The sequence below is a fragment of the Mycobacteroides sp. H003 genome (assembly GCF_001440135.1).
Taxonomy (GTDB): domain Bacteria; phylum Actinomycetota; class Actinomycetes; order Mycobacteriales; family Mycobacteriaceae; genus Mycobacterium; species Mycobacterium gwanakae.
The window spans coordinates 111,890-169,560 of sequence record NZ_LJYL01000020.1 but is presented as its reverse complement, the minus strand read 5'-3'; the positions used below and the strand labels follow the sequence as shown (position 1 = coordinate 169,560).

Sequence of the window (57,671 nt, the reverse complement as noted above, 5' to 3'; positions counted from 1 at the left end):
AACACCACGGGTGACCACCAGATAGTCGCGAAGTGCGATGCTGTGCCGCCCTTCCTCCGCCGTCCACTGGCCCACCCAGGTTCCCCATGCCCCGTCTCGCCCGAATCTCGTGGCGATCTCACGGTGATATGACGGCAGGTTGTCCTCGGTCAGCAGATTGACGATCAACGCCGCCTGGGCGATCGGGTCGAGCGGGCTGTCCTCCGGTTTCCAGTCCTCTCCGCCCAGAAATGCGAAGTCCCGGCCCCTGCTCCAGGGCACGTAATCATGTGGGGCCCATGGCCGCGCGGCGCTCAGGTGCCGCTCGAGATTCGCCTCGACAACGGGCTCCAGCTCGGCCAGTAATCGTGTTTGCAGTCCGGTCACCATCTCGTCCACCTCTCTGTTCGGCCTACCGCGATCTGTAACCTACGGTACCGTAAGTTACAGAAAAAGTAGCTGAGAAGTTGGTGAACTGGCGAGGACTAAGCGGCCCCGGCGCCGGTATCGAGAATCACGGGTGCCACCAGGTAACTCGGCTGGCCGGGATCCAGGACAAGGGCCTGGCCGTGACGGCTCGCCCACAGCTCCGGAATGGACGGGATGTACCTCGGCAGACTGGCCGCCGCGACGACCACCCGCAGCCGGTGCCCCGCCGCGATCACCGCATCTACCTCGGTGAGATCGATGTCGAGAGTTGTTGGCATGCCGGGTTTCACCGGAAGGGTCGCTCCCTTACCGGTGGGATGCCAGGGCGATAGGTAGTCTCCGTCCGCGGTACGCAGACTCTTGTCCTCATCCACCCCGCGGCGCGATGCCAGCAGCGCACCCTCGGCCAGCATCCGGGAGAAGCCGTCGGGCGCCACGTCCGTTACCGATACGACCCAGAACGCCTCCGTACCTATGGCTTTGGTGCGCAGATGAAGGTTCAACGCCCCGGAGATCACCCACGGCCGCACAGCGGGGCTGCTGGTGAAGGTAAGTGCCCCACGCTCGAAGTACCGAGAGTCCTTGAGCCCGGACGTACCCAGCACGGCGGTGATACCGGCCGTCAGCCGGGAGGTGGTGGGTGATTTCAGCAGTCCCATCCGTCGGCGAAGGAGGTGCTCGGTCTTGTTCAGCGGCACAGCACCCGTCAACGACCCGTCGAACGTCGAACCAGCCCCCACCCCTGAGGGTTCGGCATCCAGATAGAACCGTTGCGGCTCGGCTTCGGGCCGCGGATAGACGTCCAGGGTGTGCCAACCGCCATTTTGCTGTTGCAGGGTGAGCGGGCCGTAGCTCTCCACTCCGTTGTCAATACCCTTGAGCCACTTGTCAAACCACGCACGCTGCAAGACATCCAGCCGGGGAGGTCCGTCTTCGCGGCCAAGCTGTGAACCCGGGGACCCGTGGTATCCCTCGTTGATGACGACCTGAAACCTGCCACCCGCCGACGCGGCTCGGCGATGGATACGCAGGGCCGCTGGACCGAAGATGTCGTCCCACGCCCCATAGACAAACGTCGGGATCTCGATGTCTTCGAACCGGGGACTGATCTGCTGGAAGTACTCGTCGTTGTCGATCAGCGCACCCGCGCCACGCAAACCCTCGAAGATGTACCGCACCACACGGTTCAGTGGTGCGCGCAACCGCCCCGCGAGCCAGCCCAGGCCGACGCCGCCACGTATCACGTCCGATGGCGACGGCAACCACTTTCCCAGCGCAACGGCGAGCATCCAGATGGGAAGGAAGAATGTCTGCGCCCCACCGGTTTTCATGAGGTCACGGGAGATGTCGCTGACCGGCTCGACCGCGAATACCGCACCGAGACCCGGCACCCGGTTGCCGGCGGCCTGCAGCGCGTTGATCGAACAGTACGAGATGCCATACATGCCGACCGAACCATCGCACCACGGCTGCGCCTGCGCCCAGGCCACCACCTCGGCGGTGTCCCGCTGTTCGAGATCGTTGAGCATTCCCCAGTCACCCGAGGAGGCGCCGGTACCGCGAACATCGACAACCACTTGGGCGTACCCACTGCGGATCAGCGAGTCGTTCACTCCGAACGTCGTCAGGCCGCCACCGGGAATCGCCCGTGCCAGCTCGGCAAGCTCCAACAGACGCGGATTCCTGGGCGGCAGGGCCGGCACGGTAATGCCGAACCGGTGCAGGCCCCGCAGCAGCCATGCCGCCAGGTGAGTAACGGATTTGTTGTAGGGGGTGAGGTTGAAGAGCACCGGCACCGGGTCATTGACCGGGGTCCCGTCGGCATTGGCCGGCCGGAACACCTGGGCCTTGAGCACGGTCCCGTCGGACAGCGGTATCGAGACATTGGGAGTGAAGGACACCCGGGAGTACCGACTGGGCCCATCGGCCAGCGCGGTCCACCGCTCGGCGAGTTCAGAACCGGCGAACCCGGCGTCCTTCACCTGCGGACTGTCCAGCGGGCTTCGATGTTTTGCCGTCGTCACTGCGCATTCCTCTCGCGTGGAGCGTCGTCGCCCCATGGCCAATAAGAGGTTCACGTTACTTCGAGTACGGATACTTTGGGGACGACTTGTGACATGTGTTGAACGGAGCCCACCAGCTTTGTGCCCGGCGTGGCGTCAGCACCTGTCGGACACGATGCCTAGGCTGCCAACCATGAAGGAGACCACGCAGAACCGGCCCACGCGCCGGCCCGCGCTGTCCCCTTCCCGTGCCAGCGACTTCAAGCAATGCCCACTGCTGTACCGGTTCCGCGCGATCGACCGCCTCCCTGAGCCGCCCTCGACAGCGCAGGTGCGCGGCAGCCTCGTGCATGCCGCCCTGGAAGATCTTTACGCCCGGCCCGCGGCCGATCGCGAGTACGCCACCGCCGCGGGATTGGTGCAGCCCGCGTGGGAACGCCTCGTGGAATCGAACCCCGAACTCGCGGCGGTGGTCGAGACCGAGCGCCTTCCGGCGTTCCTCGACGAGGCGCGAGATCTGCTCTCGGGCTATTACCGGCTTGAAGATCCCACCCGATTCGATCCCGACAGTTGCGAGGAGCGCGTCGAGGTCGAGCTGTCCGACGGCACGATGCTGCGCGGATTCATCGATCGCATCGACGTCGCCCCCGGGGGCGCGATGCGTCTGGTCGACTACAAGACCGGACGCGCACCGCGCGCCTTGTTCGAAGCCAAGGCGTTGTTTCAGATGAAGTTCTATGCCGTCGCGCTGTATCGCACACGCGGGGTGGTGCCGCGACGGCTGCGGCTGCTGTATCTGTCCGATGGCGAGGTTCTCGACTACACACCGGATGAGGCAGAGCTACTCAAGTTCGAGAAGACGCTCATGGCGATCTGGCGAGCGATTCAGAACCTCGGCACCACCGGCGACTTCCGGCCCAATCCCTCCCGGTTGTGCGACTGGTGTGCCCATCAGTCGCTGTGTCCCGCGTTCGGCGGCACGCCGCCTCCCTACCCGGGCTGGCCTTCCGATTACGGTGTCTCCGATACTGATATCGAAGATGCCGAAGCCTCCGCGACCGCCATCCCGGGAGATGCCGCATGACGTTGGACCTGACGGGCTGTTACTACCGGCGATTGGACACCGACGGCGAGTTCCAGGTGTTCGAGTCCACCGAGCTGACCGCCAGCGGATGGGGGCCGAACCTGCAGCACGGCTCTCCCCCGATGGCATTGCTACTCAAGGCCATCGAGGAGCTGCCGGAGCCGCGCGAGAGCCTGCGGATCGGCCGGGTCGCGCTCGACATTCTCGGCCCGGTTCCGCTGGAGCCGGTGCGAGTACGGGCATGGATTGAACGGCCGGGTCGGCGCATCGTGCTTGCCGTGGCCGAGATGGAAGCGCGCGCCAATGGCGGTTACCGTGCGGTCGCGCGGGCCAGCGCGTGGCTGTTAGCGACCTCGGTGACCGCCGACAAAGCCAGTGACCGATACCCACCCTTACCCGAGTACCCGCCCGGCCCCACGCCGCCGGCTTTCGGCTTCGAGGGCTCTAACTACTCAAAATCGGTTGATTTTCAGTGGTTTTCGGTACCCGAGGGAGAACCGCAGGTTGCCTGGATGCGGCCACATGTGCACATCGTCGACACCGAGCCCACCACCGGATGGCAGCGGCTGGCGTCGGTCATCGACTCCGCGAACGGCATCGGCGCGGTGCTCAACCCCCTGCGGTTCGTCTACATGAACACCGATACCGTGATGCACGTCCACCGGATTCCCCAGGGCGACGAATTCGGCGTACGCGCCCGCATGTCGGTCGGACCCGACGGAGTCGGCGTGACCACGGCGGAGATATTCGACCGCCGCGGCTACATCGGCTCGAGCGCCCAGACAGTCCTGGTGCAGCGGCGGTAGGTTAGGCCGATCCGCTCCTGCGCCTGACCGTCTCCTTGACGTGCTCCGGCAACGCGGGGGCATCGAGAAGCCGCGGAAGCAACTCGGATTCGAGGGTGAGCGCCCGGAACGCAAGTCCCACGGTCACATCATGCTCCGGACGATTCTTGACGGCGATGCCGTCACCCTCTCGCACCACCCCGGGTGAGATCACCCGGAAGTATGCGCCGGGGATCGCTTGCGCCGTAAAGGTCTTGACCCACCCGCGCAGGTCAAGCCAGGCCGCAAAGGTCCGGCACGGTATGCGCGGCGCGGACACCTCCAGCACCAGCCCGCCGTCACCGATATGCCACTGCTCACCGATGAGCGCGCCGGTCACATCGATCTCGCGGGTGGTCAGATTCTCCCCGAACTGGCCGTTCGCCAGCTCTCGCCCGAGCGTGCCCTGCCACCAGTCCAGGTCCTCGCGGGCGTATGCATACACGGCTTGATCGTCGCCGCCGTGCACGCCCGTATCTCCGATCGCGTCACCTTCCAGGCCGCTGCCGGCACCCTCGGATGTACCACCCGGCGCGCGGACGGCTATGACCGAATCGGTGGGATGTTTGTCGATGCCGGTGCGCGTTGGTCCGCCTGCCGGATTCGACCGCAGCTGGCCCACGTTCACCGTCAAAACTGTAGCCACCACACCAGGATACGGAGCGCACCTAACGGGCGGCACGCATGAGGGGTAGCAGATATCGGCCCGCGAATTCGCGGGTGTTTTCGTCGGTGTCGGTCGGCACCAGCGCGGAAGGGTTCACCAGAAACGTCGACGTCAGCCGCAACGCCAGGTCGAGCGCGCGCTTCACCGCAGGAACGGGATAGTCCTCGTCGGCCAGTAGTTCCGCGATCACCGCAAGCAGGCCCTGATACCCGGACGCATTCACGTCAAAGACATTCCGTGAGAACGATTCCGCGTCGAATTCCTTGAGCGCCAGCACCAATGGATGATCACGCGCCTCACGCATGCCCATGACGAATGCCTCGACCATCCTGTCCTCGGCATTCGATAAGGGCGCGAGCACAGCCTGCGCCCTCATGAAGAATTCGGTTGTCTCCCGGACCAACACCGCGGCGACGATGTCTTCCTTGTCTCCGCATTTGCGGTACAAGGTCGGGCGGGACACACCGGCGCGGCGTGCGATATCCCCGACAGCGGTGCGAGCGATCCCGTGGGCAACGAATTCCTCGCGGGCGGCATCCAACAAATGAGCGGTCGCCACATTCGTGTCGGACAGTGTTCCGGTGACCAGCTGCCGCAGCAACGAGTCGATCTCTACCACGGACCCGATAGTAACGGCGGGGACCTGCGAAACCTCGCTGCGACTCACAGCCCCTCCGTTTGGCACATCTAGCTGGCATTTGAATCAATGAATTACTTTTGATTCAGTATTGCATAGCGGCTGGATCGGCCATACACTTCGCCACCAGAATCACCGTTCCGCACAGAAGAGGCAGCCATGCACGCCACCGGCACTAACTCCCCCGCGCAGGAAACATCGCAGACCCCAGGACCCCGACTTGCCCCGCGGCTGCCCGTGCATCGGGCCGCACTGCTGGGGCTGAGCTGCCTGGGTGACCCGTTTCGGCTGCCGTACCTGCTACTGCCCAAGATCGCGAATCGATACGGCGACATCGTCCGCCTCTTCACGGGCCCGAGCCCCGCGCTCACAGTCACCCTGATCAACCATCCCGAGTACGTCGACCATGTGTTCACCCGCCACCACGACCGATACGCCAAGCACGAGGCCACCATCGAATTGGTCTCCGGAGAACCGGCCGCCCTCCCCTTGCTCGAGGGCCAGGAGTGGAAACGAGTCCGCACCGCCTTCAATCCGTACTTCGGCGAACGCGCACTGGCGGCAGCGACCCCGCTCATGATGGAAGGGATCACCGATCGGGTCGATGCCTGGTCACGCCATGCGACCAGCGGGCAACCCGTGGATCTGGAACATGAACTCGGCGCGGTCGTGATGGACGGACTGATGCGCTCGATGTTCAACGTTCAGCTCGGCTCCGACGAGATTGATCATGCGGTCGACGGTGCGCGTCGGTACGGCCGCTACGTCATCAGCCGGGTCGCCATGCATTATCTGCCCGGCTGGATGCCAAATCCCCTGCGTCGCAGCGGCGAACAGTCCAAGGAGGAGCTATTCGGGATCCTTGACCGCTTCGTCGACGAACGGAAAGGGTGCCCGCTGCCCGACTCGCCCGATCTCGTGGACGCATTGATCGGGCTGGAATTCGAGGGCTGCCCGCAGACACAGCACCGCAGACGGCGCTCCGAAGCCGCCGGGTTGGTGTTCGCAGGATTCGAGACCACCGCCGCCGCGCTGGCCTGGACCATCGCGCTGCTGTGCCGCAACCCGATCGCTCTCGGTAGGGCGTATAGGGAGATTGACGCGCTAGGCGGAAAGACGTTGGAGTACGACGACCTGGAGAACTTGAAGTATCTGAGGGCATGTTTCGATGAGGCACAGCGTTTCCAGGCGGCACCCGCCAACATCCGAACGGCCGTCCAGGACGACGAGATCGGCGGCTATCTCATTCCCCAAGGTTCACACGTCGTGATCACGCAATACGCACTACAGCGCGATCCCCGGTTCTGGAAGGACCCGGAAACGTTCAACCCCGAACGATTCCTGACCGACAAGATCAATCGGAATGCGTTCCTGCCGTTCAGTATCGGACCACGCAAGTGCATGGGCACCAGGATGGCCTACATCGAGGGGACCCTAGTCCTCGGAACCATCTTGCAGCGCTATGCATTCCAGATCCGCGATGGCTGGACACCCCGACACCGAGTACGCGTCTCCACCGGCCTGGCTGGCGGCCTCCCGACGCGGCTCCTCACCCGCTGAGCCATCACACAGTTCCCACAACGAAAGGAAAAAGATGAGCAGATTGGAAAAGTTGGGCCCCTCACCGGAACACGCGCAGTATCAGGCACTCATGCCGGAGTTCTGGAAGAAGGTGCGGCAGCAAGAAAAGAACGACATCGAGCGCGGGCTTCCCGCCCAGGGCCGAACAGATTTCGCCTACACATGGTTTGATGCCTGGGCCGAGCAGGACATCAAGAAGATCGATTACTGCATCGCCGAGGAGTGCAGCTACATCGACAGCACGACGTTCCAGGAGAACAGGCTCGGACGTCAGTTCACGATCGACAACTGCCAGGCCGCCTTCGACGTCTTCCCCGACTTCGCGTTCTACCCACAGGACGGAACCAACCGGTCACTGCCCTACTGGGACTACTTCGACGATCAGTGGCGGGTGACCATTCCGTGGCGAGGTATCGGCCGCATGATCGGTGAGACCATCGAGCCCAACACGGGAGCCAAACTCAAGGGAACCGGCCGCTGCCTGAATTTCATTGGTATCGACCGCTATACACTGACTGAAGACTTCAAGATCACCCACATCGACACCGACTGGGACATGCTTTACGGTGCCGCACAGCTCGCCGGATTAGGCTCCCTCATGCACAGCCAGCGTCTTCAAGGGATCGGGCTGCGCGCCGCCAGCCTGGTCGCACCGGTGTTTCGCCTGGCGACCCTGCTCACCACAAGGTGACCGATCTCGCCAGCCGGTCAGGTCAGCGCGACGCGGAAACACCTTTGTAGCAAGCGATTAGGCCACCGATAAGCCCGAGAGCCACCGCTTCGATGGCCACAATCAACACATTGAAGGGACTCAACAACTGCGTCAAGTTCTCGATGAAAAGACTCAACGGAGTGTGCTTGCCGAATGCCGAGAAGAAATAGACACCGGCTGCGCCAACAGCTATGAAGGCCAACGGCACCGCGGCGACCGCGGTGGCGAGGACTCGAGGGACAACAAACCCGTGCGTGACGTCGACGCCCCGGCCCCGCATGACCTCAATCTCTTGTTGGATCCGGGCGGAATCGGCCTCGGCAAACACCACCGTCGCGCCGGTGGCCGCGGCCACCAAGACCGCGTGCGTCGGGAACCCCGTGGGGCCGAACACCAACGCCTCCAGCACGAGCACTATGAGCACCGCGAGCGGTATCGCCACCATGCACATCGGCAGAACCGACACTCTGGCGATCGACCACACCTGCCGGAAGAACTCGCCCACCGCCGGTGGACGACGCACCATGGCACCAAAGGTCTCCAGTGTCATGGCCAGGAAGCCGGACAGTGTGCGTGCCGGCTTCTCGGCAGAACCCGAGATCAGGGCATCCCCTCGGCCCGCTTGGGTTACCGCCGGGGCCTCTGCGTACGTAGTCACACATCACTGCATAGCGCGTTCCGCCCGCGTCCGCGGCGGAATCATCAAGATCATCAGAGCAGATCCACGCCCCCGGTGGGCGTGATCGGCCGCTCAGAAACTAGACGGACACCTTGGTGCGGCGGCGCTCACGGACCATCGCGATGGCAGTCTTGAGCCCGCGCCGCGGAACCGAATTCGGTTCGGCCACGGGTGGTTCTAGGACCACGAACATGCGCTCGCTACGAGTCTCCGGCGCATTGTCGGCCGTGGCATGCAGGAATCGATCCGGCAACGACAACTTGGCAATGGTGCGCCAGGTCTTCGCGTATTGGAACAGCATCGATCCGGTGGTGTACGGAAGGTCGTAGCGATCGCAGATCTCGCGTACCCGCAGCGAGATCTCGTGCAGCCGGTTGCTCGGCAAGTCCGGGTACAGGTGGTGCTCGATCTGATGACACAGGTTGCCACTCATCAGCCGCATCGTCGGCCCCGCATCGAAGTTCGCGCTGCCCAGCAGCTGACGCAAGTACCACTGGCCACGCGTCTCGTTCTCCATATCGGTCACGGAGAACTTCTCGGCGCCGTCCGGAAAATGCCCGCAGAAGATGACGGCGTTGGACCAGAAGTTGCGAATCAGGTTGGCCGTCGCCGTGGCGGTCAATGTGGATCGGTAGGTCGCCCCCGGCGACAGCGCGGTGATTGACGGGAATGCGACGTAATCCTTGAAGACCTGCGAACCCGCGGACGTGATCAGCTCACGCACCCGCTGCTTGGTCGCCTCGCGGGTTTCCTTTGTCCAGATCTTGCGGAACTCCAGGTGCTGCAGGGCAATTCCCCACTCGAATCCCGCCGCGAGGATGAAATTGAGCGGCAGGTTCAGGAGGTTGCGCACCTTCCACGGCTCGTCGCGCGTGACACGGAGGATCCCGTAGCCCACGTCGTCGTCCAGATCGAGGATGTTGGTGTACTTGTGATGCTCAACGTTGTGCGTGAAGCGCCAGTGCTTGGAGGCGCCGGCCATGTCCCACTCCCACGTCGAAGAGTGAATCTCGGGATCGTTCATCCAATCCCATTGACCGTGCATGACGTTGTGGCCGATCTCCATGTTCTCGATGATCTTGGCAACGGCCAGCGTCACGGTGCCGGCCCACCATGCGGAGCGCTTCTTGCTCGCCGCCAAAAGGGCGCGGCCAGTCAATTCGAACGCGCGTTGCGCGCCGATGGTACGCCGGATATAACGGGCGTCACGCGTACCGCGCGACTCCTCGATCTCACGCCGGAGCCCATCGAGCTCGACGGCCAGGTTCTCGACGTCCTCGCTGGTGAGATGCGCGAATGCCGAGATGTCCGTGATCGCCATTGGTGTCCTTCCGCAGCTGCGATACCGCCACCCTACGGTACCGTAGGTTACTCGCCGGTAAATGGACACGCCACAGGTGGTGACAACCAGGCCACGCTATGCCTCGACACGCCGCATTTTGCACGGATCAGAGGCGTGTCGGCACCGAAGACGGCGTGTCGAAACACCGGTGGCCCGTGATCGGACTCACGGAACGAAGTGAGCGAGATTCCCGACGAGATCAAGCAGTGGCTGCGGCACTATGCCGAGCAGAACCGTGACGAACGCACTCACCCCGATCGATATCGCCACCGCCGGACCGGGGATCCGAAGCACCCCGGAGTGCTCGACCGGATCGGCGAAGAACATCAGCACGATCACCCGCACGTAGAAGTAGGCGGCGATGGCGCTGCACACCACACCAACCACCACCAGCGGCACGGCACCGCCGGATGCGGCGGCCTCGAAGACCGCGAACTTGCTGACGAATCCACTGGTGAGCGGAATGCCCGCGAAAGCCAGCAAGAACAAGGCGAAGACGATGCCGAGCACGGGTGATCGGCGGCCGATTCCTGCCCACCGACTCAGATCGGTGATCTCTTCGTCCTCATCCGGTCCGCCGTCGCCATCACCGGAACGAACCAGCCCGGCAATGGCGAATGCCCCCACGGTGCTGAAACCGTATGCCGCCAAATAGAACAACGTCGACGACACACCACGTTCATTGGCGGCCGTGACCCCGGTCAGCAGAAACCCGGTATGCGCCACCGCGGAATAGGCCAACATGCGTTTCACATCGGTCTGCGTGACGGCACCGATCGATCCGATCAGCATGGTCGCGATCGCCACCGCCCACAGCACCGGACGCCAGTCGGCCGTGATTCCCGGCAGCGCGACATACAGAACCCGAAGCAGCGCACCGAAAGCCGCGATTTTGGTGGTGGCTGCCATGAATGCGGTAACCGGGGTCGGCGCCCCTTGGTAGACGTCGGGGACCCAGAAATGGAAGGGCACCGCCCCTACCTTGAACAACAGGCCCACCGACAGCATGGCCACACCGAGCAGCAGGAAGGACCGCTCGCCGGCATCGGCGCTGACGGCCCGCGCGACGGCGTCGAGTTCGACGGTGCCGGCGTATCCGTACACGAAGGCCGCCCCGAACAGAAAGAATGCCGAGGAGAACGCACCGAGCAGAAAATACTTGAGCGCCGATTCCTGGGACAGCAGCCGGCGTCGTCGGGCCAGTGCGCACATCACGTACAACGGGAGTGAAAACACCTCCAGGGCAACGAACATCGTCAACAGGTCGTTGCAGGCGGGGAACAGCATCATGCCCGCGATCGCGAACAGTGTCAGCGGGAAGATCTCCGTTTGCGTAATACCGGTCCGATTCAGTACCCCCTCCGGCTCGCTGCCCGGAACGCTCGACGCCTGCGCGGCGAAGGCGTCCAGCCCGCCGCCGACGGCAACCGTACTGGGAAGGGCCACGGCTGTTCTGCGCTGCGCCATCACCGTCAGAGCCAGGCCGGAGGCCACCAGGATGAGCCCCTGCAGATAGAGCGTGGGGCCGTCTATCGCCACGGCGCCGTTCATGACGACTTCACGCGTACCCCCCAGCGCCACCACGGCCGCAAAGGCGCCGAAGATCCCCCCGGTGGCCAGCGCCAGCTGGGTCGTGAGCCGGTACCGTCGCGGAACGAACGCCTCGACGAGCACCGATACCACCGCGACCCCGAACATGATCAGCATGGGAGACAGCGCGCCGTAGGCGATCGGCGGCGTGGGAAGAATCCCGATATCGGTCATCGTCGCTCACCTTCGCCGTGCCGCAGGGCAACATCGGCCACTGCCGGCGGCGGATCCTTCTCGTTGACGGTGCGTAGCGTCTGTTCCACCGCCGGATTCACGATGTCCAACAGTGGCTTGGGATAGATACCCAGCACCAGAAGCATGGCGATCAACGGCGCGACCACGGTGAGTTCACGGCGCTTCAGATCACCGATGCTCTCATTTCCCGGCGCCAACGGTCCCGTCATCATCCGCTGATACATCCACAACACGTAGATGGCGGCCAACACCAACGCGATGACCGCACACGCCGCGGCCGCCGGATATCGCGTGAATGTTCCGACCAGCACCAGAAACTCGCTGATGAACGGTGCCAGCCCGGGCAGCGACAGGGTGGCCAGACCGGCTACCAAGAAGGAGCCGGCAAGAACGGGTGCCACCTTCTGCACTCCCCCATAGGCCGCGATGAGTCGAGATCCTTTGCGAGACACCAGAAATCCTGCCACCAACATCAGTGCCGCGGTGGAGATGCCGTGGTTGACCATGTACAACGTCGAGCCCGATTGCCCCTGGCTGGTCATCGCGAAGATGCCCAGGATGATGAACCCGAAATGCGATATCGAGGTGTAGGCGATCAGTCGCATCACATCGGTCTGACCGATCGCCACGATGGCGCCGTACACGATGCCGATGACCGCCAGCGTGATGATCACCGGGGTGAAGTATCTGCTGGCCTCGGGGAACAGCTGAATGCAGTACCGCAGCATCGCGAAGGTCCCCACCTTGTCCACGATCGCCATCATGAGCACCGCACTGGCCGGGGTGGCGTGCACAGCCGCATCGGGCAGCCACGTGTGAAATGGCCAGAGCGGGGCCTTGACCGCAAACGCGAACATGAACCCGAGGAAGAGCGCCTTCGCGACACCCGGATCGATCCCGAGCGCGCCGGTGGCGACCATCTCGGTGATATCGCGCAGATCGAACGTGCCGGTCTGGCCTCTGGCGGTGACCACGTAGAGACCGATGACGGCCGCCAGCATGATCAGGCCGCCAAACAGGTTGTACATCAAGAACTTCACTGCCGCGCGCGAACGTTGCTTGGCATCTGAATGCGTGCTCCCGAATCCCCCGATCAGGAAGTACATGGGGATCAGCATGGCCTCGAAGAAGATGTAGAACAGCAGCACGTCCAGGGCGGAGAAGGACAGCAGCACCATCGATTCCACAATCAGGATCAAGGCGACATAGCGTTGTGCCAGAGGCCGATTTCCGTATCCGGGCGCCTCTGCCCCGTCATTCCATCCGGCCAGCAACAGCACGGGCAGGAGCCCCGCGGTCAGCAGGACCAGCGCGAGCGCGATCCCGTCGAGCCCCACCGCGTACTTCATCCCGAATGCGGGTATCCAGGACATCGATTCGACGAACTGATATTGGGGTCCCGCCGGGTCGAACGCAATGGCTAGCCCGATCGCGACGACCAGTACCAGCAACGAGGCACTCAACGCCACATACTTGGCCAGGGTCCGCCGGCGACCCGGCATGATCAGCACCGTGGCGGCGCCTATCAGGGGAATGAACCACAGAGCTGTCACGGCACCCACGGCGCTCACCACCTCACTGCCATCAACACGGCGACTACCAAAGCCGCTCCGGCACACATGGACAACGCATACGAGCGGACATGGCCGGTCTGTAGGCGACGCACCCAGTTCGACACCGCGCCCAAGGTTGAGGTGACCGCGTTGACAAGGCCATCGACCCACCGGTCGTCCGCGAGCACCAGCCCCCGGGCGAGACGCTGCCCGGGGCGCATGAACACCGCCTCGTTGACGGCGTCGCTATACAGGTCCCGGCGAGCGGCGGCGGTAAGCGCCGAACCCCGAGGAGCCGACTCGGGTACGTCGGCGCGGTACATCCGGTATGCCACACCAGCACCGCAGAGCACCACCGCGACGGTGACGACACTGATGACCCAGGCTGCAACGGGTAACTCGCCGTGGTGCGCACCCACGACCGGCTCTAACCAGTTCTGCAACGCTCCGCCGAAGCTGAGCAGGAATCCCGCACTCACCGAACCGATGGCGAGCACCATCATCGGCCACGTCATCACCGACGGTGATTCGTGTGGATGCGCGTCCGGTTTCCAGCGGCGGGTGCCGAAGAAGGTCAGCAGCATGACCCGAGTCATGTAGAACGCCGTAATCCCGGCGCCCAGTAGTGCCGCCGCCCCGAGAAGAAATCCCCCGGCGCCGCCGTGTCCGAAGGCGACCTCGATGATCTTGTCCTTCGAGTAGAACCCCGCAAACGGTGGAACTCCAATGATGGCAAGGTATCCCAGCCCGAAGGTAACAAAGGTGATCGGCATGACGGCGCGCAGCCCGCCGTAGCGGCGCATGTCGGTTTCCTCGTTCATACCGTGCATGACCGAGCCCGCACCGAGGAACAGCCCGGCCTTGAAGAACCCGTGTGTGAGCAGGTGCATGATCGCCACGGCATACCCGGCGGGGCCGAGTCCGGCCGCCAACACCATGTATCCGATCTGCGACATGGTGCTCGCGGCCAGGGCCTTCTTGATGTCGTCCTTGGCGCAGCCGATGATCGCTCCGAAGAGCACGGTAACGGCGCCCACGATCACCACCGCGACCTGTGCGTAAGGCGCGCGTTCGAAGATCGGCCCGGACCGGGTGATCAGGTAGACACCCGCGGTGACCATGGTGGCGGCGTGGATGAGCGCGGACACCGGGGTGGGGCCTTCCATCGCGTCGCCAAGCCAGGACTGCAGCGGCACCTGAGCCGACTTTCCACACGCCGCCAGCAGCAGCGCCAATCCAATTGCGGTGTTACGACTCTCACCCGCCGCACCGGCCGACCCGAGTACCTGCGCAAAGCCGACCGAGCCGAACGTCGCGAACATCAGCATCATGGCCAGGGCCAGCCCCATATCACCGACACGGTTGACGATGAAGGCCTTTTTGGCTGCGACGGCGGCCGACGGTTTCTGGTACCAGAAACCGATCAACAGGTAGGACGCCAGACCGACACCTTCCCACCCGACGTACAAACCCAGGAAGTTGTCGGCGAGCACCAGCAGCAGCATGGCCGCCAGGAAAAGATTCAGATAGCCGAAAAACCTTCGCCTCTCAGGATCATGCTCCATGTATCCGATCGAGTAGATATGGATGAGTGAACCCACTCCGGTGATCAGCAGGGCGAAACACACGGACAGCTGGTCCAGGGTCAGCCCGAAATCGATGTGCAGCGCCCCAACCGGAACCCAGGTGAAAAGAGTCTCGTGCACTGCGCGCTCGGTGCCCGTTCGGCCGAGCATGCCGACGAACGAAACGACCGCGACAAGAAACGATGCGAGTGCCGTCGCACAGCCCAGCAGATGCCCCCAGGAGTCACCCCGACGGCCGACGAGCAGGAGTACGGCCGCACCCGCCAGCGGCAGCGCCGGCATGAGCCATGTCACGGGGACTTCCCTCCTAGAGTTTCAACAAATCGGCGTCGTCGACCGAGGCCGACCTGCGAGTACGGAAGATGGTCATGATGATCCCCAGCCCCACAACCACTTCCGTGGCCGCGACCACCATGGTGAAGAACGCGATGACCTGACCGTCGAGGTTCCCGTGCATCCGGGCGAAGGTGACGAATGCCAGGTTGGCCGCGTTGAGCATCAGCTCGACGCTCATGAAGACCACGATCGCGTTGCGGCGCAACATCACGCCGGCAGCCCCGATGGTGAAGATGAGTGCGGCCAGGTAGAGGTAGTTGGCGGGATTCACCTGGCCTCCATGTCCCGCGGGGTAAGCACGCCGCTGACCGACAACTCCGAGAAGGATCCGTCGGGAAGCAGCGCAGGTACGTCCACGGCGTTATGCCGGGCGTAGACACCCGGGTTGGGCAACGGGGTGGCCCGGTCTCCATGCTGAAAGCGCCGAATTGCCAACTCCCGCTGGCCGCCGGTCTGCCCCAGCTTTTCGCGATGCGCCAGCACCATCGCGCCAATCGTCGCGGTGATCAGCAGAGCTCCGGTGAGTTCGAAGGCCCAGAGGTAGTCGATGAAGATGCGCTCGGCCAAACCCTCCACGTTGCCGCGGCTGTTGGCCTGATCGAGCCCGACGAACACTGTCGTGGAAGCGTTTCCGATACCGGCGATAGCCAGGATCCCGAATCCCAACCCGGCGGCGATCGCACCCACCCGCTGCCCCGGCAGGGTCTCCACCAGAGAATCCGAGGAATCCACGCCCACGAACATGAGCACGAAGAGGAACAACATCATGACCGCCCCGGTGTACACCACCACCTGGGCGACGCCCAGAAACAACGCTCCCTGGGCTACGAAGAAGACCGCGAGAATGACCATCGTCATGGCGAGGAAGATCGCCGAGTACACCGCCTTGGGGGCCGCGATCACACCGAGTGCGCCCAGAACCGCGATGGCACCAAGTACCCAGAACGTCACCGCCTCCCACGTCGGTGTGCGGGATAACCCCTCGGCGGCAAGCACTGCCACCTGGCCGGCCATGAAGTCCGGGCTCACCTGACCTCCTTCCCGGCCTGCGGCAGATTGCCGAGGTAGTAGTCCGTGTCGGTGGTTCCCGGGTACATCGCGTGTGGGGGTGGCGCCATGCCAGGCTGCAGCGGTGCCAGCAGCTTGTCCTTGCCGTAGATGAGGTCGGCGCGGTTGTCGTCGGCCATCTCATAATCGTTGGTCATGGTCAGCGCGCGGGTCGGGCACGCCTCGATACATAGCCCGCACCCGATGCACCGCAGATAGTTGATCTGGTACACCCGGCCATACCGCTCCCCCGGCGAGAAGCGTTCCTGCTCGGAGTTGTCAGCGCCCTCAACGAATATGGCATCGGCCGGGCACGCCCAGGCGCACAGCTCACAACCGATACATTTCTCCAGCCCATCGGTATACCTGTTGAGTTGATGCCGCCCGTGATAGCGCGGCGCGGTGGGCTCCTTCTTCTCGGGGTACTGCTCGGTGAGCCGTTTCTTGAACATCGACGAGAAGGTCACCCAGAATCCCGCCATCGCGTCGACCGAACGTCGCACAACATTAGGCATGTGCATCCTCCTTGGTGGTCGAGAACGGGTCCGCGTCGAAGCGCTGCCCGGGCAGTGGCGGCACCGGGAATCCACCGGCCATCGGGTCGAAACTCTTATCCAGCATGGGTTTTGGCGGTTCAGTGCGTCGGGCGAGCACACCCACCAGCGCGATACTGCCGACAGAAACCACGAGACCGGCGACCCCGAGAATGATCGAGGGGTTTCCGTATCCGTAGAGGGCCAGTGCCTGCACCACTCCGACAATGACGATCCATACCAGCGCCACCGGGATCAGGACTTCCCAGCCCAGCCGCATGAACTGGTCATAGCGCAGCCTCGGCAACGTGGCACGCAACCACATGAACAGGAACATGAAGCCCCAGACCTTGGCCACGAACCACAGCACCGGCCACCAGGAGCTGTTTGCTCCATCGATCAAGCTCAACGGCCAGGGGGCATGCCATCCCCCAAGGAACATGGTTGCCGCGAGACCGGAAACCGTTGCCATGTTGATGTATTCGGCGAGCATGAACATCGCGAAGCGCAATGAGGAGTACTCCGTGTGGAAGCCGCCGACCAGCTCGCCTTCCGCTTCGGGGAGATCGAACGGCGCCCTGTTGGTCTCGCCGACCATGGCGGTCACGTACACCAGGAATGACGGGAGCAGTAGGAATACGTACCAACGACCGGCTTGCGCAGCGACGATTCCCGAGGTCGACATCGTGCCGGCCAGCAGGAACACCGCCGCGAATGTCAGACCCATCGCGATCTCATAGGAAATCACCTGCGCGGAGGAGCGCAATCCACCCAGCAGCGGGTAGGTGGAGCCGGATGCCCAGCCCCCCAAGACAATCCCATACACGCCTACGGACGTGACCGCCAGCACAAACAGAATCGCCACCGGAAGATCGGTCAGCTGAAGTGGGGTGCGATGCCCGAAGACCGAGACGACTGGGCCGAACGGGATGACGGCGTACGCGACGATCGCCGGCACCACCGAGATGATCGGCGCGAGGAGATAGATCGGCTTGTCCACCCCGGCTGGGGTCAGGCCCTCCTTGAGCGCCAGCTTCACGCCGTCGGCCAGGCTCTGCAACAAGCCGAAGGGACCCACCCGATTGGGACCGATTCGACGCTGCATCCAGGCAAGCACCTTGCGCTCCACAAGAATAGCGACGAGCACGGTCAGAACCAGAAAAGCGAATACCGCCACGCATTTCACGATGACCAACCAGAGCGGGTCAATCCCGAACTGGGAGAGCACCGCCGAACCGTCCGTCTGCCTCACGGCGCGACCTCGATTCGCACCACTTGTCCCAGCGCCGGACCGAGCTGCTGATGAACCTCCGACCCGACAGAACGCATGGGCACCCATACCACCCTGTCGGGCATCTCGGTTATCCGCAGCGGCAAGGTTATCGATCCCTGAATCGACTCCGAGAGACTGCGTATCGTCACCGATTCGCCCTCCGCGGCACCGATCTCGCTTGCGGTCACCTCCGATAACCGCACCTGTGCGGTGTGTGCGGTCCCGGCAAGGAACGCCTCACCGTCTTGCAGCCGACCGGCATCCAGCAGCAGCCTCCACGAGGCGAGCACCGCCTCTCCCGCCATGGGCTGGGGAAGGGCGGTCGCGCGTACCGGTCCCGGGGTTTCCCGCGCCCCCTCCCAGGGCCCGATATCCGCAAGCTCGGCAAGTGCCTGATTTTCGTCGTTCAGCCCGATCGGACGATCCATCCGCGCTGACAGCGCGGCGAGCACCTTGAGGTCGTCGAGAGCATCACTGGTGTCGAGAGTCGCCCGGAAGGGCCTCAGCCGGCCTTCCCAGTTCACGAAGCTTCCGGATTTCTCGGCGACTGCCGCCACCGGAAGAACCACATCGGCGAGCTCAGTGACAGCGCTGTGCCGCATCTCCAGGCTGACGACGAACGCGCTCTTGAGGGCGCCGATGGCGGCGGCGGGATAGGGCAGATCGGCCAGTTCCACGCCACCGATAAGGAAGGCGTCGAGTCCATTTCCCGGATCCAACATGCCCGCGGCATCGAGTCCGGGCATGTCGGGCAGCGCGATCACCCCCCACTTGTCGGCGATGTAGCGCCGCGCCGCACTGTCGGATACCGGATGCCCGCCCGGCAGCAGTCTCGGCAAGGCTCCAGCCTCCAATGCGCCACGCTCGCCTGCCCGGCGCGGAATCCACACCAGCGTCGCGCCCGTGCTGTCGGCCAGCCTGGCCGCCGCGGACAGCGCTCCGGGTATCGACGCCAGTCGCTCTCCCACCATGATCACGGCACCGGGCCGGCGCAGTAACTCAGAATCGGCCAGCCCTGCCATCGTTTCCGGCTCTGTTCCGGGAGCGGTGGCAATCACATCGGCCGAGAGCTTGGTAGATCCTCGGCTGACGAACGGTGCGATGGCCAGCACCTTGAGTCCCCGTTTACGTACCCCCTTGCGCAGCCGCAGGAAAACAATCGGAGATTCCTCTTCCGGTTCGAATCCCGCCAGCAGGACCACCGGCGCGGACTCCAAGGCCGCATAGGTGCGCATCAGCCCGCGCCCGGCGACGCCCGATCCGAGGAACGCGGCCTCTTCGGCGCTATGTGCACGGGCCCGGAAGTCGATGTTGTTGGTGCCCAGCACCATACGAGCGAATTTGACGTAGGCGTAGGAATCTTCGACGGTGAGCCGCCCACCGGTCAAGACCCCCGCGTGGGCACCAGCATCCGCCAGACCCTTTGCCGCGACCTCCAATGCCTGTGGCCACGATGCCGCCACCAGGTCCCCGGACTCATCACGTATCAGCGGATTGGTGATGCGGTCCTGTGCCGTGGCATAGGCGAACGCCCAGCGCCCCTTGTCGCAATTCCATTCCTCGTTCACTTCCGGATCGTCACCGGCCAGGCGCCGCAACACCTTTCCACGCCGATGGTCGGTGCGCTGGGCGCATCCGCTCGCGCAGTGCTCGCACACGCTGGGGGTGGACACCAGATCGAATGGCCGCGCACGAAACCGGTAGGCAGCACCGGTCAGAGCGCCGACCGGACATATCTGCACGGTGTTGCCGGAGAAGTACGACTCGAAGGGCTCGCCGCCTGCGATACCAACCTGTTGTAACGCACCACGTTCGAGTAGCTCGATGAAGGGGTCGCCGGCCACCTGTTGTGAAAAACGGGTGCACCGGGCGCACAGGACACAGCGTTCCCTGTCGAGCAGCACCTCGGTGGATAGCGGAATCGGCTTGGGAAACGTGCGTTTGGCCTCGGTGAATCGGGTCTCGGAGCGGCCGCTCGACATCGCCTGGTTCTGCAGTGGACACTCCCCGCCCTTGTCGCAGACCGGACAGTCGAGCGGATGGTTGATCAGCAGCAGCTCCATCACACCGCTCTGCGCCTTCTGCGCCGCCGCAGAGGTGACCTGGGTATGGACCACCATGTCCTCGGCAACGGTGGTGGTACAGGCGGCCAACGGTTTACGCTGCCCCTCCACCTCGACCAGGCACTGGCGACAGGCACCCACCGGATCGAGTAAGGGGTGATCGCAGAATCTGGGTATCTGCACGCCTATCAGTTCGGCGGCGCGGATCACCAATGTGCCCTTCGACACCGAGATGCTGTGTCCGTCGATGTTCACGGTAACGAAGTCGGTGTTGATGGCTGGTTCTGTGGCCGTCATCGACGTACCTCCCCGAATACAGTGCTGGCTGCCGAATCGAAGGGACACCCATGGTCCAGGTGTGCCTCATACTCTCCGCGGAAGTACTTGAGCGAGGACATGATCGGGCTGGCCGCACCATCCCCGAGCGCGCAGAAGGACTTGCCGAGCACGATGTCCGAGATATCCAGAAGCTTGTCGAGGTCTTCGGCGGTACCGTCTCCGGATTCCAGTCGCCGCAGAATACGCACCAGCCAATAGGTGCCCTCGCGGCACGGCGTGCACTTGCCACAGGACTCGTGCGCATAGAACTCGGTCCACCTCAGGACCGCGCGCACCACACACGTGGTGTCGTCGAATATCTGTAATGCCTTGGTGCCCAACATCGATCCGGCGGCACTGACCCCTTCGTAGTCGAGTGGGACGTCCAGATGCTCGGCGGTGAACAGTGGTGTCGACGAACCACCGGGAGTCCAGAACTTGAGCCCGTGCCCGTCCCGCACTCCGCCGGCCAGCTCCAGGAGCTCTCGCAGCGTCACGCCGAGCGGGGCCTCGTACTGCCCGGGAGTGCGCACATGCCCGGACAACGAATACAACGTGAATCCAGGGGATTTCTCCGAACCCATGGTCCGGAACCACTCGGCGCCGCGCCGGAGGATGACGGGCACGCTCGCGATCGACTCGACGTTGTTGACGACCGTCGGGCTGGCGTACAGACCGGCAACCGCAGGAAACGGCGGGCGCAGCCGTGGCTGGCCGCGACGACCCTCCAGCGAGTCCAGGAGCGCCGTTTCTTCCCCGCAGATGTAGGCACCCGCACCGGCGTGCACCACCAGTTCGAGATCGAAACCGCTGTCAAGAATGTTGCGACCCAGATATCCGGCCTCATAGGCCTGGGCCACCGCGGTCTGTAATCGTCTGATCACCGAGATCACCTCACCGCGCACATAGATGAAGGCATGCGCGGCGCGGATCGCGTAGGCGGCGATGACGATTCCCTCGATGAGGGTGTGCGGCGTCGCCAGCATCAGCGGAATGTCTTTGCAGGTACCGGGTTCGGATTCGTCGGCGTTGACCACCAGATAGTGTGGCTTGCCATCACCCTGCGGAATGAAGGACCATTTGGTGCCCGTCGGGAATCCGGCACCTCCTCGTCCACGCAGCCCGGCTTCCTTGACGACACCGATGACCGCGTCCGGTTCCATGCTCAGCGCGGCGCGCAGGCCCTGATATCCGTCATGGCGCAGATACCCGTCGAGAGTCCACGAGTCGGCCTCGTCCCAGTACTCGGACAGGACCGGGGAGAGAATAGAGGAAGTCATCACACCTCCTTCTGCACGTTCTGCTGTACATCCCGGGCCAATCGCAGCCCGGCCAGCGTCGGGTTCCCGGCCCGGGCGGCGGCCACCGCCTCCGGCCGATCGTCGGCGAACCCGGCCAAGATCCGGGCGGTCTGTCTGAACGTGCACGGCGGAGCACCGCGCCGGGGCTCGGGGATCCGGCCCCTTTGGAGCCCGGTCACCAGATCTACGGCCCCGTCCGGGGTCTGGTTATCGAAGAACTCCCAGTTGATCATCAGCACCGGCGCGTAGTCGCAGGCGGCGTTGCACTCGACATGCTCGAGCGTTACCTTGCCGTCCTCGGTAGTGCCTCCTGGTGCCACGCCGAGCTCGTCGACCAATCGCGTCAAGATCGCGTCACCACCGAGCACCGCGCACAGCGTGTTGGTGCACACCCCGACGAGATAATCGCCGGTCGGTTCGCGCCGGTACATCGAGTAGAAGCTCGCCACCGCGGTGACCTCGGCGGCCGTCAATTCCACTTGCCCGGAACAGAATTCAATTCCAGCCATAGTCACATACCCGTCCTCGGACTGCACGAGATGCAGCAGCGGGAGCAACGCCGACCTCCGACTCGGGTACCGGTCGAGAACCTCCTTGGCGTCGATAGCAAGCCGGGAAACAACCTCCGGCGGATAGCTTTTGCGGCCGGCGAAACAGCCCTCGTCCTCCGGCGGACGGCTCCCGAGTTCAAGAAAGACGCCCTCGCGCTCCGTTGGATGTTCTTCGCCCGAGTGGCTCATCACCGGTCCACACCGCCCATCACCGGATCGATGCTTGCCACCGCGGCTATCAGATCGGCCACCATTCCGCCCTCGCACATCGCCGACACAGACTGCAGATTGGTAAAGGACGGATCGCGGAAATGAACACGGTAGGGCCGGGTTCCACCATCACTGACCATATGGACCCCGAGCTCGCCGCGCGGCGACTCGACGGCGACGTACACCTGCCCGGCCGGCACGCGGATCCCCTCGGTCACCAGCTTGAAGTGATGGATGAGTCCTTCCATCGACGTACCCATGATCTTGGCGATGTGCTTGGGTGAGTTACCCAGTCCATCCGGGCCCGAGGCCAGGTCCGCGGGCCACGCAATCTTCTTGTCGTCCACCATGACCGGTCCTGGCCGCAGCCGGTCCAGACACTGCTGGGCGATCTTGATGGACTCGTGCATCTCCTTGACCCGAATCAGATATCGCCCGTAAGAGTCGCAATCCCTATGGGTGATGACCTCGAAGTCATAGTTCTCGTAACCGCAGTACGGCTGTGCGCGCCGCAGATCGTGAGCGAGCCCGGTGGCGCGCAGGACCGGACCCGTGATTCCCAAAGCCATGCACCCGGTCAGATCGAGGTATCCGACGCCCTGGGTCCGCGCCTTCCAGATGTAGTTCTCGTTCAACAGGTTTTCCATATCGCGCAACCTGCCCGGCAGAAGCTTGAGCAGATCGCGTACCTCTTGTTCGGCGCCATCGGGCAGATCCTGTGCCAGCCCGCCTGGCCTGACGTAGGCGTGATTCATGCGCAGGCCGGTGACCGCTTCGAAAACCTTCAAGATCATCTCGCGTTCCCGGAAACCGAGGAACATCGCGGTCATCGCCCCGAGTTCCATGCCGCCCGTGGCAAGTGCGACCAGATGCGAGGAGATGCGGTTGAGCTCCATCATCAACACCCGAATCACGGTGGCCCGCTCTGGGATTTCGTCGGTGATGTCAAGCAGCTTCTCAACCCCCAGGCAGTAGGCGGTCTCGTTGAAGAAAGGCGACAGGTAGTCCATCCGGGTCACGAAGGTGACACCCTGCGTCCAGGTCCGGTACTCCAGATTCTTTTCGATACCGGTGTGCAGATAGCCGATTCCGCAGCGTACGTCGGTAACCGTCTCCCCCTCGATCTCAAGGATCAGGCGAAGCACGCCGTGGGTTGACGGATGTTGCGGGCCCATGTTGACGACGATTCTCTCGTCGCTTGCTTGGGCAGCGGCAGTGACGATCTCGTCCCAGTCCTGCCCACCGGCCATGAGATGAGTCTCGGGCTGCGCTGTCATTAGTTGTAGGACCTCCGCTGATCGGGCGGCGCAATGGTGGCCCCGTGGTACTCGACCGGCACACCACCGAGGGGATAGTCCTTACGCTGCGGATGACCTTCCCAGTCATCGGGCATTTCGATTCGGGTCAGCGCGGGGTGATCGTCGAAGACGATGCCGAAAAAGTCGTAGGTTTCGCGTTCATGCCAGTCGGTGGTCGGGTACACGGCGTTCAGTGACGGGATATGCGGATTACCATCAGGTACAGCCACTTCGATCATGATCCGGCGGTTCCACGTGATCGACATGAGTGGGTAAACAGCATGCAGTTCCCGCGCGGGGTCCTCGGGGTAATGCACACCACTGACGCCCAGACAGAGCTCGAAACGCAGCTGCGGATCATCCCGCAGAGACTGGGCGACCTGCACCAGATGTTCGGCCTTCACGTGGATCGTGAGCTGATCGCGGTAGACGACGACACTCTCGACAGCGTCCTCGTAGGTGAGGTGTTCCTGCTCCGCCAGAACCGATTCCAGCCGGTCGACCACGTGGTCGAAGTACCCGCCGTACGGACGATTCGAGCTCGCCGGCAAGGAGATCGACTGAACCAGCCCACCGTAGCCCGAGGTGTCGCCGCTGCCCCGGACTCCGAAGAGCCCATGCCGTACCCCGATGACCTCGCCCGAACTCTGATCGTCGCCCGTCACCGCAGCAGACCCTTCATCTCGATGGTCGGCGTCGCGGCAAGCGCGGCGGCCTCGGTCTCGCGGATGACTTCCTCTCGGTTGGCCCCGAGCGGCATCTGCCCGATCTTCTCGTGCAACTTCAAGATCGCATGCAGCAGCATCTCCGGACGCGGCGGGCATCCTGGAAGGTAGATATCCACGGGGACAACATGATCGACACCTTGGACAATGGCGTAGTTGTTGAACATGCCGCCGGATGATGCGCAGACCCCCATAGCAAGCACCCATTTGGGTTCGGCCATCTGGTCGTAGATCTGTCGCAACACCGGAGCCATCTTCTGACTCACCCGGCCGGCCACGATCATGAGGTCGGCTTGCCGTGGCGTCGCCGAGAAACGCTCCATGCCAAAGCGGGCAATATCGAATCGCGGCCCCGCCGTGGACATCATCTCGATGGCACAGCAGGCCAATCCAAAGGTGGCCGGCCACAACGAACCTTTGCGCACATACCCCGCCAGCGTCTCGACGGTGCTCAGCAGAAATCCGCTAGGCAGTTTTTCCTCAAGACCCATGGCTCTCCCGACAGGTGTGCTTATTCGTGATGTTGCAAGGACTTCCGCGCCGCCCCACCAATCGCACAGGGGCTAATCCCAGCTCAGGCCACCGCGCCTCCATTCGTAGGCGTACGCCACCGACACATTGACGATGAACAGGGCCATTGCGAGCAGTCCGAACAGTCCGAGGGCGCCGAAATGGACGGCCCACGGATACAAGAAGACGATCTCGATATCGAAAATGATGAACAACATGGCGGTGAGGTAGTACTTGACCGGCACCCGATGTCCGCCGGACGCGGCGCCGTGATGATCACGGCCCATCGAATGCTGGGTGGCCTCGATGCCACACTCGTAGGCCTCGAGCTTGGCCCGGTTGTATCGACGTGGACCGACGAACGATGAAATCCCAATGGAGAAAACGGCAAAGGCCACCGCAATGGCGCCGAGTACCAAGATCGGTACATACGCATCCATGGCAGACCAGCCTCCCGAATCGATCGATCGGGTCCCTGTGCTGGATCGGCAACGTTGCCGTGTCAGTGCTGTCTGTGGTCGAGGGCTGCCGACCAGTACAGATGTGACCTAACAAACACACTATCGGTTGGCGCTGGATCCATGCCACCGTTTCACGGTGTTTTGCGCAATTAAGTATCGAGTCGAAGAGCCTGGCCGGCTGACGTCAGCGGCGTGTAGCGGCAGCCGAACCGAGCAGGTCGATCACCGTCGCGGTCAGTCGCATGGGATCGATCGGCCGCGGCACCACGCCCTCGGCTCGGGACCAGCTCGCCAGCCAGCTGTCTTGCGGACGACCGGTGAGAACGACGATCGGCGGCGGAGCGTCGACCTCATCTTTGACCTGCTTGGCCACACCCATCCCGCCGAAGGGCGTCGCCTCACCATCCAGGATGGCCAAGTCGATACCGCCCGCGCCCAGGCGTTCGATGACCATGGGCCCGGTGGCTACCTCGACGAACTCCAGCGGCGGCAGGGCGGAATCGGGCCGGGTGCCGATTCCCTGAATTACCTTGCGCCGGACCGTGATGTCATCGCTATAGACGAGGACGTGCAGCGCCATGGGGCCATGCTAGGCCGAGCCGACGCCGCTTGCGATGGAATCCGGGAAAGCCCAGGAAACCCGGGAGAACTAGGCGCGGAAGAACCTGACCTCGGAGGCCAAGATGGCCTTCGCGCCGATCGAGGCGAGCGCATCCATGGTGGTGTTGACCCCCTTGCGTGGGGCCAGGGCACGGACCGCCACCCACTTCTCGTCGGCCAGCGGGGCCAGCGTCGGTGATTCCAGACCGGGCGTGACCTTGAGCGCCTCATCCAGAACATCGCGCGGGCAGTCGTAGTCGAGCATCAAGTACTGCTGGCCGAACACCACACCCTGGATGCGAGTGCTCAGCTGGGTGCGAGCGGTTTGCGTTGCCGGATCGGCGTTCTCCCGCTCGATCAGTACCGCTTCCGAATCGCACAGCGACTCCCCGAAGGGCGCCAGACCATGCTGACGCAAGGTGCGGCCGGTGCCGACGATGTCGGCGATCACATCGGCCACACCCAGTTGGATGGATATCTCGACAGCACCATCCAGGCGAATGACTTCGGCCTCGATCCCCTTGGCGGCCAGATCCTTTCGGACCAGGTTGGGATAGGCAGTGGCGATCCGCTTGCCTGCGATGTCGTAAATCGTCCAGTCTCTGTCGGCGGGCGCGGCGTAGCGGAAGGTCGAACCACCGAATCCCAGCGCCAGCCGCTCGATCACCGGGGCATCGGAGTCCATCATCAGATCGCGACCGGTGATACCAAGATCAAGCTCGCCCGAGCCGACATAGATCGCTATGTCCTTGGGCCTCAAGAAGAAGAACTCGACGTCGTTCTGCGGGTCGAGCACGGTCAGATCCTTGGCGTCCCCACGCCGCCGATAGCCCGCCTCCGACAGGATCTCCGATGCCGCCTCGCTGAGCGCCCCCTTGTTGGGGACGGCGACGCGCAGAGCCTTGGGGACGCCGTTCGTACTGGTCATGTCAGAGCTTCCGGTAGACGTCGTCGAGAGTCAGACCGCGGGCGATGAGCAGCACCTGTGCCCAATAGAGCAGCTGGCTCACCTCTTCGGCAAGCGACTCGTCGCTCTCGTGTTCGGCGGCCAGCCACACTTCACCCGCCTCTTCGAGCAGTTTCTTGCCGAGGGTGTGCACCCCCGCATCGAGGGCGGCAACGGTGCCACTCCCCTCGGGCCGGGTCTTGGCGCGATCACTGAGCTCAGCGAACAGCTCGTCGAAGGTCTTCACGGGTGGCGATTCTGTCACGACCCCGCCTGGTGAGTCATATGGGTTTGCACGCGGTGGCGGTCAGCACATCCGCGTGGGCACGCCGCAGGTCGGCCGCGGACAGACCCGACAACGTGGCGGCGTGCCTGCGCCGGTCGCCGGCGGGCACCTCGACATGGTTGGGCACCACCAGCACCACACAACCCGCCGCCTCGGCCGCGGCGGCACCGGTCGCCGAGTCCTCGATGGCCAGGCAATCGGCCGGATCTATGTCCAGCAGCGCGGCAGCCCGCAAGTACGGGTCGGGGGCCGGTTTGGTGCGCACCACCTCGTCGCCGCATACGGTTCCGGAAAACCACTGTGTGCCAATGGTCTTGAGCGCCTGGTTGGTGAGTGATCTGATGGTGTTGGTCACCAGCGCCATGGGTACCTGCTCGGCGGCGAGCTGCGCGAGCATGTCCTGGGCGCCATCGCACCAGGTGAGATTGGTTTCGAAGAGCTCGCCGGTGTACTCGTGCAGCCAGTCGTTCTCGCGGGCCATCAGGTCGGGGTCCGGCTCCAGCCCGAACGCTGCGAACATCATCTTCATGGTGGCCTCGGCGGATCCGCCAAGCAGCGCGGTACGCAGCTCGGGGGTCATCTCGCCGCCCAGCCTGCGGCACGTTTCGGCCATCGAGATATCCCAGAGCTTCTCCGAGTCGATGAGCGTGCCGTCCATGTCCCACAGCACCGCGCGCATGCGACCAATTCTGTCAGAGGTCGCCTGCTGCCCATGACGCCGGTGCTCAGTCCTCAGGGTTGTAGCCGAGGTTCGGGCCGAGCCAGCGCTCCGCTTCCTGCAGCGTCCAGCCCTTGCGCTTGGCATAGTCGGCGACCTGGTCCTGGGCCAACCGGCCGACCACGAAGTACTGCGACTGCGGGTGCGAGAAGTACCAGCCGCTGACCGCGGCCCCGGGCCACATCGCCATCGATTCGGTCAGCTCGATGCCGGTCCGCTTCGTGACGTCCATCAGGTCGAACAGCGTCGTCTTCTCGGTGTGTTCCGGGCAGGCCGGGTAACCGGGTGCCGGCCGGATTCCCCGGTACTTCTCGCCGATGAGTGCCTCGTTGTCCAGCTGCTCATCAGGCTGGAAGCCCCAGAACTCCTTGCGGACCCGCTGGTGCATCCGCTCGGCGAAAGCCTCGGCCAGCCGGTCAGCGACCGACTCCAGCAGGATCGCACTGTAGTCGTCCAGATCCGCCTTGAACTCCATGATCTTGTCCTGGCTGCCGAGCCCCGAGGTGACCGCGAAGGCGCCGACGTAGTCGGCCAGGCCCGTGTCCTTAGGCGCGATGTAGTCGCCCAGCGACCGGTTCGGGATGCCGTCGCGGTGCTCGCCCTGCTGGCGCAGGTTATGCAGCGTGGTCAGCACCTCAGTGCGAGTGTCGTCGGTGTAGACCTCGATGTCGTCACCCACCGCATTCGCGGGGAAGAAACCGATCACCCCATTGGCGGTCAGCCACTTCTCCTTGATCAGGGTGTCGAGCATCTGCTGGGCGTCGTCGTACAGCTTGCGGGCGGCCTCGCCCGTGGCCGGGTTGTTAAGGATGTCGGGGAACCGGCCCTTCATCTCCCAGGCGTTGAAGAAGGGCTGCCAGTCGATGTACTCGCGCAGCTCGGCGATGTCGTAGTCCAGAAACTCCCGAACCCCAATCCCTATGACGGGCACGGGCGGCGTGTATCCCTCCCACTCGATCGGCGTCCGGTTGGCGCGGGCCTTCTCCAGTGTCAGCGTCGGCCGCTCGTTCTTCTGTGCATGCCGTTCGCGAAGCGACGCATAGTCCTTCTCGGTGGCCTCCAGCAGTCCTGGCCGCTGCTTGTCATCGAGGAGCGCGGCGGCAACCGGCACCGACCGGGACGCGTCCTTGACCCAGACCACCGGGCCCTTGCGACGCGGTGAAATCTTTACCGCGGTGTGGGCGCGCGAGGTGGTCGCGCCACCGATCAACAGCGGGATCTCCAGCCCTTCGCGTTCCATCTCGACGGCGAAGTTGGCCATTTCATCCAGCGACGGGGTGATCAGGCCGGACAGCCCGATGATGTCGGCGTCGTGCTCCTTCGCTGCGTCCAGGATCTTCTGGGCGGGCACCATCACACCGAGGTCGATCACTTCGAAGTTGTTGCACTGCAAAACGACTCCGACGATATTCTTACCGATGTCGTGGACGTCGCCCTTCACGGTCGCCATGATGATGGTGCCGTTGGTGTCTTTGGATTTGGTAGACCCAGTGGCGCCCTCGTTCTGCGCCTTTTCCTTCTCGATGAACGGCAGCAGGTACGCAACGGCCTTCTTCATCACCCGGGCCGACTTCACCACCTGTGGCAGGAACATCTTTCCCGCACCGAAGAGGTCGCCGACGACGTTCATGCCATCCATCAGTGGACCCTCGATCACCTCGATCGGGCGCCCGCCCGCGGCGGCGATCTCAGCGCGCAACTCCTCGGTGTCGTCATCGACATGGGCGTCGATTCCCTTGACCAAAGCGTGCGTAATCCGTTCGCGCACCGGAAGACTGCGCCACTCTTGAACTGCTCGATCGTCTCCTCCGCCCGAGTTCTCCGTGCTGTTGAACCGTTCGGCGATCTCCAGGAGCCGTTCTGCCGCGTCCGCGCGACGGTTCAGGACGACGTCCTCGATGCGCTCCCGCAGCTCGGAGTCGATCGAGTCGTAGGGCACCAGTGCGCCGGCGTTGACGATGCCCATGTCCAGACCGGCCTTGATGGCGTGGAACAGAAACACCGCGTGGATAGCCTCGCGGACGGGATTGTTGCCGCGGAACGAGAACGACACGTTCGAGATACCGCCGGAGATGTGCACACCGGGCAGGTTCTCCTTGATCCAGGCACAGGCCTCGATGAAGTCGATCCCGTACGTCGCATGTTCCTCGATCCCCGTCGCCAGCGCGAAGCAGTTCGGATCGAAGATGATGTCCTCAGCCGGGAAACCGACCTCTTCGGTCAGGATCCGGTAGGCGCGCCCGCAGATCTCCTTACGACGCTCCAGGTTGTCGGCCTGACCTGTTTCATCGAAGGCCATCACCACGACGGCGGCGCCGTACTTGCGGCACAGCTGCGCTTCGCGGACGAACTTCTCCTCGCCCTCCTTCATGGAGATCGAGTTGACGATCGGCTTGCCCTGCACGTTTTTCAGACCCGCCTCGATGACCTCCCATTTGGAGGAGTCGATCATCACCGGGACGCGGCTGATATCGGGCTCGGCCGCGATCAGCTTGGTGAACCGATCCATCGCGGCAACGCCGTCGATCATGCCCTCGTCCATGTTGATGTCGATGACCTGCGCACCGACCTCGACCTGCTGCAGGGCGACCGACAGCGCCGTGTCGTAGTCCTCGGCCTTGATCAGATTGCGGAACCGGGCGGAGCCGGTGATGTTGGTGCGCTCACCGATGTTCACGAACAGGGAGTCATCGGTGATGTTGAGCGGCTCCAGACCCGACAGCCGGGTAGCCACCGGCACGTGCGGCAGCTGCCTCGGCGTCATGCCCTCGACAACCTTGGCGATCTCAGCGATATGCGCAGGCGCCGTCCCGCAGCACCCACCGACCAGGTTGACCAGGCCGTCCTCGGCGAACTCGGCAAGATACCCGGCCTGGCGCTCGGGGGACTCGTCGTACTCGCCGAAGGCGTTGGGCAGACCCGCGTTCGGATAGCAGGAGACGAAGGTGTCGGCAATGCGCGACATCTCGGCGATATAGGGCCGCATCTCCGGGGCGCCCAGGGCGCAGTTGAGGCCCACCGCGATGGGCCTGGCGTGCCGGATCGCGTTCCAGAATGCCTCGGTGACCTGGCCGGACAACGTTCGCCCGGACGCGTCGGTGATGGTGCCCGAGATGATGATCGGCCAGCGACGCCCGCGCTGCTCAAACAGCGTCTCCACGGCGAACACCGCTGCCTTGGCGTTCAGCGAGTCGAAGATGGTCTCCACGAGGATGATGTCGGCACCGCCGTCGACCAGGCCGTTGGCTGCTTCAAGATAGGCGGCGACCAGCTGGTCGTAGGAGACGTTGCGGGCTCCGGGATCGTTGACGTCCGGTGAAATCGACGCGGTCCGGGTGGTCGGCCCCAGCGCCCCGGCGACGTAGCGCGGCTTCGCGGGGGTGCTGTAGTCGTCGGCGGCCGCCCGTGCCAGCGCGGCACCCGCATAGTTCAGCTCGTAGCTCAGCTCTTCCATGCCGTAATCGGACAGCGACACCGCGTTCGCGTTGAAGGTATTGGTCTCGAGGATGTCCGCACCCGCCTCGAGATACTCACGGTGAATTCCCTCAATGATGTGCGGTTGCGTCAAAGTGAGCAGATCGTTATTGCCGATGAGGTCGCTCGGCCAGTCGGCGAACCGTACGCCGCGGTATCCGGCCTCGTCGGGCCTGTCGCGCTGGATCGCCGTACCCATCGCGCCGTCGATCACCAAGATCCGCTGTTCGAGAGCAGTGGTCAGCGCGTCCGTGCAGTCGGGTCGGACATTCGGCTGCAGATTGGTCACGTGCATTCCTTCCAGAGCGGAAGGCGTCCTTAACTCTGCCGAGCGTGGCGGTCACGGGCTGTGATCCGGAACCGTTGCAACGCCTCTCGACCGGATCGAGTCTACGTCGTCACTCGACGGTCGTGCGAACGCCTAGTTTGTCTGCGTGGTGTCGTGCGGGTTTTATTAGCGGCGGTCATATCAACAATGTGATCCGGCTATCCAATCCATTCTCCGCCAGCCGCAGCTCGTCCCCGTCACGCAGGGCTTACGCTGGCACCGTGACCCAGTCGGAGACCGCCCAGAACGGCCTACCCGTGCTGCGCGACCCGGTGGTGGTTGCCGCATTCGAGGGCTGGAACGACGCCGGAGATGCCGCCAGCGCTGCGTTGGAGCACCTGGACACCACCTGGCAAGCCACTCCGTTGATGACCATCGACGACGAGGATTACTACGACTACCAGGTCAATCGTCCCGTCGTACGGCTGGTCAAGGGTGTCACCCGCGAGTTGGAGTGGCCGGGCATGCATATCTCCTACTGTTCGCCACCCGGCTCGCAGCGCGACGTGGTTCTGATGCACGGTGCCGAACCGAACATGCGCTGGCGCACCTTCTGTAACCGCCTACTGGCCATCGCTGACCGTCTTAACGTCTCGACCGTGGTGATCCTGGGTGCACTATTGGCCGACACTCCACACACCCGGCCGGTGCCCGTGAGCGGTACCGCCTACTCCCCCGACGCCGCCAAATTCTTCGGCCTGGAGGAGACTCGATATGAGGGACCCACCGGTATCGCCGGGGTGTTCCAGGACGCGTGTGTGAACGCCGGCATACCGGCCGTAGCCTTCTGGGCCGCAGTACCGCACTACGTATCGCAACCCCCCAATCCAAAGGCGACGGTCGCGCTGCTGCAGCGCGTCGAAGACGTGCTGGATGTCGAGGTGCCGCTCGGAGATCTGCCCGAACAGGCCGAGGAGTGGGAGCAGGCCGTCTCCGAGATGACGACCGAGGACGAAGAGATTGCCGAGTACGTCCAGTCACTCGAGGAACGTGGCGACGCCGAGGTCGATACCACCGAGATTCTCAGCAAGATCGACGGCGACGCCCTGGCAGCCGAGTTCGAGCGATACCTGCGACGGCGAGGACCACGGTTCGGGGGCTAATTCCCAGCCGAGTTGACTTGTTAGTCATGGCATCTTGACCCGTTCTTTCGCACACGCACCGGAACGCCCCCGCACCGAATAGGATCTTGATCCGACTTCGCCTGGTGGAAGGAATCCGAGTTGACGACCGTGGCGCTGATGACGAACTCGGTCGAACTGCATTCGTTGGTGTCGATCAGCCATGTCGTCCTTGATTACCTGGGCACCTTGGCCTTTGCGATGTCGGCGGCTCTGGTCGCCGTCGAGAAGAAGTTCGACATCGTCGGGCTCGCGGTGCTTGCCATGGTGACGGCGATCGGCGGTGGGGTAATCCGTGACCTGATCATCGGACAACGCCCGCCGGCGGCATTCACGAGTTTTTCCCATATCGGGATCGCGCTTGCCGCAGCGGGATTGGTTTTCCTGTGGCAGCCTCCGGCGAGGCTTACCGGCTGGCCCCTGCAAATCACCGACGCCCTGGGACTAGCGGTCTTCTGCGTGACAGGCACCGCCATCGCGGCCCATAGCGGGCTTTCCGCGCCCTCGGCCGCGCTCCTGGGTGCGCTAACCGCGATCGGAGGCGGAGTCATCCGCGACCTGCTCTCCGGCGAGACACCGATCCTGCTACGGCCGGACAGCGAGCTCTATGCCATCCCCGCCATGCTCGGCTCCAGCATCACCGCATTCCTGATCCATTTCGGCATTTACTCCGATCTCACCGGAATGGCTGCGGCGTTAGGTGCATTCGGGCTGCGCATGCTTGCCATCCGATTCCATTGGCACGCACCACAGGCTCGGAGGCGATAATCCATGCCGGACAACGAAGACCGCAAGGAACGAGGGAGCAACATGTCTGACATCATCCTGACGGCCGCCACCGTGATCACGATGGACGATGAGCGGCCCCGCGCCGAGGCCATCGCGGTATCGGGAAACCGCATCGTCGCGGTGGGATCGCTCGCGGAATGCACCTCGGCGCTCCCCTGCGCCCAGGTGATCAACACCGGGGCAGGCGCCCTTCTACCTGGTTTCGTTGAGCCACACGGACATCCGTTCATGAGCGGCGTCATCACCGAAGCTCCCGTGCGCTCCATCGCCCCTTGGAAGTCCCAGAGCTGGGATGACGTCGTCGCCGCGTTTCACGCCGCGCTCGCCGAGACCGATCCATCAGAACCATTGATTTTCAGCGGATTCGACGCACTCCTACACGAACACCCCGCACCCGATGCCCGTGAGCTGGACCAGATCTTCGGTGATCGCGTCGCCGTCATCACCGATAACTCCGGACATGGAATCTATTTCGGCACAGCACTCATGAAGCTGCACGGCTGGGACGGAGCCCCGCCTGCAGACCCGGTGGGCGGGCATTACCAGCGCAACACCGACGGCAGTCTCAACGGACGTGGATTCGAGGTTCCCGTACTCACCGAGGTACTGGCACCACTGATCGCCGGAATGGGCAATCCGCTGCGTTCGGCCGCGCTGTTCTTCTCGGCGATGGCCCGCGCGGGATACACATCAGCCTCGGACATGTCCTACGACCGGCAGCTCAAGCCCGCCTACGAGGCACTCGCCGCAGCTCCTTCATGCCCACTTCGGGTCAGTCTGTGGGAGATGTCTACCACCGAAAGTTATGCCGAGTCAGAGGAATTCACGGTCGACGAGGATATGCTCCGTAAGACCGGCGTCAAGCTGTGGACCGACGGCGCGGTGTGGGTCGGGACGGGCGCGACGTCGTTCCCCTACGTCGAATCAGATGCGACCCGAAGGGCAGCCATCGACCCGACTACCGCAGGCGGAACACGCTCGTTGAACTACTCCCGCCAGCAGCTCGATGTCATCCTGGACAAGGCCGCGCCCCTGGGTTGGCAGATGGCATTCCATTCCAACGGTGACCTTGCCGTGGAGCTGGCACTCGATGCCTATGAGGCAGCGCTACAGCGGCACGGCTTGCTCGGCACCGATCACCGGTGGCGGCTCGAACACGTCGGAGGCGCCACCCGCGCCCAGCTGGACCGTGCCGCCCGGCTGGGTGTACACGTCTCCATGTCGCCCTTCCAGTACTACTTCTGGGGAGATCTGTTGGACGGCCACATCTTCGACCACGAGCACGGCAGCCAGTGGCAGCCCTTCGCCGATGCGGTCGCCTCAGGGGCGTGCGTGTCGCTGCACAACGACGGATCCGTCTCACCGCCCTCTCCGTTGACAAACATCCAGACGGTGACGGCCCGGCGCACACGTGCCGGCAATGTCCATGGCGCCGAACAGGCCATCACCCTCGATGAGGCGCTGCGTGCGCAGACCATCAACGCGGCTCGCACACTGCAACGAGACCGCCTCATCGGTTCCATCGCTGTCGGCAAGCTCGCCGATTTCGTCGAACTGTCACACGATCCGTACGGAATTGATCCCGCACGACTCACCGAGGAAATCAGCATCAAGGGCACCTGGGTCGGTGGCCGACGGGTCGACCTCGATACGTTTCTCGGTGCTTTCCTCGATGCCACCGACACTGACCACGGCTCCGCCCCGGTGGCCCCGATCAAGCACTGTTGCTAACTCGCTATTCGTTGGCAGCTAAACGTATTCGAGTCTGCTCGCGAGCCAGCGACCGTCAACCAGCTCCATGGTCACTTTCATTCGGGACTTGTCGATGCGTGGATCGGGAAGTTGGCTGTTGGTGATCGCCTGATCCACCATCAACAAAACGACCACCTTCTTCTCGGGCGTGTCGAGGGTGTCGGATTGCACCGCGGACGCGATCACCGTGCCGGTCGCGGTGGCGTGATTGTCAATCAGCAGCTGACGCAACTGCACGGAGCCCTTCGCGAACTGGTCCCTGAGCTCACCCGTGCTGAGTTCAAGGATTTTCGCGAAGCTCTCGTCCACGTTGCCCGAATCGATCGACGTCACCGTTACGGTCACCAGCTCGGCTGCCGTCCGGCCCTGCTCACGCAGCTCGTGAACACGGTGCTGGGTTGCCGCAATGGGTCCGTCGTGGAACAACTTCCAGCCCAATAGGCCGCACGCGCACAACGCGACCACCGCCACGCCAACCATCACACTGGCGAATACGATCCGCAGCTGGCCACCGGTCGGCACGGCATAGGGCGCCGGATATTCGTTCACAGCAGGTCGACCTTGCTTGTCAACCAGCGACCGTCCACCTTCTCCATCGTCATCCGCACCCGGCTCCGGTCCAGACGAGGCTCCGACAATACGACGTTGGTCACCGACTGGTCGATAAACAGCAACACGGTGACCTGTGTGGCGGATCCGGACTGGATCGCCGATTCGACCACCAAGCCGGTGGCCTTCGCTTTGTTCTGAACCATCGTTTGACGCAGATCGGCACTGGATTTGGCGTAGGCGTTCTTGAAGTCTCCGGTGGAATTCTCGAGTACCTGGGCTGTGCTTCGATCCAGTTCCCGGTAGTCGACGTTCGTCAACAACGTCGCAAACGCCCGAGCCGCCTCGAGTGCTTGGCCACCGGCGGTGTGCACTTCCGCCGATTCGGAAGGCATTTCGCGTCGATCGCCCGCCAGCTTCCAGCCCAGGAATCCGCACCCGCCCAGGGCAAGCAACGCGATCACGCCGGCCACCATGATCGTGACTGTCGCCCATCGACTCGGTGTGGGGGCAGGCACCGGGTATCCCGGATACGGGATGGGCCCATGAGGCCACTCCTGAATCACTAAACCCCCACTCAGCTACCGTGCATCAAGGCAGACGCTGCACCGCCAACTCGTTGAGCGAAAGATAGCAGTTCACCGCCATAGTGAGGTCGGCTTCTGCCAGTAGCGACTGGATCACGTGTTTGACGCCGTTGGTTCCATCCAGCGCCAGCCCGTACACGTACGGCCGGGCCACACCCACCAGGCGGGCACCGAGGGCGACAGCGCGCAAGACATCGATACCGTCACGGACGCCGGAGTCGAAGGTCACCGGAACCGGGCCGGCCGCCTCGACGGCCGCGGCCAGACCATCGATGGCCGGCACTCCCCCATTCGCCTGCCTCCCACCATGATTGGAGTAGGCAATGGCATCGATGCCGCGATCTACCGCCTGCCGAACGTCGTCGACGTCGCAGATGCCCTTCAGGATGATCGGCAGTTTGGTCAGTTCTCGATAGTGATCGATATCCGCCCAGGTGAGCCCGGGATGGCTGAACAGCGACGCCCACACCAGGCCCGCGTGCATCGGCGTCAGTTCCCCTGCGGAACGCACGCCCGCGATCTCGAGAAATCGGGGATCGGAGGTGTAGTTGGCCAGGCAATGTCCGTGCAGCATCGGCAGATAACCGTGTTTGAGATCACGCGGACGCCATCCCAGCGTGCCGGTATCCAGGGTCACCGCCAGAGCGTCGTACCCCGCCGCCTCGGCACGCCGGACGAAGTTGTCGGTCAGCTCGGCATCCGATGACGGGTACAGCTGGAAGATTCCGTATGAATCGCCGCGCTCGGCCGCGACCTCTTCCAGGGTGGCCGACGAAAGCGTCGAGTACATGGCGGGCACATCGAGGTCCCGGGCCGCGGCCGCCGTGAGCAGATCGCCACGATCACGGACCGCACCCAGCACACCTACCGGGCAGATGAACAGTGGACTGGCGAGTGCGCGCCCCAGAAACGAGGTCGACATGTCTCTGGCCGTGCGATCTCGCAGCATCCGGGGCACCAGCCCGTACCGGCGGAACGCGGTGGCATTGGCGTCTTGGGTGTGCTCATCACCAGCGCCACCACGCACGTAGCCGAAGATTCCCTCGCCTAGCGTCTGCTCCGCGCGGCTCTCCAGTTCGGCAAAGGTGAAGGGAAGGGTTGACACCTTTCCGAGCGCACCCGCGGCATAGAACTGGAGCTGGAAATCGCCGAAATTCATCGAGCACTCCTCATCGTTCGGACATTCGCTGGATGCTCAGCGTACTGGGCACTTTCGGCTTCATCTAGCACCATCGGCCGGATAGCTGAGCATGCTTGTCCGTCAGGTCGCACATAAAGTCCGCGATGCAAGTAACTCACGCATCCAAGCCCCCGACAGCTATCCGCCCGCCCAGCAAAGGGAGCCCGAGTTAGGGATACCTTACCGGGGTTCCTTATGATCGTCGTGAAACGCATACGCATTCGGCGTCGGCATACGTTCCCGGAAGGCTTCCGTTGTCCGCTTTCACCTACCCTGCTGGGACCCGGTTCGCCTTACGCGACGGCGCAACGTGCCTCGTCACAGCTGCGGGCGGGATACTCCTGAACCCGCCGCGCAACGAAAAACTCACCGAGCTGTCGCAGCAACAGCGGCGCGTGCTGAAGACTCTCAACAGCGGGCAGGCGACGCTATCGGAACTGGTAACCGATTCCGATAGCGACGCCATCGAGGTACTCATCGGGCGGCTACTGGAAGGTGGATGGCTTTCGCTGACGGTCCGCGACGACACGCACGACCTCTATGCCATCCAGTGTTTCGGGGTCCCGGGCCCGCAACCCGAAGATGCCACACCATCGGGCGTTCATCTGTCGAAATTCTCCGTGCTGCATCGTGATTCACGCGGATACGTACTCGAAAACCCGCGCGGTTGGTGCGATATCCGCATCCACGATCTACGTCTGCTTCCCTTGCTCGACGGCCCCGCGGGCGCTCCCGCCGACCTGGGCGAGGACCTCATCACGCGGTTCCTGGCGGATTTGCGCTGGGGCGGATTCCTCGTCTCCAACCGTGACGAAGAGAACCACGAGTTCACCTCGATCAGTTGGAGCGCAGCGGACCTGTGGTTCCACCGACGCAGCACCCTGGGAGAACGCACCATCACCTGGGACCACTTCGGCCCCACGAAATGGGCGAAGGGCAAGTTCCCGCAGCCTGCAGCCCGCAAACCCAACTATCCGGGAAGCCCGGTCGCGCTGCCCGCCCCGGATCTGGCGACCCTACGCACGCAAGACCCCACCCTCACCGCCGTCATCGAAGACCGGATCTCGGTGCGGGCCTTCGATGACGCCAACCCCATTACCCTCGAACAGCTTTCCGAGCTCCTGTATCGCACGGCCCGTACCCGTGGCGCCCGCTCGGAAAGCGAAGGCGAAGAACTGCTGTCGCGCCCCTATCCCTCGGGGGGCAGCGTGTACGAACTGGAGCTGTACCCGGTGGTACGCAACGTCGCCGGACTGGCACCCGGCATGTACCACTACGACTCCTTCGAGCACGTTCTGCGGCCAGTGGCCGACGCCGGCTCCACCGCGGTCAAGCAGCTGCTGAAATCGACCTCCGCGACCCTTGAGGGGGGCGCCGAACCACAGGTGCTGCTGGTGATGGGCGCGCGTGCCGGCCGAGTGATGTGGACCTACGAACAGGTCGCCTACTCGGCCATCCTCAAGCACGTCGGCGTTCTCATGCAGACCATCTATCTGGCCGCCACGGCCATGGGCCTGGGTGCATGCGCCCAGGGCTTCGGCGATACCGCGGCATTCACCGCTGCCGTAGCCATCCCGGAGCTGCAGGAGTGCAGTGTGGGCAGCATGGTGCTCGGTACCCCTGCGGCCTCCTGACCGGTCAGGTGGTGCCGGCCAGGATCTCCTCATCGGTCATCGCCGCGATCTCCAGGTAGTGCCCGGCGACTACGGCCAGGCGGTCAGGCGTGCCCAGTTCGATCTCGCGCTGCTTGAGCCTGTCGGCGAGTCCGGCGACGGTGCGGGTGGCAAAGAGGTCTCCGACGAGCGCGTGCTCGACCGACAGCCAGTCACGCACGCGCGCAATGACTGTCGTGGCGAGCACCGAGTCGCCGCCCTGAGCGAAGAAGTCGTCGTACACCCCAATGGATTCCAGACCCAGTACACCTGCCATCAGGTCGGCAAGGGCTGTGTCGAGATCATCCCGGGGAGCCGAGTCGGTGGCGGTCGTGGCCGCCTCGTCGAGCAGAGCGGTCACCACTCCCCGATCGATCTTCCCGTTCGGCGTCAACGGCATCTGATCGAGGAGCTCGACACGGGCCGGAACCATGTAACCGGGGACCAGGTCAGCGAGCAGCGTCGCATAATCCGCCGACCGGTCCGGGGTACCCGATACCGCGGCGACAAGGATCGGCGCATCACCGCCGACGATGGCCGCAACGGCATGACGGACGCCGGGGACCATGCGCAAGGCACTCTCCACCTCGCCCAGCTCCACGCGATATCCGCGGATCTGCACCTGGTGGTCCGCACGGCCCAGAAACTCGATGGTTCCGTCCGGCCAGTACCTGGCCATGTCGCCCGTCCGATACCAGCGCAGTCCGTCGTACTCGACGAATCGTTCCGCGGTGCGCTCGGGGTCCTTGCGGTATCCGGCCGCGACATTGGCGCCGCCCACCCAGAACTCGCCGGGGACCCAGTCCGGGCAATCACGACCCGCGGGTGAGACCACCCGGCACCGGACGTTACGCAGCGGCACACCGAAAGGCACTGTCGCCCAGTGCGCGGGCGGATCTCCCACCACTTCGCAGATGGTGTTGTGGATGGACGTCTCGGTGGCTCCGCCCAGGCCGGAGAACCTGCAGCCCGGCACCTGTTGAGCCAGACGCGTCGCCAGGTCAGCGCCCACCCAGTCACCGCCCAATGTGACAGCCCGCAGCGAGTCACCCAGGCCGTTACCGCCGATCTCCAAGATCATGTCCAGCATGCTCGGCACACAGTTGAGAATCGAAACCTTGTGGCGCCGCAACAGATCCACCCACGTGGTGGCCTCGGCACGCTGTGCGACGTCGACCGCCACCAATGATCCGCCGACCGAGAACATGCCGAAGATGTCGTACACGGAAGCATCGAACTCCAGCGCCGAGAGGGCCAGCACCCTGTCGGTGGGGCCGACATCGAACCACTCGTTGACGGCATCGATGGTGTTCATCGCCCCGCGGTGCGGTACGTCCACACCCTTGGGAGTGCCGGTCGAGCCCGAGGTGAAGATGACATATGCGATCGCATCAGTCGCGGGAATGACCGGGGCGGCCAGCGGCTCACCGTGATTCCGGGCCTCATCGATGGACAGCGACGGCACCGGAATATCAGCGCCCGGAACGGTTATCGCCATCGCGACACCACCGGTTTCGAGGATGCTGGCCCGCCGGCGGGCCGGCTGGTCGAACCCGATTGGGATGTACGTCGCCCCGGCGGCAAGTACACCGAGCACGGCGAGAATCTGATCGCGCCCCTTGGGCAACTGCACCGCCACCGCGTCGCCGGGCCGAACGCCACGAGCCTGCAGCGCGCCGGCCACTGCCAGGGCCTGCGCGGCCAGGTCGCCGTAGGTCCAGACCCCGTCCTCGTCGCCGAAGCCCCACACCACCGCGGATGCGCCGGGTTGGGTCTTCGCGAAATCGAAGAATCCTTCGTGCAGGCATCGGCCGCTCACCGGGCCGTCGGTCGCATTGACGGCGCGTCTGATCTCGGCCTGCGGGGCCGGAAGCCGCACGGCCGCATCGGCATTCCAGCCGTCATCACCGGTGCAGAGCGCGGCCACCGCATCGGTGTAACGCGCAAACATGGTGTCGACCATGCCCGCCGGGAAGGCCGACTCACGCACATCCCAGTTGAGCAGCAGTCCGCCGCGTACCTCGGTGACCTGCGCATCCAGCAGCACCTGCGGTCCTTGGGAAATAATCCAGACCGGTTCACCAAAGGTGTCCATGACCGGCTTGGCGAAGAGCTCTCCCAGATTCAGCGCGCTGGTGTACACCACGGGCGCCAACACCGGCTCACCGCGATGCCTGCCCAGGTCCCGGAGCACATTGAGCCCCGGGTACGCCGAATGCGCTCCGCTCTCGTACATATTGCGCTGCAACGCGCGAGCGCGGTCGGCCACCGACATCTGGTCGGTGAGATCGACGTCGAGCATGATCGAGGAGGTGAAATCGCCAATCACCCTGTCGATATCGGGGTGCACCGATTCGCGATGGAACAGCGGGACATTCAGCAGGAACCGGCTTTGCGCCGACCACCCTCCGACGGTTTCGGCGAACACCGCGGCCATCGCCATCGCGGGGGTGATGCCGCGCTGATGTGCGGCCGCCAGTAGCTGCTGCTTGGCGTGCGGTTCAAGCCAGTAGTCGTAGCGCACGGTGCGGTGCGGTTCGGCCCGTTCACTCACCGGCACGGTGGGCAGCTCCGGCGCACCCGGCAGCTCGTCCAGCCGCTCCCTCCACCATTGACGGTCACGCTCGCGCGCCGACTCGTCGCCGCGCTGCTCGGTGCGATACCGCCGATAGGTGTACCCCAACTCCGGTTGTGCCGCACCGTGATACAGCGCGGCCAGATCGGACACCAGCACCCGGTAGCTCATCGCGTCACCGGCCAGCATGTCCACATCCAGGTGTAGCCGGCTGTTCTCCTCGTCGCGCAGGGTCAGGGTGACATCGAGCACCTGGCCGTCCTCGATCGCCAAACGCTGATGCGTCTTGCGTTCACGGAGCTCGGTCAATGCCGCCTCGATCGCATCATCCGCACGTCCGCGCAGGTCCACCACGCTGAAGACATCACGCTCGGGGGCGGTCAGAGTCTGCTGGGTGCCGTCGGGCAAAAACCTGGTGCGCAACATCGGATGTGCCGCGACGAGCTGCTCAACTGCCCGCCGAAGCCGCTCGGGATCGATTGCTCCACCGTCGAATTCGACGTACAGGTGCGCGGCCACACCACCGAGCTCCTGATCCTCCGAACGGCCAATCCAGTAGGCGTGCTGCATGGTGGCCAACGGGAAGGGCTCATCCTCCACCGCGTCCTCCGGGGTGTCGGTGGACGTGACGCCGTCGCTAACCTCTGCGACCGGTGCCACACCCTCTCCCAACAGCGCATGCCAGGACTGGACCGACGGCTCGGCAGCGAGCTGCGCAAAGGTGATGCGGCTGCCGCGCTTACGCCATCCACCGGCCAGAGTCATCATGCGAATCGAGTCCAGCCCGAGCGTGATGAGGTCATCAACGTCCGAGATCTCCTGGGGGGCAATCCCGATGAGGTCCGCGACGGTCGCCTTGATCTCGTCCTTGCTGATTGATTCCATCCGTGCTGTCTTCCTGTCGCTATCCGTCGAGTGCCTGAGCCAGCGCGGCAACGCTTCGTTGCCACAGCCGCGCCAGCTGGTCGGCATCTTCCGAGGTGAAAAGGTTTGAACTCCACTGCCAGTTGGTGACCAACTGAGGCCCCTCGGCGGTCGTCATCACCGCAGCGCCGATGTTGATGCCGAATCGGAGGGGTAGATCCGGCTCGGAGTCCGGAGGCACAGCGAGGCTTCGCACATCCGTGATGAGGGACCACGGCTGGTCATCGATCCCGCTGATATCCATCCGGCCCACGTAATTGAACTGGATCTGCGGATCCCGTGCCGCGACCAGCTCAGCATTGCGCTCCGCATAGCGGAGCAAGCCATAGTCCAGTCCCTGATTCGGGATCTCGCCGAGACGCGCGGCGACCGCAGCCAAGAGCCGCCCGGCCGCGTCGCGGTCGTTCTCCGCCCGGTCGATGTCTATCGCCGACTCGCCCGCGCCGACACGAACCGGGTAGATGGTAGTGAACCAGCCCACCGTGCCGCTGGTATCGGTGTCCAACTCGGAGTCGGCCCTGCCGTGTCCCTCCAACGAGACCAAAGTGCCTGCGGCCGAGTCTTGTCCACGCTGTGCTCGCCAACTTGCCACCGTGACCGCCAGCGCCGCCAAGAGAAATCCATAGACACCTTCGGGCTTGTTCAGCGAGGCTAACAGGCGCGCGGTGGTGTCCACAGGTGTCGGTACTGAAGTGGTTTGCAGGGTCCCCCAGGTGTCGCGCTCTGGATCTGCATGCCGTGATCCGAGTTCCGGATCCGGACCGGATATTTGTGTGATCCAGTAGTCACGTTGCCGTGAGACGTCCTCGCTGGACGCCCGCTGCTGCATCAGCTGACTCCACCGGCGATACGAGGTGAATTCCATGGGAGCCTTGGGCACACCACCGGATGCCACCGCATGCCACGCGTCGGCGAGGTAACCCAACACAATGTGCCAGGACACGACGTCCATCGCCAGATGATGGACGGTCAACAGCAAGGCGTCACCCGATTCTGCATCCGCGAGCCAGGTTGCCCGAACCATGGCACCCGACCGCGGATCCAGGGCATCGAAAGCGTCCCGCGCGGCCGCGGTGATCGCGGCGTGAGCAGCTTCGCCTACAGGCAGTTCCACGCGACTGAGCACGCTCTCGGCACGCACCGTCCCGGCTTCGCGGGTGACCACGCGCGGGCCGTCGGGGGTGTCCACCAGGGTCGACCGCAACATGGCAAATCCATCAAGAAGCAGTTGGAGCATCTGCTCTATCCGCCGACTGTCGATGCCCTCGGGCAGCCGGACAAGCACTGACAGCGAGAGCCGACGGTATGTTTCACTCTCGTACATCCAGGACACCACCGGCAACGGCGGAACTTCGCCATAATCGGGTTCTCCCGCAAGCGAATCAATGCCTTCAGAACGGTTGGACCGATCGGCTCGTTCGTCGATGAGGGCCGCAAGCTGTCGAATTGTTGGCGCGGCCAACACCATCCGCGGGGTAATCATCAGGTCGCGCTTACGCGCCTTGTTGACCAACGAGATCGCGACGATGCTGTCAACCCCGAGCGAGAAGAAGTCTTCATCGATACCCGGCGCCGTTCCGTCAAACAGTTCGGCACAGCAGTCACACAGCGCGCATTCGGTGGTGGTAGCGGGTTGTGCCCCGTCGCCCCCGGAGCCGCCTCCCGACAGTGCATCCAGCGCAAGCCGCTCAAGCACGTCACCGTCCAACTTGCCATTCACCGTGACGGGCAGCCGCTCAAGCACGACCAAACGCGATGGCATCATGTACGACGGCAGTCGATCGGCGAGCCTCATCGCAGTCCGAGTGGTATCAAACTGGGCCAGTTCCTGTTGGGGCACAATGAAACCCACAAGGCTCGCGCCGCCGGCGCGGCGCACCACGGCCACTGCGGCGGTCTGCACACCCGGCTGCAGACGCAGCGCCGATTCAATCTCGCCGACCTCGACCCGGTAACCGCGGATCTTCACCTGGGAATCGGCCCGGCCCAGATATGCGAAGCCGCCATGAGGTAAGCGGCGCACCAGATCACCCGTCCGGTACATGCGTTGCCCAGGTCGCTGGGGGTCGGCAACAAAGGCACTAGCCGTCACCGCCGGTTTTCCCGCATAGCCGCGCGCCAGCTGGGCCCCGGCAAGGTACAGCTCGCCCACGGCTCCATCCGGCACCGGCCTCAGCCGTGAATCCAGCACATAGCCGGCCATCCCCTGATTCGGCGTGCCGATGGTGGGCGCCGGATAGTCCTTCACCCCTGCGACAACCGCTTCGACTGTGGTTTCCGTTGGGCCATAGCAGTTGTAGACAGCGGTCTCGGTCAACGCGCTCAGACGGTTCCACAAGGCGGCCTCAATGGCCTCGCCACCCAGCGCCAGCACGGGAAGCTCCCGATCCAGCAGCCCGGCGGCGGACAACTGCGCCAGCATCGACGGCGTGGTATCGATCATGTCGATGCCGTGCTCGACCATGCCCTGCACCAGTCGGTGCGCGTCCCGCATGGCCTCGGCGTCGAACAGGTGCACGGAGTGCCCGTCCAATAGACCGATCAACGGCTGCCATGAGGCATCGAAGCTCAGTGACCAGGCGTGGGCGATCCGAAGCTTGCGCCCCAATCGGGCGGTGGCCGGACGATAGACCCGATCACGATGGTCGGCAGCGTAATTCATCAGCGCACTGTGTGTGCCGATGACGCCCTTGGGCTCACCCGTGGATCCGGAGGTAAAGATGAGATAGGCGCTCTGGTCAGGGTGCCTGGAGATAGCAGGAGCCTCCGCAGGCTGATGTGAGATCCGCTCCGCGGTCACAGGATCGCCAAGCACTACCGCCCGGTGCTGCGCCCCTGCGAGGTCGCCGTGCTCGGTAATGGTGATGACAAGTTTCGGATCAGATTGGCGCAGAATCGATTCGATACGTGCCGCAGGTAGTCCCATGTCGATGGGAACGTATGCCGCACCGGCGGCCAGTACCCCAAGGATGGCAATAATCGACTCGACGGAGCGCGGAAGTGCCAGCGCCACCGTCATTTCAGACCCCACGCCATGTTCGACGAGTTCATTGGCCAACCTGCACGCGGCGGCATGCAACTGTGCGTAGGTGTAGCTTTCTTTGGCCCCCGTCGTCAGGGCGACGGCATCGGGCTGACTCATCACCTGCCGCTCGAAGAGCTTCCACACCGAATCCACTGACGCATCTGCCGCGGATGCCGTGACGGCAATCTCCACCCGCTCGCCCGAGGTCAGGACATCAATGGCTCCTGGGGTCGCATCGCCGATATCCGGCAATTGACGTAATACAGAAACCAGCCGCTCGCCGACACTCGCTCCCGAAAAGTACTGCAGCGCTTCGGGAATCGCCTCGATCATCACCAACAGCGATTCGCCAAGCATATGCGAAACCACCGTTAGCGGATAGTGCGCCAAACTTTCCATCTCCACCGGGCGGAAGCGGGCACCGTCGGCCATCTCGACCTCTTGCACCGCGTCGCCGATCGGGGCGTTCTCGAAGACGAACAGGGTGTCGAACAACGCTGCACTACCCTCGGCCCGTTGCAGCGCAGAAAGGCTCAGATATCCGATATCACGCATCGCCGCCGCTTCGCGCTGCAACTGCGCACACTGTTCGATGACCGACATCGAGTAGTCGATGTGGTGCACCATCGGCACCGAGTTGATGAAAAGCCCGACCATCCGTTCGACATCGGGAAGTTCCTTGGGCCGCCCAGACACGATGGTGCCGAACACCACATCGGTGCGATCCGTCAGTCTGCCGAGCACCAGGGCCCAGGCGAAGGCCGTCACGGTGTTCAGGGTGAGCCCGTTAGCGGCCGACCACTGACGAAGACGCGCGGTTTCCACTGGGGTCAAAAGGAATTGCGATTTCTCAGGCACACTCTCATGTGCGGCGACAACACCATCGGCCAGCATGAGTGGTCCGGACACGGTTCCGAGATAGCGCGTCCACCGCTCGGTCGCAGCGGTGGTGTCCTGCGCGTTGAGCCACGCGATGTAATCACGGTACGGGCGAACCGTCGGCAATCCGTCGACAGATCCGGCCGCCTGATACGCAGCGAGCAGCTCGGAGAAGAAGATGGCGATCGCCCAACCATCCATGAGTATGTGATGGGTGGTGACGATCATCCGGCGATGTACGCCACCGGGCACCGTGAGAAGCAGGATGCGTATCGCCGGACCCTTGCCCAGATCAAACGGACGGCGGCGTTCCGCCAACGCGATGTCGTCGAAATCCGTCGTCCGTGCCTCACGCTCCTCCCACGGGATGTCCGCGTGGGAAGGCACGATCTGCACAGGCTTGGGCAACCCGCGATCCCAGAATGCGGCGCGCAGATTGGGATGCCGTGTCAGGAGCGCCTGCGCGCTGCGGTGCAGCAAATCGACGTCGAGCTCTCCCTCGATATCTGCAACGAACTGCATGCTGTACAGGTCGACGCTCTCATCGGCCAGCTGGGAAAGCGCAAAAAAGCCCTCCTGCAAGGGACTTAGCGCCAGCACGTCCTCGATCTGCGGTTGCTGGTCGGTACCGGTCACGACTGCGCCTGCCAGGATGCGGTGAGGTCAGCGAGCGCTTCGGCGCTCAGACCGGAGGCACTCATCGGAGCACTGTGCTCCACTTCGGCTTCGGAATTCGAATTCGTTTCTGCCGCAACATTGTCAGCAGCGTCGACGGCACCCGCGAGTTGAGAGATGGTCGCACATTCGAACACCATTTGCGGAGTCATCGCCAACCCACGTTCGGCGGCACGCGTCGACCATTGGATGGAGATGACACTGTCTCCACCAAGGGCGAAGAAGTTGTCCTCCGGGTCGATATCACTAATCTCCAGCAGCTCTTCCAGGATGCCGATAAGCGCGAGTTTGGTCTCCTCGGACCCCTCACTCACCGGTGCCGCGGCACGTTCGTGCGCGGCGGCAGGCGCCGCCAGCAGTCGTTCCAGCACATCGGCGGGCAGCAGCACAACCTCAGAAAGACGTACGTCCTGATCCGTGGCGAACGCATCGAACGCCGCGTCCAGCGCCCGCGCGATCAGTCCCGCCGTCTCGGGGTCGTATAGATCTGCGTTGGCCACCACCGAAACGTCGAGGCCGCCCGACGGGGTGACGTTCAGCGCGAAGTTCAGATCCAGATAGGAGACGTCCACCTCCATGGGCAGTGGTACCAATGAGGTCTCGCCAGAACCTGTCAGATCTCGCGCCTCCGTACCCCAATCCGCACCACGGAAATTCACCATGGTCTGGAACAACGGATTCCAAGACAGGGAACGCGGTGGATTGATGGCCTCTACCAGTTTCTCGATGGGCAGTTCCTGGTGTGCATGCGCGTTGAGGGTGGCATCACGGCTTCGCTGCAATACCTCGCCCAGTGTCGGGTCCTCGGACAAATCGTTTCGCAGCGCCACCATATTGGCGAACAAGCCCACAAGATTCGCGACATCGGGGTGCACCCGGGCCGCAACCGGGCTACCGATCACGATGTCCGTACCACCACCGAGGCGATGCAGGGTGGCGGCCAATGCCGCCTGGTAGACCATGAACTCGGTGACACCATGCAGCTCGGCCATCCGAGTCAGTGCCTGCCTACGCTCGGGCGCGACGGTGAACTTTTCAACCTCACCACGTTTTCCGAGAATCTGCGGCCGCGCACGATCATGTGCCACCGCGATCTCGACGGGTATCCCAGCCAGCAGCTCGCGCCAGTAAGTGACCTCGGCCTGACCGAACTCGCTCTCGGCACCGAACGCATCGCGCTGCCACAGGACATAGTCCGCGTACTGCACCGGTTGCGGATCCCACTGTGGTGCCTGGCCCGTCGCTCGGGCACGGTACGCGGCCACAAGATCATCGACGATCACGGTGAATGAGACATGGTCCACCACCAGGTGATGCACAGCCAGGGCAAGCACGTGCTGCTCGGCACTCAGCTCCACAATCGAAGGACGAAACAGCGGCTCGGATTCCAGCCCGAAAATATGGTGTCGCAGCTCGTCCAGGGTGTCCGTAAGGTTGTCCGGATCCGTCCGGAGGATCGGAACCGACAGCTCTCGCGACGGATGGACGATCTGATACGGCCCACCCTCATGAATCGCAAAATTGGTGCGTAGCATCTCGTGCCGGGCAACCACGTCGTTGAGGGCGGCGATCAGGGCCGGTGTCTGCAAGGGACCGTCGAAGCGCAATGCCAGCCACATGTTGCCGATATCGGTAACACCCTCCATCTGACACTCGAACCACATCGACAGCTGGGACGAGGACAGCGGGAGACGTTCCGGGCGGACAGCTTGGACGAGATCCGGACGACCGTCCTGGGGAGCGATCTCCATCTCTTCGGAGTCATCGAGATCCAGCTCGTCGAGCTCGATCTCGAACTCCTCGCGGAAGTACGTAACGAGCTCGCCAGCGAGCCCCGCCGGAGTAGGGCTGTCGAAGACCGTGCGCACGGTCAGGTCGATGCCGAACTGAGCACGGATCTGCGCGACGAGGCGCGCAGCCAACAGCGAGTGACCGCCCAGCTCGAAGAACGAGTCATCGGCGCTGATCTGCTCCTGCCCGAACAGATGCGAGAAGATCGCACACATCCGGCGTTCAGTAGGCGTGGCAGGAGCCAGAAACACCCTCTCCGCCATCGTTTCTGGGGCGGGTAGCGCCCGCTTATCAAGCTTGCCGCTGGTGGTCAGGGGAATCTCGGGAATGACCGCGAATGCGCTCGGCACCATGTAAGCCGGCAACGTTTCCTGAGCCCGGGCGCGCAATTCCTCCAGGTCGATTTCCCCGGCGGGATCATCGGACGCGGGCACGACATAGGCGGCCAGCATCGGCCCCACCTGCGCATCCTCCACCACCGTCACCACACAGCGACCGACCCGCGGATCAGCGCCGATGACACCCTCCACCTCGCCGAGCTCAATGCGGAATCCCCGCACCTTGACTTGCTCGTCAGCGCGGCCCACGAACTCAAGCTCACCAGATACGTTGCGCCGCACCAGGTCACCGGTGCGGTACAGCCGACCCCCGGAACTGAACGGGTCGGCCACGAACCTTTCCGCAGTGAGCACGGGCCTGCCACGATAACCCCGTGCCAGCTGCACACCTCCGAGATACAACTCACCGACAACGCCTGCGGGCACCAGCTGGAGTGCCTCATCCAAAACGTAGGCGTACACATTGCGATTGGGATGGCCTATCGGCACGATCGAATTGCCTTGGGGACCATCAACAGGCATGTATGTCGAACACACCACTGCCTCGGTAGGCCCGTAATGATTCCTAAGCTCAGCGTCGAACATGACGGCGAACTTGTCCGCCACCTCACCCGGAAGCGCTTCACCACCAACCGGAATGTGCCTCAGCCCGCGCAGCTCACGAGCCTCCGGCAACAACATCACCGAATTGAGCAGGGACGGCACCATGTGTAGCACCGTCACGCCTCGACGACGGACCAGGTCGATCACATACCCGATGTCGGAGAATGGATTCGGTTTGGGAAGGACAAGCTGCGCTCCCAAGGACAAGGGGCACAGGATGTCGGCCAACGAGGCATCGAAACTGACCGAGGTCGACTGCAGCATCCGATCCTCAGCAGTCATACTCCAGTCGACCATGAAGGACACCACATGCTCGGCGATCGCCTCATGCGCGACGGCAACCCCCTTGGGCCGGCCGGTGGAACCGGACGTATAGATCACATAGGCCAGGGTCTCGGGCAGCAATGGGCGCAGCCGGTCCGTGTCTGCCACTTCGGCATCGGAAAGATTGGCGGCCTTTTCTTCGGCGACCCGGAACTCGCTTATACCCCATACAATCCGTGGATTAGCATCGGCGGTCAGGTACTCGATTCGATCCTCGGGAAGCGCGGGATCGATGGGCATGTACGCCGCGCCCGACTTGAGGACCGCGAACATCGCGACGATGAACTCGACCGACGTCGACATCTGGAGGGCAATCACATCCTCCGTACCAACCCCTTGGCCGATAAGCCATCGCGCGACACGATTCGCGCGACGATGCAGTGCCTCATAGGTGAGTTCCAACTCATCAGACACCACAGCTAGGGCATCCGGTGTTGTCCGAGCCGCTTCTTGAAGAACGTTCACGAGCGTCGTGCGCGGGACATCGGACAGCGCTCCGCGTGACTGCGCCAGCACCACCGAACGCTCTTCGTCGCTAAAGGGATCCAGCCGTGCGACTGGCTCCCCGGGGCGGGCTAGACCATCCTCAAGCAGCCGCCGATAATGTGCGAGGAGCTGATCCACAAGCCACTGCGGCAGCGCATCAGTCTGATACTCGATCTCCACCATGGTGCCCGACGAATCCGTCGCGATCGCCAGCGCGAGCGGCACTTGCGCGGCACCTCCGTCGAGATCAATTCTGCTGGTCTCCACGCCGGCCAATCGGTATCCGTTGGGATCCTTACGCATACTGAAACCGAGCCGCACCAGATCATCCAGCCCGTCACGGCCGGTCGAGCGACTCGGATTGACCTCGCGCACCACCTCGTCGATCCCAATGCTCTGGTGGCCAAACGCTCCCAGGCACGCCTCACGCACTGCGGCTACGTACGCGGCGAAACCCATACTCGGATCCACGGCAGCCCGCAGCAGCACAGTGTTGCCAAAATAGCCAATTGCCTTTTCCGCGTTGGCCTTGCGCTCCACTACGGGAATGGCGACCAAGAAGTCAGTTGCCCCGGTGTACCGATGAACAAGCGTTCCGAAGGCCGCCAACAGGACCATGAACGGTGTCGCCGAGTGGGCGCGGGCGAACTCCTCCATCCGCCCGGCGGTGTCGGAAGACAACGGGATTGCTCGCCGCCGCGCCCTTCGGGAGGTCGGGTTTGACGACGAGGAGCCCGGAAGGTCCAGGGAATCCGGAAGGGGCGTCAGCGACTGACGCCAGTAGTCGATGCCGACATCCGACGTCTGGGACTCGACCGCACCCACCACCATGAATTGAGGGGCATCGCCCTCAACTGGGCGGGAGTTGTAGTAGTCGCTCAGCTCGGTGAAGAACACCTCCCAGGAATTGTCGTCGAAGCCGATGTGGTGCACCACCAACAGCAGCACGAACTCCTGTGCATCCATGCGGAGTAGCGTGATCCGTAGCGGCGGGTCGACGGTCAGGTCGAACGGGCGGCCAAGCTCACGCTCGGCCAGCGCCCGAAATTCCCGCTCCCGAGCACTGTCCTCAAGATTCCCTAAATCTATAGTGGTCCAGGGAAGTTCGACATCTTCGGTGAAGACCTGATACGGCTCTCCGGCGGCGTCAACACCATACGTAGTGCGCAAAATGTCGTGGCGCCGGATGATCGCCGCGAAGGCGCCGCGCAACCGAGTCTCATCGAGAGAACCGCGCATCCGATGCGCAACACCGACATTCAGCGTCGTGTCAGCCTCATCCTTGACCTGCAGGAACCACATGCGTCGCTGTCCTGGCGCGAGTTCGCGCCGCTCGCCCGCTTGTACTCGCGGTGCCACATTGGTGGCGGCTTGCGCCGCAACGCCACTTTCGGCGAGCCGTTTGCGCAGCAGCTCCCGTCGGCGGTCCAGTGCGGACAACTGTTCGCCGCTCATCGGGCGTCACCGCCAAGGACGAAAGCCTGGAATCCGAACGACTCCGCGCGCATGAAACGAACCACCTCAATCTAGGAACTATGCCTAGCCTTACCTTAATGTCTGTCCGCAGCAGCGAGTGACGGCCCATGGGTGCTGTCAATCACCACGCTCGGAATGCGAGCTGCATACCCAACGGCGGGTTACGTTAGGCTAATCTAACTATCTGCAAGTTGGAAGGAAGCTCGACGTGGATCGCAAACTCGGATGGATCAGGCAGTTCCACAAGCCAGAGTCACCCGATGCACCATTGCTCCTGCTCTTTCCGCACGCAGGCGCTGGAGCTTCGGCATATCGCGCACTTTCGAAAGCCTCAACAGCAAATTTCAATGTCCTTATCTTCCAATACCCCGGGCGCCAAGATCGCGCGGGTGAGCCGGCCTTGCCGACGCTTCCCGATATAGCGGCGGGAGCCTTCGCCGAGTTCCAGTCGTCGGAGCACAATCGCGGCCTTCCGATCCATACGTTCGGCCACAGCATGGGCGCGGTGATCTCGTTCGAGTTCGTAAGGCTGGCCGAGTCCGCAGGGCTGGACGTGCACCACATGACCGTCTCCTCGGCGGTGGCGCCGTGCAATATCGCCGACAAGCCCGCCCTACCGACCGACGACGATTCGGTACTGGCACACATGGGAGCCCTCGACGGTACGAATTCCGCGATCATGGGCAATCTCGACGTCATGCGGATGGCGCTGCCGGTCATGAAGGGCGACTACCAGGCTTTCAATGGATACAGCTGTACAGAAGACGTCAAGGTGGCCGCGCCTATTCATTCGATCGGTGGCGACCAGGATCCCATGATCACCATGCGCGACCTGTATGGCTGGGGCAAACACAGCGACGAACTAGATGTGACGCTGTTCGACGGCGGACACTTCTTCCTGAATTCGCAGACCGAGGCCCTGGCTGAGCTGCTGAACGCCAACACCACCCGCGCGACTTCTCCGCAGGGATAGGGACACTGTGACATCAACTCCTCCAGTAACTTCTAGCGCCGAGTCCGATCCCGTCGTCATCTCTGGGATGGCGATTGAAGCCCCCGGCGGAGTCAACACTCCCGGGGCATTTTGGAATGCCCTCGCAGACGGTCGTGAGCTCATCGGCCCCTTCCCTCGCGATCGCGAGTGGCCCATCGATGAACTGCTGTCGCTGTCCACCCTCGAGGGTTGGGGCCGGGTCTCCGACGCCGGCGGATTCCTCACCGAAGCAAAGACTTTCGATCCGGCCTTCTATGGCTTTACGCAGCGCGAGGCCGTTGCAGTAGATCCACAACAGCGCGTTGGAATGCGGGTCGCTTGGCGGGCTCTGGAAAACGCTGGCCTCAATCCAAGCGATTTAGACGGCGCCGAAGCCGCGTGTTTCATCGGCGCCTCACCCAACGAATACGGCCCGCGTGTGGGTGAAATGAACGTCTACACGGGTCACCGCGCAGTCGGCGCAGGACAGCTGGGTGTCGCGGGCAGAATCTCGCATGGTCTGGGACTGGTCGGGCCGTCCATGTGTATTGACTCCGCGTGCGCATCGTCTTTGGCTGCACTACATCTCGCAGCCTCTTCAGTGCGTGCAGACGAATGCGAATGGGCTCTGGCGGGCGGGGTCTGCGTCATGGGTTCCCCGGGTGCGTTCTATGAGTTCTCCAGACTCCACGCACTCGATCCCGACGGACACTGCCGGGCATACTCCGATGAGGCCAATGGCACCCTCTGGGGTGAAGCCGTGGGAATGGTTGTGCTGGAGCGTGAATCGCGCGCACGAGCCATGGGACATCGGGTGTACGGACGCATCATGGCCATCCGCACCAACCACAACGGCCGGGGTAAGCCCATTCTGGTGCCGCGTGGACGCGCGCAAGCAAAGCTGGTCGCCGCGACCATCGCCGCATCCGGTGTCGACCCGGCGGATATCGGAATGCTCGAAGGACATGGCACCGGAACGCGCGCCGGGGACCCGCTTGAGATTTTTGCGCTGCAGAGCACCTACGGCGCCGGTGGGTCCAATGCGCTTCTCGGATCGGCGAAATCCAATGCCGGACACGCACAATCGGCCGCCGGAATGGTGGGCCTGATCAAGCTGCTGTTGGCCGGACAGCACGGCCACATCCCGCCGACATTGTTCGCTGACAACCCCACCACCAAGGTCGACTGGTCGATGACCGGGATCCGCCTGGCCACCAAGTTGCACCCGTGGGAGCCGAAGAACGGCATCCGGTACGGCGCGGTCTCGTCGTTCGGCGCCGGCGGCGCCAATGCACACGCCATCATCGCGATGCCCGCCAGTGACGCAGAGGGAGACGACGCCGACGATGTCTAGCCACCGTTTGCCCAACGGGACTGTTCCCGTGCTGCTCTCCGCGGACTCCCCCGATGTACTGCGCCGGGAGGCATCGGCCCTTCTTGCCTATGTCCTTGACCATCCGAAAGTCGCCCCGAATCGCATTGCGGGCATGCTCTTTCGGACCCGTACCGCGCGAAGGTACCGCGCACTGATCACCGTCCGAGACCACGACGAACTGGTGTCGGCCCTGCGGGCGGTCATCGCCGGCACGGACCATGCCCGGGTTGTCCGCAACACCGAGCCCGCGACCTCACGTCGGCGGGGATTCGTGTTCCCCGGACAGGGCGGACAACGGCCGGGCATGGGCCGACTCTTCTACGACACGTTCCCGCAGTTCCGCACCGTGGTCGACCACTACTCGGAACTGTTCGATACTCAATTCGGCCGTTCGCCACTGAACTATCTTCTCGACGAGAACTTCCCCACCGATGACTGCGCAAGTGTCGTCCAGCCCGCCCTGTTCACCCAGATGGTGGGCCTGGCAACGCTGTGGCGTTCGGTGGGTGTAGCCCCGAATGTCACCATCGGCCACAGTCAGGGCGAGATCGCCGCGGCGTGCGTTTCCGGCCTCATATCTCCTACCGACGCGGTAACCGTGGTGGGCACCCGATCCCGGATCGCCGACGAGTTCCCGGCCGATGATTACGCGATGGCGGTAATCGCGGCCGATCGTGATACTTGTGAGAATATCCTTGCGCGGCAATCGAGTTGGGCCGAGCTCTCGGTGATCAACTCCCCATCGATGGTGGGGATTTCCGGCCAGCGTGAGACCGTGCACCATATCGTCGAGCGTCTCACCGAGGACGGCGTCTTCGCACGGGTTATCCCGGTGCGCTATCCAGCCCATACCACCATGATCGCCTCGATCGGTACCGAGATTCGCGAGGCGCTGGCTGAGCGGCTCGCGAATGTCGAGTTCGCGGCCTCCGAAATCGATTGCATCGGAGCCACCCTCGGTGCATCGATTACCGCAGAGCTACCAGTCCATCAGTACTGGTTCTGGAATCTGCGCAACACAGTCCGTTTCGATCGTGCCATCGCCGCCGCGACGGGGGCCCAGGTCGATACCTACATCGAATTGGCAGAGCACCCCACACTGCAGCTCGCTATCCGGGAGAACCTTGCTGCCCTGGACGCCGAGTGCACCGCCTGCGTGGTGGGCACGTCAACTCGGACCGCGACGGATCTGACCGAATTCACCGAAAATCTTGCGAATCTGGCCGTCCACGACCTCGACTATGACTGGGACGCGTTGCGGACCGACGCATCCGAGCCGATATCGCTGCCGCTGCGGGATTTTCCGAATGCTCAGAACGACAACATTGTCTTGTGGCTGTCGTACCGCGGCCCCGAGAGCGGGGTTTCAGCTCCTGCTCCTGCGCAACTCCCCGTAGGAAAAGAGCGCGTTCACCCGACCGCGGATATCTCGGCCCGCCCGCGGCTGCTGCGCGAGACGTGGACCAAGGTGGCCCGGCGCTCGATGATGCCGCCGCGGTCCTACGGATTCATCGATGCCACCGGCGACACCGGACCCCTGATCGAGGCCCTCTGCGAGGGCGCGCCGGACTTTGGATCGTCGGCCCAAATCCTCGACAATGCCGACGAATCCGGAAGCGGCGATGCGGATACCGTCGTGATTGTGCTCTCCCCTGTGGCGCAGCTGGACAACCACGAGACCGCCGATACGGTGGCACAATTCTTCGGCAACCGCACCTGGTGGCCAGAACTGTCCGGTTCAGTCACTGGATGCTGGCTTGTCACCGTGGGAGGTGAGCAGGCCACCGCAGAAGACTCTCCATCGCATCCCGTACCCGCCGCGATCGCCGCCGGTTTCCGCTGCATGGGAACAGAACATCCGGGCATCGCGTTTCGACACCTCGATCTCGGGGCCGACCTCGCGCACCCGGACAGTGCCGGAATCATCCTGGCCGCACTGCAATCGGCGGGTGAATCGGAGTTGGCGCTGCGCACAGACGGCATGTACGCCAAGCGGATCCTCGATATCGATCAAGAGCGCACCGAGGAAGCAGTCACCGCGGTACCGGAGCATGTCGTGATCACCGGCGGCACTGGAAAACTCGGTCAGGAGTTCTGCGAGCACTATGCCCGGCTGGGCACCCGGCAGATCACCCTGATCAGCCGTTCGGGCGAGACCGACACAGTGACCGGACGCCTTGAGGCCATCCGGCGCGGCACCGGTGCCGTGGTCCGTGCGCTGTCCTGCGATGTGACCGATGCGTCTTCCGTCGCCGGGCTCGCAGATCAGCTACGCGACGCACCGGCGAACCTGATCATCCATGCTGCCGTGGACTATTCGGATCTCGCACTCGCCGAAGTGACCACAGAGAAATTCCAACAGGCGTTGCGCGCCAAGGTCGGTGGCATCACAAATGTTCTCGACGCCCTGCCCCGCGCCGATTCCTGCCGCGTCATGTTGTGCTCGTCACTGGCGGCCACCATCGGCGGTAAGGGCCAACTGATGTATGCGGCGGGTAACCGGATGCTGGACGTGCTCGCAGACCACCAGCGTGACGCCGGCCTTGATTGCGTCTCGGTGCAGTGGGGCCAATGGACGGTGCACCTCGATCTCGATGACACGGGTATCGCCAAGTTGGCTGCCACTGGTGTCCATCCGATGCGTCCTGCCGACGCCCTTGCGGTCGGCATGGGAGGGCACATCGGTAACACCCTCGTCGCTGCATTCGACCTCACTCAAGCCCGCGCGATGCTCGGCATGTTCGGGTACGGCCCATTG

General features: G+C 63.6%; 42 protein-coding genes (2 of these 42 running past the window's edge). 11 read left to right on the top strand and 31 right to left on the bottom strand.

The annotated features are described in order from the left end of the window. Together AOT87_RS14860 and AOT87_RS14855 are read right to left on the bottom strand one after the other, a co-directional pair. On the bottom strand, positions 1–369 hold the beginning of the coding sequence (locus AOT87_RS14860; protein WP_057968071.1) for an acyl-ACP desaturase. It extends 552 nt beyond the left edge of the window; 369 of the gene's 921 nt are visible here — the first part of the coding sequence; its start codon is at positions 367–369; its stop codon lies off the left edge, out of view. A gap of 95 nt (positions 370–464) precedes the next feature. Next, positions 465–2,432: a CocE/NonD family hydrolase gene (locus AOT87_RS14855; protein ID WP_057968027.1), complete on the bottom strand. Its 1,968-nt coding sequence runs from the start codon at positions 2,430–2,432 to the stop codon at positions 465–467. 172 nt (positions 2,433–2,604) lie between these two features. Here AOT87_RS14855 and AOT87_RS14850 point away from each other — a divergent pair, with 172 nt between their 5' ends. Next, positions 2,605–3,495, top strand: coding sequence for a RecB family exonuclease (locus tag AOT87_RS14850; protein ID WP_030095594.1), 891 nt, complete (start codon positions 2,605–2,607; stop codon positions 3,493–3,495). Continuing rightward, positions 3,492–4,301 carry a thioesterase family protein gene (locus AOT87_RS14845; RefSeq protein ID WP_057968028.1) on the top strand — a complete coding sequence of 270 codons (810 nt, stop codon included), beginning with the start codon at positions 3,492–3,494 and terminating at the stop codon, positions 4,299–4,301. The genes AOT87_RS14850 and AOT87_RS14845 overlap by 4 nt, the downstream gene beginning before the upstream one ends. Position 4,302: 1 nt before the next feature. On the opposite strand, the gene AOT87_RS14840 is transcribed toward AOT87_RS14845, so the two are convergent. Beyond that, positions 4,303–4,965 carry an MOSC domain-containing protein gene (locus AOT87_RS14840; RefSeq protein WP_057968072.1) on the bottom strand — a complete coding sequence of 221 codons (663 nt, stop codon included), beginning with the start codon at positions 4,963–4,965 and terminating at the stop codon, positions 4,303–4,305. A 22-nt stretch (positions 4,966–4,987) separates the two neighbouring features. Beyond that, positions 4,988–5,653, bottom strand: coding sequence for a TetR/AcrR family transcriptional regulator (locus AOT87_RS14835; RefSeq protein ID WP_057968073.1), 666 nt, complete (start codon positions 5,651–5,653; stop codon positions 4,988–4,990). Positions 5,654–5,782: 129 nt separating this feature from the next. Here AOT87_RS14835 and AOT87_RS14830 point away from each other — a divergent pair, with 129 nt between their 5' ends. After that, entirely contained in the window at positions 5,783–7,183 is a 1,401-nt protein-coding gene (locus tag AOT87_RS14830; RefSeq protein WP_057968029.1) for a cytochrome P450, read from the top strand. A 34-nt stretch (positions 7,184–7,217) separates the two neighbouring features. After that, a complete protein-coding gene (locus AOT87_RS14825) occupies positions 7,218–7,895 on the top strand; it encodes a nuclear transport factor 2 family protein (protein ID WP_057968030.1) in 678 nt (225 codons plus the stop codon). A gap of 22 nt (positions 7,896–7,917) precedes the next feature. Here AOT87_RS14825 and AOT87_RS14820 read toward each other — a convergent pair whose 3' ends face one another. From AOT87_RS14820 to metH, 21 genes are all read right to left on the bottom strand, one after another. Continuing rightward, positions 7,918–8,574, bottom strand: a complete 657-nt coding sequence (locus AOT87_RS14820) for an ABC transporter permease (protein ID WP_057968031.1) — start codon at positions 8,572–8,574, stop codon at positions 7,918–7,920. A gap of 100 nt (positions 8,575–8,674) precedes the next feature. Further along, positions 8,675–9,916, bottom strand: a complete 1,242-nt coding sequence (locus tag AOT87_RS14815; protein WP_057968032.1) for a fatty acid desaturase — start codon at positions 9,914–9,916, stop codon at positions 8,675–8,677. 186 nt (positions 9,917–10,102) lie between these two features. Then, positions 10,103–11,701 (bottom strand): NADH-quinone oxidoreductase subunit NuoN, encoded by a 1,599-nt coding sequence (nuoN, locus tag AOT87_RS14810; protein WP_057968033.1) that lies wholly within the window; start codon positions 11,699–11,701, stop codon positions 10,103–10,105. Continuing rightward, the gene (locus AOT87_RS14805; protein ID WP_198528413.1) at positions 11,698–13,296 is read right to left on the bottom strand and encodes an NADH-quinone oxidoreductase subunit M; all 1,599 of its coding nucleotides are present in this window, start codon (positions 13,294–13,296) and stop codon (positions 11,698–11,700) included. The genes nuoN and AOT87_RS14805 overlap by 4 nt, the downstream gene beginning before the upstream one ends. Then, positions 13,290–15,155: an NADH-quinone oxidoreductase subunit L gene (nuoL, locus tag AOT87_RS14800; protein ID WP_109398864.1), complete on the bottom strand. Its 1,866-nt coding sequence runs from the start codon at positions 15,153–15,155 to the stop codon at positions 13,290–13,292. Before nuoL ends, AOT87_RS14805 begins: the two co-directional genes overlap by 7 nt. A gap of 13 nt (positions 15,156–15,168) precedes the next feature. Beyond that, on the bottom strand, positions 15,169–15,468 hold the full coding sequence (gene nuoK / locus AOT87_RS14795) for an NADH-quinone oxidoreductase subunit NuoK (RefSeq protein ID WP_030095583.1): 300 nt from the start codon (positions 15,466–15,468) through the stop codon (positions 15,169–15,171). Continuing rightward, positions 15,465–16,193, bottom strand: a complete 729-nt coding sequence (locus tag AOT87_RS14790) for an NADH-quinone oxidoreductase subunit J (RefSeq protein ID WP_057968076.1) — start codon at positions 16,191–16,193, stop codon at positions 15,465–15,467. Before AOT87_RS14790 ends, nuoK begins: the two co-directional genes overlap by 4 nt. A gap of 29 nt (positions 16,194–16,222) precedes the next feature. Beyond that, entirely contained in the window at positions 16,223–16,759 is a 537-nt protein-coding gene (gene nuoI / locus AOT87_RS14785; protein WP_109398863.1) for an NADH-quinone oxidoreductase subunit NuoI, read from the bottom strand. Beyond that, positions 16,752–18,029 (bottom strand): NADH-quinone oxidoreductase subunit NuoH, encoded by a 1,278-nt coding sequence (gene nuoH / locus AOT87_RS14780; protein WP_234795818.1) that lies wholly within the window; start codon positions 18,027–18,029, stop codon positions 16,752–16,754. The genes nuoI and nuoH overlap by 8 nt, the downstream gene beginning before the upstream one ends. Further along, a complete protein-coding gene (locus tag AOT87_RS14775) occupies positions 18,026–20,410 on the bottom strand; it encodes an NADH-quinone oxidoreductase subunit G (protein WP_057968034.1) in 2,385 nt (794 codons plus the stop codon). The genes nuoH and AOT87_RS14775 overlap by 4 nt, the downstream gene beginning before the upstream one ends. Next, a complete protein-coding gene (gene nuoF, locus AOT87_RS14770) occupies positions 20,407–21,711 on the bottom strand; it encodes an NADH-quinone oxidoreductase subunit NuoF (protein WP_057968078.1) in 1,305 nt (434 codons plus the stop codon). The genes AOT87_RS14775 and nuoF overlap by 4 nt, the downstream gene beginning before the upstream one ends. Then, positions 21,711–22,472, bottom strand: a complete 762-nt coding sequence (gene nuoE, locus AOT87_RS14765; protein ID WP_057968035.1) for an NADH-quinone oxidoreductase subunit NuoE — start codon at positions 22,470–22,472, stop codon at positions 21,711–21,713. The genes nuoF and nuoE overlap by 1 nt, the downstream gene beginning before the upstream one ends. Then, positions 22,472–23,743 carry an NADH dehydrogenase (quinone) subunit D gene (gene nuoD / locus AOT87_RS14760; protein ID WP_234795852.1) on the bottom strand — a complete coding sequence of 424 codons (1,272 nt, stop codon included), beginning with the start codon at positions 23,741–23,743 and terminating at the stop codon, positions 22,472–22,474. Before nuoD ends, nuoE begins: the two co-directional genes overlap by 1 nt. 26 nt (positions 23,744–23,769) lie before the next feature. Continuing rightward, the gene (locus tag AOT87_RS14755) at positions 23,770–24,456 is read right to left on the bottom strand and encodes an NADH-quinone oxidoreductase subunit C (protein ID WP_057968037.1); all 687 of its coding nucleotides are present in this window, start codon (positions 24,454–24,456) and stop codon (positions 23,770–23,772) included. Then, positions 24,453–25,007, bottom strand: coding sequence for an NADH-quinone oxidoreductase subunit B (locus AOT87_RS14750; RefSeq protein WP_030095574.1), 555 nt, complete (start codon positions 25,005–25,007; stop codon positions 24,453–24,455). The genes AOT87_RS14755 and AOT87_RS14750 overlap by 4 nt, the downstream gene beginning before the upstream one ends. Positions 25,008–25,079: 72 nt before the next feature. Continuing rightward, positions 25,080–25,466, bottom strand: coding sequence for an NADH-quinone oxidoreductase subunit A (locus AOT87_RS14745; protein ID WP_030095573.1), 387 nt, complete (start codon positions 25,464–25,466; stop codon positions 25,080–25,082). A 205-nt stretch (positions 25,467–25,671) separates the two neighbouring features. Further along, entirely contained in the window at positions 25,672–26,067 is a 396-nt protein-coding gene (locus AOT87_RS14740; protein ID WP_030095572.1) for a hypothetical protein, read from the bottom strand. Positions 26,068–26,136: 69 nt separating this feature from the next. Next, positions 26,137–27,015, bottom strand: a complete 879-nt coding sequence (hisG, locus tag AOT87_RS14735) for an ATP phosphoribosyltransferase (RefSeq protein WP_057968038.1) — start codon at positions 27,013–27,015, stop codon at positions 26,137–26,139. 1 nt (position 27,016) lies between these two features. Continuing rightward, complete coding sequence (locus tag AOT87_RS14730) at positions 27,017–27,298, bottom strand: phosphoribosyl-ATP diphosphatase (RefSeq protein ID WP_005061184.1); 282 nt, start codon at positions 27,296–27,298, stop codon at positions 27,017–27,019. A gap of 16 nt (positions 27,299–27,314) precedes the next feature. Then, positions 27,315–27,998, bottom strand: coding sequence for an HAD family phosphatase (locus AOT87_RS14725; protein WP_057968039.1), 684 nt, complete (start codon positions 27,996–27,998; stop codon positions 27,315–27,317). 46 nt (positions 27,999–28,044) lie between these two features. Beyond that, positions 28,045–31,800: a methionine synthase gene (gene metH, locus AOT87_RS14720; RefSeq protein WP_109398881.1), complete on the bottom strand. Its 3,756-nt coding sequence runs from the start codon at positions 31,798–31,800 to the stop codon at positions 28,045–28,047. A gap of 260 nt (positions 31,801–32,060) precedes the next feature. Between metH and AOT87_RS14715 the strand changes: the two genes are divergently transcribed. The 3 genes from AOT87_RS14715 to AOT87_RS14705 all read left to right on the top strand — a co-directional run bounded on the left by AOT87_RS14715 (position 32,061) and on the right by AOT87_RS14705 (position 35,480). Then, the gene (locus tag AOT87_RS14715; RefSeq protein ID WP_046253463.1) at positions 32,061–32,942 is read left to right on the top strand and encodes a PAC2 family protein; all 882 of its coding nucleotides are present in this window, start codon (positions 32,061–32,063) and stop codon (positions 32,940–32,942) included. Positions 32,943–33,062: 120 nt separating this feature from the next. After that, complete coding sequence (locus AOT87_RS14710) at positions 33,063–33,728, top strand: trimeric intracellular cation channel family protein (protein WP_057968041.1); 666 nt, start codon at positions 33,063–33,065, stop codon at positions 33,726–33,728. Between the two features lie 42 nt (positions 33,729–33,770). After that, positions 33,771–35,480, top strand: coding sequence for an amidohydrolase (locus AOT87_RS14705; RefSeq protein ID WP_057968079.1), 1,710 nt, complete (start codon positions 33,771–33,773; stop codon positions 35,478–35,480). Positions 35,481–35,498: 18 nt separating this feature from the next. Here AOT87_RS14705 and AOT87_RS14700 read toward each other — a convergent pair whose 3' ends face one another. From AOT87_RS14700 to AOT87_RS14690, 3 genes are all read right to left on the bottom strand, one after another. Then, positions 35,499–36,050 carry a hypothetical protein gene (locus AOT87_RS14700; RefSeq protein WP_057968042.1) on the bottom strand — a complete coding sequence of 184 codons (552 nt, stop codon included), beginning with the start codon at positions 36,048–36,050 and terminating at the stop codon, positions 35,499–35,501. Beyond that, positions 36,047–36,568: an Mce protein gene (locus AOT87_RS28400; RefSeq protein ID WP_131727347.1), complete on the bottom strand. Its 522-nt coding sequence runs from the start codon at positions 36,566–36,568 to the stop codon at positions 36,047–36,049. The genes AOT87_RS14700 and AOT87_RS28400 overlap by 4 nt, the downstream gene beginning before the upstream one ends. Positions 36,569–36,641: 73 nt before the next feature. Next, a complete protein-coding gene (locus AOT87_RS14690; RefSeq protein WP_057968044.1) occupies positions 36,642–37,796 on the bottom strand; it encodes an alpha-hydroxy-acid oxidizing protein in 1,155 nt (384 codons plus the stop codon). Between the two features lie 275 nt (positions 37,797–38,071). On the opposite strand from AOT87_RS14690, the gene AOT87_RS14685 reads away from it, so the two are divergent. Beyond that, positions 38,072–39,451 (top strand): SagB family peptide dehydrogenase, encoded by a 1,380-nt coding sequence (locus tag AOT87_RS14685; RefSeq protein ID WP_057968045.1) that lies wholly within the window; start codon positions 38,072–38,074, stop codon positions 39,449–39,451. Between the two features lie 4 nt (positions 39,452–39,455). Here the strand turns inward: AOT87_RS14685 and AOT87_RS14680 are convergent, their stop codons facing one another. Genes AOT87_RS14680 through AOT87_RS14670 form a run of 3 tightly spaced genes read right to left on the bottom strand, consistent with a single transcriptional unit; the run spans position 39,456 to position 52,544 of the window. Beyond that, on the bottom strand, positions 39,456–42,929 hold the full coding sequence (locus AOT87_RS14680; RefSeq protein ID WP_057968046.1) for a non-ribosomal peptide synthetase: 3,474 nt from the start codon (positions 42,927–42,929) through the stop codon (positions 39,456–39,458). 19 nt (positions 42,930–42,948) lie between these two features. Beyond that, positions 42,949–47,508 (bottom strand): non-ribosomal peptide synthetase, encoded by a 4,560-nt coding sequence (locus AOT87_RS14675; protein ID WP_057968047.1) that lies wholly within the window; start codon positions 47,506–47,508, stop codon positions 42,949–42,951. Further along, positions 47,505–52,544, bottom strand: coding sequence for a non-ribosomal peptide synthetase (locus tag AOT87_RS14670; protein WP_057968048.1), 5,040 nt, complete (start codon positions 52,542–52,544; stop codon positions 47,505–47,507). The genes AOT87_RS14675 and AOT87_RS14670 overlap by 4 nt, the downstream gene beginning before the upstream one ends. A 229-nt stretch (positions 52,545–52,773) precedes the next feature. Between AOT87_RS14670 and AOT87_RS14665 the strand changes: the two genes are divergently transcribed. The 3 genes in view from AOT87_RS14665 to nbtC are tightly spaced (at most 7 nt apart) and all read left to right on the top strand, a layout consistent with a single transcriptional unit that may run on beyond the window. Then, positions 52,774–53,538 carry an alpha/beta fold hydrolase gene (locus tag AOT87_RS14665; RefSeq protein WP_057968049.1) on the top strand — a complete coding sequence of 255 codons (765 nt, stop codon included), beginning with the start codon at positions 52,774–52,776 and terminating at the stop codon, positions 53,536–53,538. Between the two features lie 7 nt (positions 53,539–53,545). Beyond that, entirely contained in the window at positions 53,546–54,892 is a 1,347-nt protein-coding gene (locus tag AOT87_RS14660) for a polyketide synthase (RefSeq protein WP_256364559.1), read from the top strand. Then, positions 54,885–57,671 carry the 5' portion of a nocobactin polyketide synthase NbtC gene (gene nbtC, locus AOT87_RS14655; protein WP_157859015.1) on the top strand. Its footprint extends 306 nt past the window's final position, so the window shows 2,787 of its 3,093 coding nt (coding positions 1–2,787); it begins with the start codon at positions 54,885–54,887; the stop codon falls past the right edge of the window. Before AOT87_RS14660 ends, nbtC begins: the two co-directional genes overlap by 8 nt.

Bases quoted from the DNA above. Each gene is read 5' to 3' on its own strand.
- AOT87_RS14670 (WP_057968048.1), bottom strand. From the start codon at position 52,544: ATGAGCGGCGAACAGTTGTCCGCACTGGACCGCCGACGGGAGCTGCTG.
- nuoF (WP_057968078.1), bottom strand. From the start codon at position 21,711: ATGACTTCCTCTATTCTCTCCCCGGTCCTGTCCGAGTACTGGGACGAG.
- nuoE (WP_057968035.1), bottom strand. From the start codon at position 22,472: ATGAGCCACTCGGGCGAAGAACATCCAACGGAGCGCGAGGGCGTCTTT.
- AOT87_RS14775 (WP_057968034.1), bottom strand. From the start codon at position 20,410: ATGACGGCCACAGAACCAGCCATCAACACCGACTTCGTTACCGTGAAC.
- AOT87_RS14740 (WP_030095572.1), bottom strand. From the start codon at position 26,067: ATGGCGCTGCACGTCCTCGTCTATAGCGATGACATCACGGTCCGGCGC.
- AOT87_RS14725 (WP_057968039.1), bottom strand. From the start codon at position 27,998: ATGCGCGCGGTGCTGTGGGACATGGACGGCACGCTCATCGACTCGGAG.
- AOT87_RS14850 (WP_030095594.1), top strand. From the start codon at position 2,605: ATGAAGGAGACCACGCAGAACCGGCCCACGCGCCGGCCCGCGCTGTCC.
- AOT87_RS14825 (WP_057968030.1), top strand. From the start codon at position 7,218: ATGAGCAGATTGGAAAAGTTGGGCCCCTCACCGGAACACGCGCAGTAT.
- AOT87_RS14745 (WP_030095573.1), bottom strand. From the start codon at position 25,466: ATGGATGCGTATGTACCGATCTTGGTACTCGGCGCCATTGCGGTGGCC.
- AOT87_RS14830 (WP_057968029.1), top strand. From the start codon at position 5,783: ATGCACGCCACCGGCACTAACTCCCCCGCGCAGGAAACATCGCAGACC.
- AOT87_RS14750 (WP_030095574.1), bottom strand. From the start codon at position 25,007: ATGGGTCTTGAGGAAAAACTGCCTAGCGGATTTCTGCTGAGCACCGTC.
- AOT87_RS14705 (WP_057968079.1), top strand. From the start codon at position 33,771: ATGTCTGACATCATCCTGACGGCCGCCACCGTGATCACGATGGACGAT.
- AOT87_RS14690 (WP_057968044.1), bottom strand. From the start codon at position 37,796: ATGAATTTCGGCGATTTCCAGCTCCAGTTCTATGCCGCGGGTGCGCTC.
- nuoD (WP_234795852.1), bottom strand. From the start codon at position 23,743: ATGGCCGGTGGGCAGGACTGGGACGAGATCGTCACTGCCGCTGCCCAA.
- AOT87_RS14845 (WP_057968028.1), top strand. From the start codon at position 3,492: ATGACGTTGGACCTGACGGGCTGTTACTACCGGCGATTGGACACCGAC.
- nuoI (WP_109398863.1), bottom strand. From the start codon at position 16,759: ATGCCTAATGTTGTGCGACGTTCGGTCGACGCGATGGCGGGATTCTGG.
- hisG (WP_057968038.1), bottom strand. From the start codon at position 27,015: ATGACCAGTACGAACGGCGTCCCCAAGGCTCTGCGCGTCGCCGTCCCC.
- nuoN (WP_057968033.1), bottom strand. From the start codon at position 11,701: ATGACCGATATCGGGATTCTTCCCACGCCGCCGATCGCCTACGGCGCG.
- AOT87_RS14680 (WP_057968046.1), bottom strand. From the start codon at position 42,929: ATGGAATCAATCAGCAAGGACGAGATCAAGGCGACCGTCGCGGACCTC.
- AOT87_RS14815 (WP_057968032.1), bottom strand. From the start codon at position 9,916: ATGGCGATCACGGACATCTCGGCATTCGCGCATCTCACCAGCGAGGAC.